The sequence below is a fragment of the Brevundimonas sp. SL161 genome (genome assembly GCF_049896985.1).
Classification (GTDB): Bacteria; Pseudomonadota; Alphaproteobacteria; order Caulobacterales; family Caulobacteraceae; genus Brevundimonas.
This window is the reverse complement of sequence record NZ_JAFCVJ010000001.1, coordinates 333502-387978: the sequence shown is the minus strand read 5'-3', so window position 1 is coordinate 387978 and position 54477 is coordinate 333502. Positions and strand designations below refer to the sequence as shown.

Sequence of the window (54477 nt, the reverse complement as noted above, 5' to 3'; positions counted from 1 at the left end):
GCGGCATCCGCCGCGACACCAGGTCTGGCCGCAGCCCTTATGCAGGTGGCCCCTACTGCGGCGGCCGCTCTGGCACCCAAACTTGCGCAACTGGCCCCTGCCGCGCGCGGCGAGGTCATGCGGGTTCCTCGTCTGATGACTGAGGTGCAGGGTGAACTCGTCCTCGCCGATCTTGAGTCACTCTTCGAGTTCCACGACTGGAAATTAGCGGATAAGCCATTTGACGTGCCCGGCCTCGTAGACGCTCTGACCGAAACGGTGAACCGCTTCGAGCTCGACGTGCATGGCGGCCGTGTCACCTTTGGCCCTAGTGGATCAACGCTGGAGATGTTCTCTGACAGCGACGTCGAAGGCTGGACGCCCCAGTTCCTGACCGTTTGGCTCGATCGCCAGATCGTCGCCTGGGATCTGGCTCAGGCTGACCGGGTCAGTTGGTTCAGTGCGGTGATCGAGCGGTTGTCCCGGGATCACGGCCTGACCGTGCTGGCCCTGATGAGGATGAAATACGTCCTCGCCCGGCGACTGAAGTCCCATATCGACGCCTTGCGCGAGACCGAGCGCCGGGGCGTGGCCCAGCAATATCTCTTCGCACCAACGGCACCTGTCAGGACCTTGGCCAGTGAGAACTTTGAGTTCCGACTCGGCATGTACGACGACCAGTCCGCCTATCGGGGTGGCGAGCGCTTCAGCAATCACTTCCTCGACCGTGTGCCGGCCTTCGATGGCAAGGACGGTGGCGAGGAACAGCAGTGCGCTCGGATGCTGGACAGTCTCAGGGGCGTGAAGTGGTGGGTCCGCAACGTCGCCAAGCACCCGAACTCCTTCTGGCTCCAGACGTCCAAAGACCGGACCTATCCGGATTTCATCGCGGAACTGGACGACGGCCAGATCTTCGTCGTCGAGTACAAGGGTGCCGACAGGTGGGCCGACGCGGCTGAAGATCGCGCAATCGGTGCGGCCTGGGAGCGCGCTGGTGGCGGCCTCTACCTCATGGTCGGCAAGCGCGTAGACAATCTGGATATGCTCGGTCAGCTCCGTCGAAAACTCGGCCGCACCTGATCGCCAATCGCCCACCGGCTTCCGAAGCCCCATCCGGCGTAGCCGCGGACTTCACCGGGGCCCACGGCATTCTGTGAGGGATCAGTGGCTCCGGTCGGGACCGACTCCACAACCTCGGATCGTCGTGTCAGGCTCCCGACACCACGCCCCCCTGATCTCGTGCAAGGTTCGGCCGATGAGCGCGACTGCGGAAAACCTCATGATGTGCGCGAAGAGCTTCGCCCTGTCATGCCAGACGCTCTTGATTGAAGACGACCCTGTGCATGACCTGTCGATTATGTTGCTCGGTCTCACCTCTTTGGAACTTTCGTTCAAGGCGTGGATCAAACATCACGGCGCGACCGAAGCGGATCTCCGAATGATTAGCCATGACCTGACCAAGGCCTACGACGAGGCGGCGCGTCTTGGCTTGGGCGATAGGACGGGTGCGGTTCGACGGGCCGTCGAACTTCTGTCGCCTCTGAACAATGGCTTTATCCGCTACATGCCCGAAACGCCGGGCTTTCATGGACTGACCACGGTCAGCCTATGCGAACTGGTGAGAGCCGTCGCCGAAACCGTGGAGTCGGTCGTCTGGCCTGACGAAGAGGTCTGAAAAGACGAAAGCTCGCCCCAACGAGCCAATGCAGCCTTTGACCGGGCCGGCCACGGCCTTGGCCGCTCGGCTTCGACTTACCGGGCAACGGCCTGCAGAGCCGCTTGCCTACGCCCGCGGGCCCTATCTCATCCCATCGCCGCCTTGAACGCCCCGCTGTTGCGGCTGACGTGGTTCAGCAGGATCTGGCCACCCTCTCCACTCAGAGCACGGTCGAGGAAGTCGGCGGGATCGAAGACGTTGACGACGGTCGTGGCGCCGCCGCCGCCCTTTGCGTTTCCACGGTGGCGCGGATCATCGGCCGTCAGGACTTCCTCGCCCTTTTCGAGGATCGCGGGAACCTCGTTGGGTTTGAAGCCGGCTACGCCGCCGCCGTGATAACGAAGGGCCCCTGCGAAATCGATCGGGGACATCCTTCGGGTTGACCCGCCGCCCTGGCCGACGACGCCGCCCGTGTGGAACAGCCGGCCGATGAACGACGCAATCGCCCCGCCGATGCCGCCGTCTTTGCCTCCGCCCTTTTCAACAAGATTCAGCAATGCCCGTTTTGCGATGATCTGGGCAATCTCGCGCAGGAAGTCTGCCGCGAACTGCAGGAAGGCATCGCGCAAGGCGCCGAACGCTTTCCCGGTTTCGACCACCTGCTGAGCAAAGCGATCCAGCGCATTGACCCCGCCCTGGGCGAGCATGTTGTTGATGTCTTGCCCGGTGACGATCGCTTTCTGGCCGACCGACTCCAACTGCTTCGCGATACCCTCCCACGCGAGAATGATCGCCGCGGCGTTCGGCCCACCGAGCGATCTGGCCAACTCGATGGCGCTCCTGATCACCTGAAGGAGTCTCGCGTTCACGGCGTCCAGTTGGACAATCAGCGCCTCGGATGCACCCTGGTCGCCCTGCTCCTGGGCGAAGGTCAGTTGGTTCTGCAGCTCGGCACGCTCGGTCATCAGGTCGTTGACGGCCTTCTCCGAAGCCTCCCGGTCTCGGGCAGCGGTGTCCATCTGGTACTGCTGGCGAAGGATGTTCGCGTATTCCCGGCTCTGGCGCGTCAGGCTGATCGTGGTCTCGGTGGTAGCCGCGTTCGTCTCTTCGATCGCCTCAAGCCCGGCCTCCTTGAGCCCGCGTTGAATGAAGGCTTCTTCTGTCTCGACCTCGCCGCGGCGCTCGGCCAGTGCCAGAGACGCGCGTTGGACGGTCTCGTTGCCCGCGAAGGCGCGCTGCGCGTCATAGGCGGCAGCCACGCTTTCGCGAATAGACTCGGTCTGTGCCTCGGTGAACTGAAGGCCTGCGTCGGCCGCACGCGACCGGGCTTCCTCGATCGTCGTCAGGATTTGGGCTTCGCGGGACGTCTGGCCGATCAGTCCGATCTCGAACGTCCGCTTGGCATTGGCCGCATCGAGGTCTTCGTTGAACTCCTTCTGGGCTATGGCCAGTCGTTCTAGATCAGACTGGCCCCCACTGCGCGGCGTCCGCGTGGTCGGAACGGCCGGCGGGCGCGTGGTCGTGTCGGTTGGCGTGCCGGGCCGGGCAATCGGGTCAATGCCTTCCACGAGCGACTGCCCGGCCTGACGCACCCGTTGATACGCAATATCCCGACGTATGCGGGCTTGGTATGCACGAGCAGCATTGCGCTGAAACTCGGTCCCGCCTCCAGCCTGAAGTTGCCTGGAAAGCGCCTCTGAGTCAGACAGTTGTTGCTGTAGTTCCGTGATCCGGGTTCCGGTTCGGGCAAATGTTGAAGTGCGCGCGCCCGGCAGTTTGGACGTCAGATCCTCGATCAGTTTGATCAGGCCGTTGATCTCTTCCTTCACCTTCGAGAAGTCGATGAAGTTGACGTAGTCGGCAAATGCCTTCCACGCGTCGCCGAAGTTGCTGAGGATGTTCGACCACGGGCCGCGCATCTTGGCGGCGGTCTCATCGTACCGGCGCTCGAAGATCGCGAAGGCCAGGGTCCGGGCCTCTGCTTCCTTGCCGGACTTCTTGAGGGCTTCGATCTGTGCCCGCTCTGACTTCGTCAGGAAGGTGATCGAGTCGTCGAGCGACAGGATGTCCGAGATGTTGCCGGTGAACGCGGTCGAGACCTGCTTGGCAGCGTCCGTGACGTCGATCTTCAGCACCTTCGCGAGGTTGATCGCGGCCTTGCCGAACCGTTCCAGATACGCCGGCTCGACGGCATCACCGACGAAGATGTTCAGCGCAGCGCGCGCGTCGGCAAGCGAGCCGCCAAGGCCGTCCAGGGTGGTGGCGAGGTCGGCCAGTCGTTCCTTGGTGTAGTTCGCCCCGTTGCCCGAGGCGGTCAGCGCGATGTCGAACGCCTTGAGCGACGCGGCCTTGTTCTGCACGTCGATCAGCGCGGAAACGAAGGGCGCAATGGCGGCTGTGACCAGTGCGATGACCGGGATCATCCGCAAGATGCCGAGGGCCGCCTGCGGGAACAACTGGGCGATCTGGCCGCCCTGTTGCGCGAACGCCTGGGTGATCGGCGTACCGCTGGCGATCTGCGTGAACAGGTCGTTGATCTGGTAGGAGAGGTTCTGCACCTCATACGGCCGCAGCCCGAGAATGCCGCGACCCTTTGCCGACGTCAGCGCATCGAGTTCCTTGGACGCGATGCCTCCCGATCGGCCACGGCCTGCGGTGCCCTGCGCATTGAGGGCTCGCGTCGCCTGCTCCGTCTCTTGCTTGACGCGCTGTTGGGCCGCAGCGACCTTCGGCAGATCCCGGGCCAGGGCTTCGAGCGCGGCGCCGGTCTGATTGGCGGCCACGGTCTGACTGCGCAGAGCATCGACCGTGCGATCGAACTGAGCGAACGATCCGCCGCCCGAAGCGACCCGACCATTGAGTTTCCCGAAGGCGACGCTGGCGGCCATGAACTCGACCTTGGTCCGGCGCACTTCCTCACGCGCCGCGGCGAACTCCGTCTTCAGTTGAGTCGACGGTCGCTTGGCATCGCCCATCTTGCGGCCGAGCGTCTGCGCGGCGTCGCCGGCATCCTGGTATGCCTTGTAGAGGTCGCGGGCGTCCTTCTCCGCACCGGCGAAGGCTGAACGTCGGGCTTGCGTCGCCTGCTGGGCGTTCTGGAAGCGCTTGAGCGCCGACTCAGCGGACTTCAGGCCGGCGGCGGTCCGGTCCTTGGCGCTGATCTCTATCTGGACGTCGCGCTTAGCCATGATTACGCGCTCCCCACCGTTTCCATGGCGGCAAGCATCTTGGCAAGTTTGGGCGATGACCGAGCGCCGATCCTCAACAGGTCTTCGTGAAGCCGACTCACTTGATCGTTCGCGGCCAGTCGGGTCATGCGAGCAGCAAACTCGAACATGCGGGGCTTTGCGGGTCCCTCCGACAGGAACTGCATCATCGTTGCCTGCCAAGCCCCTTCAAGGTCTGGGGCCGAAATCCCGCTGAGAGACAGCGAACCGTAAAAATCAAGAATGACGCCGAGGCAGTCTCGCTGGGATTCTGCAAACGCGATGATCGCGGCGAAGTCGTCATCTTCGTTGGGACGAGATCCTTGAATCACCACTCACCTACATAACAACTGAGACCCTCACCACGATAACACAACGGGTGGAGTTTTGACAGTCTGCAGGGCCGAAGTGGACGATTGCACTAATACCTTACTTTAAGTCCACTGCGACTCAATTCAATTTATACTGCTCGTGGAAATGCAGATTTGGCGTCGCAGCATTAGAGCCTTCTAAGGCCGCGGGGATTGGCGTCAACGAGCGAGAGCCGCACGTCAGGCCCACTCACAAGTCTATGCGGGATGTTTGCCACTCGGTGGCGACATGGTGGCGACACGGTGGATCACCACCGCGTCGCCATCACGCTAGACCATTGATTCAATGGTCGGAGCGACAGGATTCGAACCTGCGACCCCTTGACCCCCAGTCAAGTGCGCTACCAGGCTGCGCCACGCTCCGAGAGGCCGGTCCTATAGCGGGGGGTTGGCGTCGCCGCAAACGAGAAAACGCGTCACGCGTCCGATGGGCGGGTTCAACCCGCCAGAACGGCGTCCATCCGGGCGCGGGCGCTCTCCAGATCAGCCAGAATCCCCCGCAATTCGCGTTCGGACCGCCCCGAGGTCGAGGACACCGGTTCGGTTGTCGGCGCAGGCGCGGCTCCGGGCTGCGCATCCATGCTGAAGGCCGCATCCGCATCGCCGTAGGCGGCCAGACGGGCGATCCCCTGTTCCTGATGCAACCGCTGCACGCCCTTGATGGTCAGGCCCTCGTCGTGCAGCAGCCGACGGATCGCCTTCAGCACCACGATGTCATGAGGGCGATAGAATCGCCGCCCGCCGGCGCGTTTCATAGGCGTCGCGAACGGGAACTTGGTCTCCCAGAACCGCAGGACATGCTGCGGGGCGCCCACCGCCTCCGCGGCCTCTGAAATCGTTCGGAAGGCGTTGGGGCTCTTGCTCATCAGGCGCCGGCGCCGTGAACGCGGGACTTCATGATCTGTGAGGCCCGGAAGCTGATGACACGGCGCGGGTTGATCGCCGCCGGCTCGCCCGTCTTGGGATTGCGCCCCATGCGCGCGCGCTTCTCGCGCACCTGGAAGACGCCGAAACCGGACAGTTTCACCGTCTCGCCCAGTTCCAGGCTCTCGACGATGAGCTCGAGCGTGCGCTCGACCATGCTGGAACATTCCTGCCGCGACAGGCCGACCTCTTCATGAACCGCTTCGCACAGGTCCGCGCGGGTCAAGGTTTGTAGTTCGCCCAAGGTTCGTCCCCTTTGATCCCGACACACCATAGAAGGCGAAAAGCGGGCGAAGTCAAAGGACACCGGGCGATTGTAGCCCGAAGTTACAGCCGGAAGGCGCAGGCGCCCCAGGTCAGGCCCCCGCCCATGGCCTCCAGCAGTACCAGATCGCCCTTCTTGATGCGCCCGTCCTGAATGGCGGCGTCCAGCGCCAGCGGGATGGAGGCGGCCGAGGTGTTGGCGTGCATGGCGACCGTGGAGATCACCTTGTGCTCATCCAGGCCGAGCCGGTCGCCCACGCCCTTGATAATTCGCTGATTGGCCTGGTGCGGCACGAACCAGTCGACCTCGGCCACGGTGATATTGGAGGCGGCGCAGGCTGCGGTGATGGCCTCGGCGATGTTCACCACGGCGTGACGGAACACCTGATTGCCCGCCATCCTGAGATGACCGACCGTCCCTGTGCTGGACGGACCGCCGTCGACATAGAGCAGATCGGTCTTGGTCCCGTCCGAGCGCAGGGCGAAGCCGAGCAGACCCTGATCGGCGCTGGTCCCCTGCCCCTCGCGCGGCTCGACCACTACAGCCCCGGCCCCGTCGCCGAACAGGACGCAGGTCGTCCGGTCGGTCCAGTCCATCAGCCGGGTCATTTCCTCGGCGCCGATAACCAGGGCGCATTTGGCCAGGCCGCGTGCGACGAAACCGTCAGCCACGCTCAGAGCATAGACGAATCCCGAACAGACGGCCTGGACGTCGAAGGCGATGCACACGGGCGCGCCAATCTTCCTCTGAACGATCGAGGCGGTCGCCGGGAAGGTCATGTCCGGCGTCGTGGTGGCGACGATGATCATGTCCACGTCGGCGGCGGTTCTGCCTGCGTCGGCGAGCGCCCGCCTCGCAGCTTCGGCCGCCAGGTCGCTGGTCGGCTGATCGTCACGGGCCTGATGGCGTTGCAAGATGCCGGTGCGCTCGATGATCCATTCGTCCGAGGTGTCGACGAACTTCGACAGATCGGCGTTGGTGACGACCTTTTCCGGCAGGAAGGAACCGACGCCGGTGACAGCGCTGCGGGTGACGCTCACGAAACGCTCTCTTGGGAATGGGTTTTGAGGGCCGCCGGGGCATGAAGCACGTCGCCGAGTCGCCCCAGATTGGCGCCGACGGTCTGCATATAGTCACTGCGGGCCAGATCGACAGCGATGCGGATGGCGTTGCCGAATCCCTTGGGGTCGGCACCGCCGTGGCTCTTTACCACGATGCCGTTCAGCCCCAGCAAAGGGCCGCCGTTGATGGCGCTGGGGTCGATCTTCTGGGCCATGGCCTTCAACGCGGGCATGGCGATGAAGGCTCCCGCCTTCGCCTGGAGACTGGAGGTCAGGGCCTCTTTGAGCAGGGCCGAGATGAACCGCGCCACGCCCTCTGCGGTCTTCAGGGCGATATTGCCGGTGAAACCGTCGGTGACGACCACATCGACCGTGCCCTTGGCGATGTCGTCGCCCTCGACGAAGCCGTGATAGTTCAGGCCCAGGCCACCCTCGCGCAGGATCCGCGCCGCCTCGCGCACCTCTTCGTGGCCCTTCATGTCCTCGGACCCGACGTTCAGGATGCCGATGGTCGGCCGGGCCGTGCCGTGCACGGCGGTGTGGAAGGCCTCGCCCATGATGGCGAACTCCACCAGCTGTTCGGCGTCGCTCTCGATATTGGCGCCGACGTCCAGGACGGCGGTGACGCCACGCTGGGTCGGCCAGCTGGCCACGATCGCCGGCCGCTCAAGGCCCGGCGCCGCCATGCGCAGGATCAGTTTGGAGATGGCCATCAGGGCGCCGGTGTTGCCGGCGGAAACGACAGCGCCCGCGTCGCCCGACTTCACCGCCTCGATGGCGTTCCAAAGGCTGGAGCCCTTGCCGCGCCGCATCGCCTGGGCCGGCTTTTCGTCGGAGGCGATCTTCTTGTCCGTATGGCGGATGTCGCAGACCTCGGAGGTCAGGTTGAAATTCGCCAGTTCGGCGACGATCGCCTGCTCGTCGCCGTGCAGCAGGAAGCGGACGTCCTGCCCGCCGTGACGGCGGATGTAGTCGCGAATTCCGCCGACGACGACGGGCGGACCATGGTCGCCGCCCATGGCGTCGAGCGATATAAGCGTGGGGGTTGGCAAGGGGTCGGAAACTCCGGTGCGTCGACTTTGCGACGCTTTCTGCTGGTCTCAAGGATACCGCCGCGCGGTGCGGATGCAAACGGCGCGGACGTTACGTCAAGATTTTCCGTCGTCGTCCCTGGCCTTGAACGCCTTGAGGACCGCGAAGGGCGAGATCTCGGCGGGCTCGTCCGGCTGGACGAACTCGGCGCCCGGCTTGCGCGGGAACGGGTCCAGCGTCAGGGCCAGTTGCTCGACGGCGTACTGGCCGAGGTCGATTCGGCTGTCCTCGATCACATCGGGTGCGTCGTCGTCCAGCGTCACCTCGATCTCGTCCGGCTCCGGCTCGGCCGCTTCGACCAGATGGACGGAGAATCGCTCATCGACCTGAACCGGCAGCGGGTCCAGCGTGATGCCGCAGACCTGCTCCAGCGTCGCCGTGACCCGGCCCGTCAGGATCCAGCCGACATGGCTGGGCGTGATCTTCAGATCGGCCTCGAACGCGGACAGCGACCCCAGATCCAGCGCCTTGATGATGCGCTTCCGCGCCGCCTCATCCGGGACCAGATGGCGTTCCAGCCCTGCGCCGATCTCGTTGACCCGCACCACCTCGCTGAAGGGCAGTCGATGTTCCGGGTTCATGCCTGGATCTCCGGCCAGACCGGCGCGGCCAGCACCGTGTCGATCGATTGTTTCGCCAGCACCCCACGCGCCGCCAGGGCATAGGCCGCCAGTCCGGTCGCCAGGTCGGCATCGTCGGTCGCATAGACGTTGCGCGCCAGGCCGCCGGACAGCTCAGGCGCGTCCCCTGCCCTCAGCGCCGTCTCGTAGGCGGTCATGCGGCCGTAAAGGGCCTCGCCAAGCCGCCGCATCTTCTTGGCCATGGTCACATCGTTCACGCCCAGCTCGCGCAGCGCGTTGTCCAAGGCGGAGACATAGACGTCGAACAGGTTCTGCGCCGCTTCGGCGCCCCGTTCGGCCCCGGCGCCCGTCTCGTCACGCAGGCGCAGAATCAGCAGCAGCACGTGCAGGGTGTAGAGCTCGAAGCGGGAGTCGATCTCGTCGGTCACGCCCAGGGTGGTGTAGAATCCCGGATCGCGGGCCTGCTCCACGGCCGCCGTGTACAACGGCAGGCCCATGCGCTCGGCGGATCGGGTTCGGAACAGGTTCTTCAGCATCGGTATACGGCCCCTTTTCCGCCGCGCCGTTGAACTAGGCGTCAGGTCCGGTTAGGTCAAAGACCTTGTTTCGTCCCAGGCGCTCGTCTCCATGAATAAAGTCGTCGTTCGTCTCGCCGTTCTGGTCGCCCTCGCGCCGCTTGCGGTCGCCTGCGCCCCCGTCGTGGGCAACCACGGCTTCCAGGTCATCGACGTCAATCCCAAGGACATCGTCATCGGGACCGACACCAAGTCGACCGTCCTGGCCCAGCTTGGCTCGCCCTCGGCGGTTTCGACCTTTGAAGATAACATCTGGTATTACATCTCCCAGACGACGGAGCGGTACACCTACAACCGCCCGCAGGTGTCCCAGCGGAACGTCACCGCCATCACCTTCAACGAGGCCGACGACAAGGTCGCAGAGGTCCGCAACCTCAACCTCGAAGACGGCCAGCAGATCGCCATGGAGCGCCGCGAGACGCCGACCCGCGGTCGCCAGCTGACCATCCTGGAACAGCTGCTCGGCAACGTCGGCCGCGGCCAGATGCCCCGCACCGACGAAGATGTCCCGGGTCAGCGCCGTCCGGACTAGGCTCTCGCCCAGGCACAGAAAAAGGCCCCGGAGAGCGATCTCCGGGGCCTTTTCTTTGTCTCCGCCCCGTTCGCTGCTTTGCGGCCGGGGAGGTAGATGCGAGCTCTTTGCGAGCAGACGGAGGGATTCATTATGCGACCAGACCCCCTCCGTCTCTTCGCTTCGCTACGAGCCCCCTCCCCACGCCTGCGGCGCTGGGAGGAGACCCGCTTCGCTAGCCGATGTTCCCGCTCGCCAGCACCGCCAGCAGCAGCAGGGCCACGATATTGGTGATCTTGATCATCGGGTTCACCGCCGGGCCGGACGTATCCTTGTAGGGATCGCCGACCGTATCGCCGGTCACCGCGGCCTTGTGAGCCTCGGAGCCCTTGCCGTGGACGACGCCGTTCTTGTCGGTGAAGCCTTCCTCGATCACCTTCTTGGCGTTGTCCCAGGCGCCGCCGCCCGAGGTCATCGAGATGGCCACGAACAGGCCGGTCACGATGACGCCCATCAGCATGGCGCCCAGCGAGGCGAAGGCGTTGGCCTTGTCCGAGATGAACAGGATCGCCGTGAACAGCACGATCGGCGACAGCACCGGCAACAGTGACGGAACGATCATCTCGCGGATCGCCGCCCTGGTCAGGATGTCGACAGCGCGTCCGTACTCCGGCTTGACCTCATAGGTCATGATGCCGGGGTTCTCGCGGAACTGGCGACGGACCTCTTCCACGACGGCCTCGGCCGCGCGTCCGACCGCCATCATCGACATCCCACCGAACAGGAAGGGCAGCAGCCCTCCGAACAGCAGGCCGACGACAACATAGGGGTTGGTCAGGTCGAAGGCGACCGGGCCCATGTTGGCGAAGAACGGATACTCGGCCGGATTGGCGGCGAAGTATTGCAGGTCCGAGGTATAGGCCGCGAACAGGACCAGCGCGCCGAGGCCCGCCGATCCGATCGCATAGCCCTTGGTCACGGCCTTGGTGGTGTTGCCCACGGCGTCCAGGGCGTCGGTGACATGGCGCACATCGGCCGGAAGGCCCGCCATCTCGGCGATGCCGCCGGCGTTGTCGGTCACGGGACCGAAGGCGTCGAGCGCCACGATCATCCCGGCCACGCCCAGCATGGTCGTGGTGGCGATGGCGATGCCGAACAGGCCAGCCAGCTGGAAGCTGGCCACGATGCCGACGATGATCACCAGCGCCGGAAGCGCAGTGGACTCCAGCGAGACCGCCAGACCCTGGATCACGTTCGTGCCGTGACCCGAGACCGAGGCGTTGGCCACCGACCGCACCGGGCGGAAGTTCGAGCCCGTGTAGTATTCGGTGATCACCACGATGGCCGCAGTAACCGCGAGACCCACCATGCCAGCCCAGAACAGGGCCATCGGCTCGATCTGCAGGCCGGACGTCGTGACGACCGGGCCGGTGACCAGGGTCGTGATGACCCACCAGACCGCGATGACGGACAGCGCACCGGTCACGATCAGACCCTGATACAGGGCGCCCATGATGTTGTTCGACTTGCCGAGGCGCACGAAGAAGGAGCCGATGATCGAGGTCACGATGCAGATGCCGCAGATAGCCAGCGGCAGCAGCATCATCACCTCCACATAGGGCTGGCCGCGGAAGAAGATCGCCGCCAGCACCATGGTGGCGACCGTGGTCACCGCATAGGTCTCGAACAGGTCGGCGGCCATACCGGCGCAGTCGCCGACGTTGTCGCCGACGTTGTCGGCGATGGTCGCGGCGTTGCGGGGATCATCCTCGGGAATGCCGGCCTCGACCTTGCCCACCATGTCGCCGCCCACGTCGGCGCCCTTGGTGAAGATGCCGCCGCCCAGACGCGCGAAGATGGAGATCAGCGAGGCCCCGAAGCCCAGGGCCACCAGGCCGTCGATGACCTCGCGGCCGGTCGATTCCAGCCCCAGCACCTCGGTCAGCACGCCGTAGTAGCCGGCGACGCCCAGCAGGGCTCCGCCCGCCACGAACATGCCGGTGATGGCGCCCGAGCGGAAGGCGAGGTCGAGTCCTCTGGACAGGCTCTGCGACGCCGCATGCGCCGTGCGCACATTGGCGCGCACCGAGATCAGCATGCCGGCGAACCCGGCCAGGCCCGACAGGACCGCGCCGATCACGAAGCCGATGGCGGCGTACTGGCCGATCAGCAGATAGGCGATGATCAGGATAACCACGCCGACCATGGCGATGGTGGTGTACTGGCGCTTCAGATAGGCCGAGGCGCCTTCCTGAATGGCGGCTGCGATCTCTCGCATCTTGTCGTTGCCGGTTTCGGCCTTCATCAGACTGGCGGTCTGGACGAGCCCGTAGAGGACCCCCAGCGCGCCGGCGGCTATCACTAGCCACAGAACATTGGTCATTGGCGTTTCCATACCTAAAGCATTGGGCGCGCGGACCCTTGGCGCGGCGGGCCATTTGGCCTCTGTCCGCCTTCCGGTCCCCCCGTGCGCAGTCTCGACGCAGTAGCGCGTCCCTCGGGAATTGCCCGGGAAGCTTACAACTGCGTCGGAACGACGCAACCGGCGTTTTTCAGGAACAGACGGGGCAGGATTCACGGCGTCAGCGGAATCGCGAAGCGAGTCCTCCTCAGCCGATCCTGGTCTAGGTGGGCCGGACGCCTGTGCGGCGACGCGGCGCCTGCAGGGCGACCTGGATGCTGGCGATCGAACCGGCGCCGGAAATCGACGGCGCAATACGCATCATCGCGGCGCACAGCGCCGGGGCGTCGACCTGGGTCCAGTCATCGGCCAGCACGAACGGCGTTCGGTGCGCGGCGCGGACCAGGGCGTCACGGAAATAGGGCTCCTTGGCCCGCATCTGCTCCGCGGTGAAACCGCCGCCCAGCGTCAGGCTGATGGTCACAAAGACATAGTTGCGGATACGCCCGCCCGCGATGATCGGCAGACCGACGCCCGCGATGTTCGAGGTGACCGCACCGGACGAGGCCGGGGCCTCAGACGCCGAAGCGGCGCTGGCGGCGGTTCCGGCCAGGGCCAGGGTTCCGAGGGCGAAGATGTCTCTACGGCGCATGAGAGCCTTATCGCGCGGATCGATTAGGATTCCGTTGCTTCGGTCCGGCCCCTATCATTCCGGCCGGAGCAGAGCGGAGAGTCGGGACCGTTTCAGTCGTGGGTCCAGCCGGGTTTGCGGATATCGACCGGCTTGCCGAGATAGCTCGCCGTCACGCCGCGTCCCGCCGAAATGGTCCCGACGCGGGTCAGGCGCAGCAGTTGTCGATCAGCCTCGCGCTTCAGCGCTGGCTCGTCCGAAGGGGCGGCGGTGAGCAGCAGTTCGTAGTCATCGCCGCCTGTCGCCAGGGTCACCAGCGCGGCCTCGGGGTCCGTCCGCGAGTCGAACCAGGCCGTCGCAGCCGCCGACCGCGGCAGCAGTTCCAGCTGCACCGAGGCCGCCACGCCGCTGGCGCTGGCGATATGTCCGAGATCCGCGATGAGGCCGTCCGAAACGTCCATGATGGCCGTGACCAGCCCCTGCACCGCCTGACCGAAGGCCAGGTGCGGCACGGGCCGGCGATAGTGCTCCGCCAGCGCGGCGATGCGTTCCTGTTCCAGGTGCAGATGACCCTTCGCCGCCTGCAGCCCCAGCCAGCCGTCGCCGATCATGCCGGTGACATAAATCCCGTGCCCGGGCTTGGCTCCGCCGCGCGTCACCGATCCGCCCTTCGGCGCCCAGCCCAGCATCGTCGCGGAGAAGGACGCCGGTCCGGGGGTCAGCACAGTGTCCCCGCCGAGCAGATGGATGCCGAACTCTTTCTGGTCCGCCGCCAGTCCGGCCGCGAAGGCTTCCCGTTCGGGCCAGCCGCACCGCGGCGACCAGTGGCAGGCCAGAAGATAGCCGAACGGTTCCGCACCCTTGGCGGCCAGGTCCGACAGGTTCACCCGCAAGAGCTTTTGAGCCACGGTGTCGAGCGGGTCGCCCGGCAGGAAATGGACCCCCTCGACGATCGCGTCCTTGGTCAGGACCAGATCGGCGCCCGGCCGCGTGGGCATCACCGCGACATCGTCGGTCAGCCCCCAGGCATGGTCCGGGTGGGCCAGGGGTGCGAAGAGCTTGCGGATCGTCTCGAACTCACCGGCGGCGTCGACGGCGGCCATAACCTAGGCCTTCGAACGCACGTCGCGGGCCACCCCGTCCAGGGCGGCGTTGACGAATTTCGCGTCGCCCTCATCGAAGAAGGCTTTCGCCAGCTCGACATATTCGTCGATCACGATCTCTTTGGGCACTTCGGTCTTGTGCGTCAGCTCCCAGGCTCCGCAGCGCAGCAGGGCCCGCAGCGTGGCGTCCAGCCGTTCCAGCCGCCAGTTCGAGGCAAGACGCGCCTTCACCGAGGAGTCGATGTCTTTCTGGCCGGCGATGACGCCGCGCACGATATCAGCGAACCAGGCCTCATCGGCCTCCGCCAGCGCCTCGCCCTCGATGTCCGCGTCGAAGCGATGGTTCGAGAACTCGGTGATGACGGTCTCGACGCCCTCCCCCGCCAGTTCCATCTGATACAGGGCCTGAACGGCGGCCAGACGCGCCACCGTGCGCGCGCGCCGCTGGCGGCTGGTCAGCTGCGGTTCGGCCTGGGCGCGTTCGTTCTCGGCCAGTTGGGCGAGAACGGCCTTGATGGAGTGGGGCTCGGTCATTCCCCGAGCCCTACGCGCAGACGCTTCTTCAGCGCAATGAGGTCCATGCAGGCGCGCGCCGCGCCGCCGCCCTTGTCCCCTTCGGACAGACGGGCCCGGGCCCAGGCCTGATCCTCGTCCTCGACGGTCAGGATGCCGTTGCCGATGATCACGCCGCGCGTGCCGAGCAGCATGATCCCGGCCGCCGACTGATCCGACACGATCTCGAAATGATAGGTCTCGCCCCGGATCACGCAGCCCAGCGCCACATAGCCGTCATAGCGCGGGGCGGTCGGATAGCGGCCGGCCTCCTCGGCCAGGGCGATGGTCGACGGAATCTCCAGAGCGCCCGGCACGGTGACGACGTCGAACGCGATACCCTGAGTCCGCAGCGCATCCTTCGCGCCTTCCAGAAGCGCGTCGGCCAGTTCGTCATAGAAGCGCGCCTCGACGATGAGAACGCGGGGGGGATCCTTCAGGATTGGTCTTCTCCGTCCATGTCGCGCCAGCCGACGATGCGCAGGCTATAGCCCTCGATGGCGGCGGGTTCGGGGCGGGTGGAGCTCATGACGATCATGTCCTCGACCCCCAGATCTAGCAGGATCTGCGCGCCCACCCCGTAGTTTCTAAGGCTGCGATCGACCGCCGCCGGCTTGTCTACGCCCGCCAGCCGTTCGGCCAGACCCTGCAGGGTCGGGTCGCGCAGGAAGACGACCACGCCCGGCCCGTCATGCCGGGTGATCGTCTTCAGGGCGTCGGGGATATAGCTCTGGCGATCTTCGACATGGCCCAGCAGGTCGGCGGCGAAATCGACCTGGTGCATCCGCACCAGCGTCGGCTCGCCCGGTACGATCCGGCCGTGGACCAGGGCGACGTGTTCGGCGCCCTCAATGGTGTTCCTGTAGAGCATCAGGCGGAACGGTCCGCCATGTACGCTCTCGAACGGCTGGTCCATGATCCGCTCGACGAACCGCTCGGTGCGGCGGCGATAGGCGATCAGGTCGGCGATGGTGCCGATCTTCAGTCCGTGCAGCTGGGCGAAGGCGACCAGATCCGGCAAGCGCGCCATGGTCCCGTCGTCGTTCATGATTTCGCAGATGACGCCGGCGGGGGTCAGGCCCGCCATCCGGCTGATGTCCACCGCCGCCTCGGTGTGTCCGGTACGAACCAGAACGCCGCCATCGCGCGCCACCAGCGGAAACACATGCCCTGGCGAGACGATATCGTCGGCCGTCTTTGTCGGGTCTGAGGCCACCTGCACCGTTCGCGCCCGGTCCGCCGCGCTGATTCCCGTCGTCACCCCCTCGGCCGCCTCGATCGAGACGGTGAAGGCGGTCGCCATGCTCTCGCGGTTCTCGGCGGCCATCGGCGGCAGGCGCAGCTGGCGCGCCCGCTCGGCGGTGATCGCCAGGCAGATCAGGCCGCGCGCATGCCGCGCCATGAAGTTGATCTGGTCTGGCGTCGCGAACTGGGCCGGGATGATGACGTCGCCCTCGTTCTCACGGTCCTCGGCATCCACCAGGATGTAGGGACGCCCGTTGCGGGCATCCTCGAGGATATCCTCGATCGGGCTGATCGGACTGTCGAACATGTCGTGGGCCAGGACGATGGTGTTGGTCATCATGCCGTCTCCTGCCACCGCGCGAGGTAACGCGCCAGCATGTCGATCTCCAGATTGACCGCGCTCCCGACCTTGAGGTCGCCGAGCGTCGTCGCCTCCCAGGTGTGCGGAATGATGTTCAGGCCGAAGCGGCGACCGTCCACCGCGTTCACCGTCAACGACACACCGTCCACCGTGATCGAGCCCTTGGCGGCGATGAACCGGTGCAGCGGCGCCGGGGCCTCGATGACGATCCGGTGCGATCCGCCCTCGGGCGTGATCTCGACGACCGTGCCCAGCCCGTCGACGTGACCCGAGACGATATGGCCGCCCAGCTCATCGCCGACCCTTGTCGCCCGCTCCAGATTGACCGGCGTGCCGGCGCTCCATTCGCCCAGCGTGGTCTTGTCCAGCGTCTCGCCCGAGACCTCGACGGCGAACCAGCCGCCCCCTTCAGGCCTGGGGCCCTTCTCCACCACGGTCAGGCAGACGCCCCCGTGGCTGATCGAGGTGCCCAGGTCGATGCCCGAGACATCCCAGGCCGTCTCGACCTCATACCGGCGATCACGCGCCGTCTGGGCGACCGAGCGCACGCGGCCGATGTCGGTAATGATTCCGGTGAACATGTCAGTCCGCCGTCCCGAAAAGTGGACGCCGGTTTTCGGATAGGACGGCGGGGAACATCAAACGACCTTCTCGTAACGTTCCCACAGGTCGTCACCCATAGGCTCCGCCGCAAGGCGGCGGTACTTCGGAGCGTGAGCGAGGCGTGCGAGAGCCAGGGCCGCGACTCCCGGACGCCCGTCTCCGCCCAGCAGGATCGGCGCCCGAAACCACTCGATGGCATCCACGACCCCGGCCGCGATGAAACAGGCGGCGACCCGGCCGCCGCCCTCGATCATCAGGGATTTGACGCCGCGTTCTGCGAGCGTTTCCAGTACGGCGTCCACGCTGGGACGGCCCTGGGCGTCGCCCTTCACCTTCAGAACTTCCGCCTCGCCGACAGTGATCGGCTCGCGCGTGGTCAGAATCAGCGTGCCCGTCCGGGCGAGCCGCGCGAACGAAGGCGTCCGCAGCCTGCTGTCCAGCACGACGCGCAGAGGATTCTTGCTCGCTTCGCCCTCCGGCAGCCGCACCGTCAGGCGGGGATCATCAGCCAGCACTGTCTCGACCCCGACCAGCACGGCGTCGTTCGCTGCGCGCAGCCGGTGACCCTGCTCGCGCGCCTGCGGCCCCGTGATCCACTGGCTTTCGCCCGTCGACGTGCCGATCCGCCCGTCCAGCGACGTGGCGACCTTCCAGGTAATCCGGGGTCTCATCAGCGGCTCGAGGATCCCGGATCGTCGTCCAGTCCCTCGTCGCCGAGGAAGCGGGCGAAGTCGCCGGTCGCCCGGAAGTCCTTGTAGACCGAGGCATAGCGAACATAGGCGACCTCATCCACGGCCTTCAGCCCCTTCATGATGAAGTCGCCGACGACGCTGGACGGGATCTCGGTTTCGCCAAGGCTCTCCAGCTGACGCACGATCCGCGACACCAGTTGTTCGACCTGCTCCGGCTGGATCGGACGTTTGCGCAGCGCAATGGCCAGGGATCGTTCGAGCTTGTCGCGATCGAAGGGCGTGCGCCGTCCGTTGCGCTTCAGGATGACAAGCTCGCGCAGCTGCACCCGCTCGAAGGTCGTGAAGCGCCCGTTGCAGTTGGGACAGGACCGGCGACGACGGATCGCCGCACCGTCGTCTGACGGGCGGCTGTCCTTCACCTGGCTGTCCATGTTGCCACAGAAGGGGCACTTCATCGCTGGGCCCTATCCGTAGATCGGGAAGCGGGCCGTCAGGGTGCGGACCTGTCCGGCGACCTCGGCGACCACGGCCGGATCGGCCTCGTCCCCGCCGTTCATCGAGGAGACGACGTCGGCGATCCAGTGACCGATCTGCCTGAACTCTTCCTCGCGGAAGCCGCGCGTCGTTCCCGCCGGCGTGCCCAGGCGAACGCCCGAGGTGACCGTGAACGGCGCGGTGTCGAACGGCACGCCGTTCTTGTTGCAGGTCATCAGGGCATGCTCGAGCTGCAGCTCGGTCGCCTTGCCCGTCACGTTCTTGGGCCGCAGATCGACCAGGACGATATGGCTGTCGGTGCCGCCGGACACGACCGCCAGGCCGCGCTCGATCAGCACACCCGCCAGCGCCTGGGCATTCAGCACGACCTGTCTCGCATACAGCTTGAACTCGGGCTTCAGCGCCTCGCCGAAGGCCACGGCCTTGGCGGCGATGACATGCTCAAGCGGCCCGCCCTGCAGCCCCGGGAAGACGGCCGAGTTGAACTTCTTGCCCAGCTCGACGTCGTTGGACAGGATCATCCCGCCGCGCGGTCCGCGCAGGGTCTTGTGGGTCGTCGTCGTCACCACGTGCGCATGCGGCACTGGGTTCGGATAGGCGCCGCCTGCGACCAGACCCGCATAGTGGGCCATGTCGACCATCAGATAGGCGCCGACGCTGTCGGCGATCTCGCGGAAGCGGGCGAAGTCGATGTGGCGGCTGTAGGCCGAGGCCCCCGCCACGATCAGTTTCGGCTTTTCCTTCTGCGCCATCTCGGCGACGTGGTCGTAGTCGATCAGATGGGTGTCAGGGTTGACCGAATAGGTCACGGGCCGGAACCATTTTCCCGACTGGTTCGCTGGCGAGCCGTGCGTCAGATGCCCGCCCGCCGCCAGATCCATGCCCAGGAAGGTGTCGCCGGGCTGCAGCAGGGCCAGGAACACCGCCTGGTTGGCCTGGGCGCCCGAGTGCGGCTGCACGTTGGCGAAGGCCGCGCCGAACAGCTGTTTGGCCCGCTCGCGGGCCAGGTCCTCGGTGACGTCGACGAACTCGCAGCCGCCATAGTAGCGACGGCCCGGATAGCCCTCGGCATATTTGTTGGTCAGCACCGACCCTTGCGCCTCCAGCACCGCCTTCGAGACGATGTTCTCGGACGCGATCAGCTCGATCTGTTCCTGCTGGCGATGCAGTTCGCCCTCGATGGCGCCGAACACTTCAGGATCGGCCTCGGCCAGACCCTTGGAGAAATAGGCGTCGTGAATGAAGGGAGCGGTCACGGGCAGGTCCGGGCTGACGGAATGGGAGGCGGCCTATCTAGGCCCCACGCCCGTTCACCACAACATCTTGTGTCACTGCGTCGCAAGCAGCCGCTTGAGCTTGGCTATGGCCAGCCGCTCGACGGCCCTCGGTTCGTGCGCCGGTCCGACGGCCGTCGCCTCACGACCGGTGGCGACATGGACGGCCGTGACCTTCAGATAGGTCCCGTTGCGTATCGCCTCGACGATGACCTCAGACATCAGATTTTCTTCAGCGCCAGACCAAGATCAATCGAGTCGAGTTCGCTATTCCAGTAGCTGATCAACGTAGCCTCGTTCAGCCTGATCCAGTCCTGCACCAGCTTCAAGCTGGCATCATCAAGTGAACCCTCGATCAAGGTGGGCGTGGGCCGGATGCCGACGACAGCCATGTCAGTGACGTCGATTAGGTCGCCTGGTTTGCGGCACACCTTCACTCTGGCGTCGTGTCGTGCATTGCCGCGATTGCTGACCCAGACGACCATCGGCAAACCGGTGTGCTTCGGGCGTAGGTTCGACATGAGAAAGAAGTCTTTCTCCTCGATCGGTATCTCCGGGATCGGCTGATGGACGTTCATGGCGTCAGGATACCGCGAATCCGCGGCAGCCGGAAATCGATCAAGCCGCCACGGGCATCCGGGCGATGTGGCAGTGGGTCCACAGCTTGTCCATCGCGCTGACCAGGGCGTCCATCATGCCGTCGTCATGGTTCGGCGAGGGCGTGAAGCGCAGCCGCTCTGTCCCCTTGGGCACGGTCGGATAGTTGATCGGCTGAACATAGACGCCGAAGTCTTCCAGCAGCATGTCCGAGATCATTTTGGCATGCACAGGATTGCCGACGAAGACCGGCACGATGTGGCTTTCGCTCGGCATCACCGGGATGCCGGCGGCGGCGAAACGGTCCTTCAGGGTCCGGGCCCGCTCCTGATGCGCCTCGCGCAGTTCCGGATGCGTCTTCAGGTGCCGCACCGAGGCCAGGGCCCCGGCGGTCAATGCGGGCGGAAGCGAGGTGGTGAAGATGAAGCCCGAGGCCCAACTGCGCACGGCGTCGATGATCACCGCGTCAGCGGCGATATAGCCGCCCATGACGCCGATGGCCTTGCCCAGGGTGCATTCGACGATGTCGATCCCGTCCAGCACGCCGTCGCGCTCGGCCACGCCCGCGCCGGTCGCGCCGTAGAGGCCGACCGCATGGACTTCGTCGAGATAGGTCATGGCGCCGTATTTCCGGGCCAGGGCGATGGTCCCGGCGATGTCGGCGATGTCGCCGTCCATCGAATAGACGCTCTCGAAGGCGATCAGCTTGGGCGCATCCGCAGGGGCCGCGGCCAGCAGTTCCTCGAGGTGCGTCACATCGTTGTGCAGGAAGACGTGACGCTCGCAGCCGCCGTTGCGGATCCCCGCGATCATCGAGGCGTGGTTCAGGCTGTCGGAAAAGATGATCAGTCCCGGCAGAATGCGCTGCAGGGTCGTCAGGGTCGCCTCATTGGCCACATAGCCCGAGGTGAACAGCAGGGCCGCTTCCTTCTGGTGCCAGGACGCCAGTTCGGCCTCCAGGTCCACGGCCGAACGAGTCGTGCCGCTGATGTTGCGCGTGCCCCCGGCGCCGGCGCCCACGGCGTCCAGCTCGGCCTGCATGGCCTCAAGGACGACCGGATGCTGGCCCATGCCGAGATAGTCGTTCGAGCACCAGATGATGACGTCCTGCTCGGACCCGTCATCCAGGCGCCGAACCGCCTTCGGAAACTGGCCGCGCACGCGCTTGATATCGGCGAAGACCCGATAGCGCCCTTCGCCCTTCACCTGGTCGACGGCGGACTGGAATGCGGCGGTGTAGTCGAACAACCCTGTTACTCGCGTGGTCTCTCGGGATGACGCGGTATTTGCGCTCCGGGTCCGCGAAAGTCTATCGCCACAGGCTGCAAAATGGTCGCAACCTTCTAATTGATAACGGTTCTCAGTTTCGTTCGTGCGCATGTGCGACAATCGCGGGAAGAGACATGCGCCGCATTGAGATGGATCAAGTCCGGGGCAACTCGTCCAGCTTCCCGCGCAGCATCTGCAGGATGCCCGAAAAGTCGCGGCCGCCGTAACCGAGGCCGTCGAACATCTGGAACAGGGCTTCGGTCTGCGCCCCCAGCGGCGTGCTCGCGCCGGCCTTGGCCGCTGCGTCCTGCGCCAGCTTCAAATCCTTCAGCATCATCGCTGTGGCGAAACCGCCGTCATAGTTGCGATTCGACGGCGCCGTCGGCACCGGCCCGGGCCACGGATAGTAGGTCGTCGTCGACCAGCTCTGGCCCGATGACTTGGCGACGATGTCGAACATCTTCACCGGATCCAGACCCAGCTTCTCGGCTAGGGCGATCGCCTCGCAGGTTCCCAGCATGGTGATGCCCAGGATCATGTTGTTGCAGATCTTGGCCGCCTGCCCCGCTCCGTGGTCACCGGCCCGGAAGGTCACCCGGCTCATGGGCTCCAGCGCCGCCTCGATGCGCGCGAAGTCGCCTTCGTCGCAGCCGACCATGAAGGCCAGCGTCCCGGCGTCCGCCGCCATCGTACCGCCCGAAACCGGCGCGTCGGCGAAGGCGTAGCCGCCCTCCTTCGCCAGGCCCGCGACCCTGCGCGCCGTGTCCACGTCGATGGTCGAGCAATCGAGCAGCAGGGCCGAGGACGGCGCCACGCCGATGATCTGTTCCGAATAGACCTTCAGCACATGCGGCCCGGCCGGCAGCATGGTGATGACCACCTCCGCGTCGCGCACGGCCTCGGCGACCGATTCGACCGGCACGCAGCCCGCGCCTTTCGCCCGATCCAGAGCCGCCGCCGACAGGTCGAAGGCCGCGACCGCATGGCCCGCCTTGGCTTGGTTCGCGGCCATGCCGCCGCCCATGTTGCCCAGGCCGATGAAGGCGATCTTGGTGGCGGTCATTGCGGCGTTTCCCTGGAAGCGTTCTTGTTGGCCTCCGGTTAGCCTCTCATTCCGACCGCCGCCAGAGTCCTCACGCGGGTTTGCGGAAGCGCAGCATGAACTGGCTGGTGTGTCCCCGGATCGAAGGATCGAACACATTGGCCGTCAGCGGGTCCTCCGCGTTCAGCAGGATGTCGCTCTCGCCGTCCAGCACGAAGCCCGCCGCCTCGACCTCGCGCTTCACGTTGGCGATGTCGATCCGGTGCAGGGTGTCGGCGACGTCCAGCCCCGCGCCCGCCGTCGCGGCGTGGTCCACGATGACATAGAGGCCGCCGGGCTTTAGCGCCGCGAACACCGCCGCATTGACCTTCGCCGCCGTGTCGGCCGGGAAGGGCCGCAGGTGCAGGTCGTGATAGTTCTGGGCCGTGAAGACCAGGTCCATCCCGGCCGGAAACTCGGGCGCGCCGATGGCCGAGCGGATGGCGGAGACGTTGTCCATGGCGTCCGCCGCTGTGATTGATTCGCCATAGCTGGCCTGGAAGGCGATGAACTCCGCCGGCTGCCAGGCGACCACGCTGCCTCCGTCGCCGACGGCGCTGGCGAAGACGCGCGTGAAATATCCGCCGCCGATGATCATGTCGCCGATGGTCTGGCCCGGCATCACGTCGGCGAAGGCCAGGACCTCGGCCGTCTTCCTCGCGGCGTCGCGGGCAGTGTCGGCCTCGGGCCGATCAGCATCGGCCAGCACGGCGGCATAGGTGCCGCCGTGCTGGGGCGCGGGCGCTATTGCCCCGGTGGACAGAAGGATCGCGGCCGAAACGGCCCCGGTCAGAATAAAGGCGAGCGAACGACGCATCGAAACCTCCACGACGCCCGGACGGCGCAACGGCGTTTTATCTTTGTCGCCGGCCTGTGTCAGTGTCCATCACGCGAACCTGTCCTCGAATTCACATTCAACGCCATCGCAGGAGACCCCCTTGGCCCAGCTTGTCGTGACCTACCGCACGCCGACCGACATCGCCGCCTTCGACGCCCACTATCGCGACGTGCACGCGCCCCTGGCGAAGGCGTTCCCGGCCTGCGCCGCTTCGAGGTCACCGAGGAGCCGGTCCTGACGCCGGAGGGCCCCTCCGACGTGCATCTGATCGCCACCCTGTATTTCGACAGCCTGGGCGATATCGCTGCCGCCTTGGCCAGCCCTCAGGGTCAGGCGGCCGCCGGCGACGTCGCCAACTTCGCCACGGGCGGCGCCTCGATGCTGATGTTCGAGACCCGAGAGGCTTAGCCCGGCTTCCTGAACCGGTAGACGAACTGGTCGGAGTGGCCCCGGATGGCCTCGTCGAAGACCGACAGGCTGTGATCGTCCTCGGGGTTCCTGACCACGCTGGTCTCGCCGTCGAAGACAAAGCCTGCGGCCTCGACCTGGGCGCGCAGGGCCGAGCCCTCGATCCGGTGCAGGGTGCCGACCACGCTGGTCCCCGCGCCCGCCGCCGCCTGGTGATCCAGGATGACATAAAGCCCGCCCGGCTTCAGCGCCCGGAACACCGCCGCGTTCATCGCCGCCACGTCGACGTTGAACCGGTCGATGACGAAGTCATGGTATTCCTGGCCCATAAAGACGACGTCCAGCGGCTCGGGAATGGCGAACGCCTCCAGCGCGCCGGTCAGCCGGGTCACGTTCGGATAGTCGGTCGCCAGGGTGTCGCCGAACGCGTTCTCGCGCGCCGCCGTCTGGTTTGGCACATAGGCGTAGACCCGACCCTCGGGCCCCACGGCGCGGGCGAACAGGCGGGAGAAATAGCCCTCCTCGGGCCGCACGTCGGCGATCCGCTCGCCGCCGTCGATGCCGATGAAGGCCAGCATCTCGGCCGGCTTCCTCAGCGGATCCCGCGCCACTTCCCCGGCGGGCCGCAACGGATCGGCGATGGCCAGGGCGTAGTCGTTGACGATCGCCGAGGCTCGCTCGGCGGGATCAGCCGGCGTCTCCGCCGACATCATCGGCGCGCAGGCCGTCAGGACCAGGGCGGTTGCGGCGAGTAGGGACAGTTTCAGCATGGCGCGATCCTCGAACAGCGGTTGGACGCACATACGCGCGCGCGCTTCACAGGATGCAAGTGGTCAGCACAGCGCCGTCCATTCCTCATCGACGGGGAGCGGCGCGAACAGGGCGTCGAGTTCGTCCTCGGTCACGCCTTCCAGCGTCGCCGGCGACCATTTCGGCTTATTGTCCTTGTCGACGATGACGGCCCGCACCCCCTCCTGGAAGTCGCGGGTCCGCACCACACGGCCGCCCAGCCGGTACTCCATCGCCATGACCTCGGCGAAGGTCAGCATCGCACGCCCCGCCCGCAGTTGACGCAAGGTGACCTTCAGCGACTGCGGCGACTTGGTCCTCAGCGTCGCCAGTTGCGACAGCGCCCAGTCCGACCCATCGGCCTCGAGCGCCGTTAGGATCGCCTCGACCGTGTCGAAGGCGAACAGCCGGTCGATGGCTTCGCGGTGAGACGAAAGCGGCGCGGCGCCGGCATCAGCCGCATGCTCCGCGACGGCATCCGGCCCATGGGAAAGCAGATCGGCCTTTAGCGCCTCGAGGCTGCCCGACGCCACGAAATGGGTATGGATCCCCAATGCTACCGTGTCCGCCGCCTTCAGCCGCGCCCCGGTGAGGGCCAGCCAGGTCCCGGTCTCGCCCGGCAGTCGCGGCAGGAACCAGCCGCCGCCGACATCTGGGAACAGGCCGATGCCCGTCTCCGGCATTGCGTAGGTCGTCCGCTCGGTCGCAATGCGGATCTGGGCGGGCTCGGAGATGCCGACGCCGCCGCCCATCACAATCCCGTCCACGAGGGCCGTAATCAGCTTGGAGTATTCGAACATCAGGTGGTTCAGCCGGTACTCCGCGAGGAAGAAGGCCCTGGCCTCCGACGCATCCGTGGCCCCGCTCTCGGCTATCATCCGGATATCGCCGCCGGCGCAGAACCCGCGTTCGCCCGCATGGTCGACCAGCACCGAGGTCACCGCGGGATCGTCTCCCCAAGCCAGCAATGCCGTCGTCATCGCCTCGCACATGGCCAGGTTCAGCGCATGCAGCGCCTTGGGCCGGTTCAGGATGATGCGCCCGACCGATCCCTCGATCCGTGTGATCACTTCAGCTTCGCTCATGCGTCCGCCCACATCCTGTTCGCCTTGAGATAATCCTCGTGCGCCGGCAGGTTCTCCGCCGTGGTCGCCCAGGCCTGTTTGATCTGTTCGAAACCCGCCGCGACCCGGTCGAGGTCCTGGTAGTTATAAAGCGGGTTGTGCGCCCTGGGCACGATACCCTGACCCATCATCACCGCCATCCACGACCCTTGGCTGAAATATTCGTCGGCGCCGACCTGGAACAGCAGACCCCGGTCGCGGAACATCTCGACCCGTTCGGCCAGGCTGTCGGGGATCGCCATGTCGCGGACGTGCCGCCAGAACGGCGTGTCGTCCCTCCGGGTCGCGTGATAATGCAGGATCACGAAGTCGCGGATCAGCTCGATCTCGCGTGTCAGCCGTCGATTGTAACCGTCTGTATTTGTTTGGCTGAATGCCGTGTCTGGCCAGTGCTGCAACAGCCGGATGATCCCGACCTGGACCAGATGAATGCTGGTCGATTCCAGTGGCTCGATGAAGCCCGACGATAGGCCCAGCGACACCACGTTCTTGTCCCATAGTGTCTTGCGCCGCCCGGCGACGAACCGCAGCGGCCGCGGATCGGCCAGGGCCTCGCCATCGAGGTTGGCCATCAGCGTCTGCTTTGCAGCCTCGTCCTCGATAAAGTCCGAGCAATAGACATAGCCGTTGCCGGTCCGATGCTGCAGCGAGATCCGCCACTGCCACCCCGCCTCGCGCGCCGCCGAAGACGTGAAAGGATCGACCGCCCGCACCTTGGCGCAGGGCACGGCCAGGGCCCGGTTCATCGGCAGCCAGTGCGACCAATCCTCGTAGCCCGCCTTTAGCGCCCCCTCGATCAGCAGGCCCCGGAAGCCGGTGCAGTCGATGAACAGGTCCGCCGTCAGCGTCCGTCCGTCCTTCAGCACCACATGGTCGACGAAGCCGTCTTCCGGCTTCTGCACGACGCCGACGATCTCGCCCTCGATCCGCTCGATGCCGCGCGTCGTACAGAACTTCCTCAGGTACTGGCCATAGAGGGTCGCATCGAAATGATAGGCAGTGTGAAAGCCCGACAACGCCGATCTCGGATCGTTCGACCGCGCCCCGACCTTGCCGCGCTTGGCCGCGTGCGAGGTGATCGAATAGGACTCCAGCGAGCCCGTCTGGCCGCGGTCCTTCATGGCGAAAAAGGACCCGGGAAAGTCGCCCAGCGTCGGCCCGGTGCCGAAGGTCCCAAACGGATGGAAATAGGCGCTCTCCTTCGCGCCCCATCCTTTGAACTCGATGCCCAGTTTCAGGGTCGCGCGGGTCTCGCGCATGAACTCCGCCTCATCGAGGCCGATCAGGGCGTTGAAGTCACGGATCGGCGGCACCGTCGCCTCTCCCACCCCGACGATGCCGATGTCGGCGCTCTCTACCAGTCGCACCTCGGCATGCGGTCCCACCGACCGCTTGATCGCGGCGGCCGCCATCCAGCCCGCCGTGCCGCCGCCCACGATCAGGACGGACTTGATGGGTTCGGCCATGGTGTTTCTTCCCGCCGTCTCAGCGCGGCTTGACGGTCATTTCGTAGGGAATGAACAGGCTCAGGTCGAGCGGCCCGGACTGCGTCCAGGTCACCCGATTGGACAGGCCCGAAACCTCGACGGCGTAGCCGGCTCCGAAGGCCTCTGCCGTCGTCGTCGCGTCGGATGAGATCGCTGCCAGAATCGCACGTCGGTACTGGCCGGGATCGATGATCGACAGCTCCCACTCGCCCGTGATGTCGACCAGCGAGCGACCCGTCTTCGGCGTCGCCTCGACGAAGGTCTCGATTCGCCCCGAGGCGTCGTCGAGCGTATCCGCCGCCGCGATCGGCGTCTTGACGATCAGATGCGCGACGCTGGTGTCCGCCCGACCCGGATCAGCGCCCAGCGTCAGGGTCGAGACCATGTCTTCGGTCAGGGGGACGAGAGCGCCGTCATCCTCGATGGACAGATCGATCCGGGCATCGCGGCCGCCGGCCTGAACCATGGCCCTGAGGGTCGCGATCAGCTCATTGCGCCGGCCGGCGGCCTCGCGCGTATCATTCACGACCGTGACCGCGACGATCAGATTGTCCGCCCGCCGGGGCAGTTGCACGACCGGAATGTCGTCCCGATCCCATTCGATGGAACGGCTGCCTGTCACGATGATCTCGTCGACCTGCGCCCAGGCGGGACCGGCGAGGCAAATCAGGGCCGCGACGCCCGCTAGAGTGATCTTCCACATTCCCGTGCTTTCCCTTCCGCTACTGCCGCATCATCTCTCGCGCGGTGATCACCCGCATGATCTCGTTGGTGCCTTCCAGGATACGGTGAACCCTGAGGTCGCGCACGATCCGCTCCAGCGGATAGTCCTTCAGATAGCCGTAGCCGCCGTGCAGTTGCAGGGCCTCATCGGCGATCTGGAAACAGGCGTCGGTCGCCATCCGCTTGGCCATGGCGCACCATTTGGTCGCCTCGGGGTGACGCGTGTCCAGCGCCCAGGCGCCGCGCAGGACCATCAGCCGCGCCGCCTCCAGTTCGGTCGCCATGTCGGCCAGCTTGAACTGGGTGTTCTGGAACTCGGCGAGGGCCTTGCCGAACTGTTTGCGCGTCGCGACATAGGCCTTGGCCGTCTCGAGCGCGAGCCGCGCCCCGCCCAGGGAACAGGCCGCGATGTTCAGCCGCCCGCCGTCCAGACCCATCATCGCATAGCGAAAACCGTCGCCTTCCTGGCCCAGCAGGTTGGCCGCCGACACGCGGCAGTCGTCGAACTGGACGATGGCCGTGGGCTGGGAATTCCAGCCCATCTTCTTCTCCTGCGCTCCAAAGCTGAGGCCCGGCGTGCCCATTTCCACCACGAAAGCGCTGATGCCTTTCGGCCCCGCCTCGCCGGTCCGCGCCATGACGACATAGACGTCCGACGTGCCCGCGCCGGAGATGAAGGCCTTCGACCCGTTCAGCACCCAGTCGTCGCCGTCCCGCGTCGCGCTCGTCCGCATAGCCGCCGCGTCCGACCCCGAGCCGGGCTCGGTCAGACAGTAGGAGGCGATCAGCTCCATCGTCGCCAGACGCGGCACATAGCGGGCGCGCAGGTCGTCCGACCCGAACCGGTCGATCATCCAGGTCGCCATATTGTGGATCGAGATGAAGGCCGCCGTCGACACGTCCCCGCGCGCCAGCTCTTCGAAGATCAGCGCCGCCTCAACCCGGCCCAGGGCCATGCCCCCGTGCTCCTCGGAGGCGTAGATGGCGGCGAACCCGGTCTCGGCCGCGCGGCGCATCACGTCGACCGGGAAATGCTTGGTCTCGTCCCACTCGGCCGAATGGGGCGCCAGCTCCGCATCGGCAAAGGCGCGCGCCGCGTCCTGAATGGCGCGCTGGTCGTCGGTGAGGGCGAAATCCATAGGGTCTCCGGTGCGGCTTTTCTTCGGCTTCTATCCGCATCCCTCTCCCGTTGGGAGAGGGCTTGAGCGCACGGCGGCGCAGCCGTCGTCCTTGCGCGAAAGGATGAGGGGCGTGCCTCATCGGTCTGACCCGACCCTCATCCGGCCCTGCGGGCCACCTTCTCCCAACGGGAGAAGGGCGTTACAGCACACCCATGACCCTCCCCTTCGCACCCGCCGCCTTCCCCATGGCCCGTCCCCGCCGCCTGCGGAGCCAGCCGTGGGTGCGCCGACTGGTGGCCGAGACCACCCTGACGCCGTCCGACCTGATCTGGCCCCTGATCGTCCACGACGGCGCCGAGGACCGCGTGCCCGTCCCATCCATGCCCGGCGTCTTCCGTCTGTCACCGAAGGCGGCCGCCGAGGCGGCTGTCGAGGCCCGCGACCTCGGCATCCCCATGGTCGCCCTCTTCCCCAACGTCGACGCTGCGACCAAGGACGCGATCGGGACCGGCGCCACCGATCCCGACGGCCTGATCCCCGACTGCATCAAGGCCATCAAGGACGCGGCGCCCGAGATCGGCGTCATGTGCGACGTGGCGCTCGACTGCTACACCGACCACGGCCACGACGGCGTCGTCGAGGACGGCCGGATCGTCAACGACGCCTCCCTGGAGCGCCTCGCCGAACAGGCCTTTATCCAGGCCCACGCCGGCGCCGACGTCGTCGCTCCCTCGGACATGATGGACGGCCGGGTCCAGGCCATTCGCGAGGCGCTCGAGGCCAACGGCTTCCACGACACCCTGATCCTGTCCTACGCGGCCAAGTTCGCCTCGGCCTTCTACGGCCCGTACCGCGATGCGGTCGGCTCGGCGAAGATGCTGACCGGCGACAAGAAGACCTATCAGATGGATTACGCCAACTCCGACGAGGCCCTCAAAGAGGTCGCCATGGACATCGCCGAGGGCGCCGACATGGTCATGGTCAAGCCCGGCATGCCCTATCTCGACATCGTCCAGCGGGTGTCCGAGACGTTCAAACTGCCGACGTTCGCCTATCAGGTGAGCGGCGAGTATTCGATGATGCAGGCCGCCATCGCCAACGGCTGGCTCGACCAGGACCGCGCCATCCTGGAGACCCTGCATGGGTTCAAGCGCGCGGGCTGCGCCGGCGTGCTCTCCTATTTCGCGCCCCACGCCGCGAGGCTGCTGGGCCGCTAGAGCAGGATCAGCGAGAGCCTGATTCACGCTTCATGTCGGACCCGCGAAGCGGGTCCACCAGAACCGATCAGGCCCTTGCGGCCAAGCTCCTTCGTCAAATCTTCACCCGACCCCGCCACGATTCGGGAAAAGGGAAGGCGATGACGGCTGTTTCGTGCCTGCGGGTCATGGTGGACGCAAATCGCACGGATTTGCCAGCGGAGACGCTCGGCCCCCTCGTGGCGAAATACACCATCGTCTTTCTGGAGGTGCGCTGGGTCCGGCCCCGCACCGCCGATCCGCTCACCCACTACTGCTATCTGCTGAGCGACCCGCAGACCGACCAGCTGGACACCTTCGAACTCGCTCACCTGGCCACCGAGCTCCAGGAGCGGCTGTTCGGCACCGGGGTCGAGGACGCGGTGAAGCTGGTGCTGTTCGAGGGCGAGCCGGAGGCGATGCGCGCCTTCACCGCCGCATCCGCCGAAGAGGTGGTGCTGGCCATGGAGGATCCTGGCCGCCTGCCGAAAGGCGGTCGCCTGCGTCGTATCGCGGCGGACGGATCGCTGATCGACGTGCCGGAGGAAGTCAGGGCGCCGAAGGGGCCCGTCGACGACACCAACTTCGGTCCCTCGATCGATGGCGCGCAGGGCATCTATTTCCCCAAGGCCCGCGCCTTCGTCGGCGACGTCATCAGTTGCACTCCGTCACGCGCGCCGACCTACTACAGCGCCGTCGACGGCGAGGAGCACCTGCCCGACGAATCCGGGTCGTTCGACGGCAGTTGCGTGATGACGGCGCTGCGTTTCCTGGTCGATTTCCCGGTCGTGACCCCATTGTTCGTGCCGGTGTCGTTCTCGACCCTGGTCCGCCCCACCCAGAGGGCGGACTATGTCGAGCTTCTCGGCATCCTGCCTGTGGAGACCCGTTCCCAGCTGGCCGCGACCGTCTATGACGTGCCCAGGGCGCCGTCTTTCCAGTCGCTCAAGGTCATCCATGAGGCCTTGCGTGACCATTTCTCCAGCCTTGACCTACGCACCCAGGACCCGGATTTCGAGGTCACGCAGCTGGCGCAGAAGACGGTGACGAGCGTCACCCTTGTGCTCCCCAACGCGAGCCAGGAGGTTCGGACGGCCGCCTTGAGGCGGTTCGCCTCTCACGCTCCGGAATACCGGCGCCGCCGCATCTGGCCGGGGCTGTCCAACATCCGCTACCGGGCCGAGCGCGAGCTGGCGATCAGCCTCGACTTCCCGTTCCTGACCGGGCCAGGAATCTGCCGGCTTCAGAGCGAGCCGATCGGCGGTCGTGCATGGGAGGCCGGGGCCCTGCCGGTCCTGACAATCGATCGCTCGCTGGCCGCGACCGGCTGATCCCGCTAGCGTCGCTCTCGGGAACGACGTGAGACAACATCGATGATCAGACGCACACTCCTCGCCCTCGCCGGCCTGCTGTTATGGCCCGCGCTCGCCGTGGCCAAGGACCCGGCCGGGCCCGCCCTGCCCCGTGTGGCGCTGGAGACCTCGGCCGGTCGCATCACTATCGAGGTCGAGGCGGTCAAGGCGCCGATCACGGCCGCCAACTTCCTGAAATACGTCGACGAGCGCCGCCTCGATGGCGCAACCTTCTATCGCGCTATGCAGTCCGGCCCTGGCATGGGTCTGGTCCAGGGCGGGGTGAACAACGATCCCGAGCGGGTCCTGCCGCCCATCGCCCACGAGCCGACGACGCAGACGGGCCTCAGCCATATCGACGGCGCCGTCTCGATGGCCCGCTACGCCCCCGGCACGGCCACAGGCGACTTCTTCGTCTCTGTGGGCCCGACCCTGTCCTACGACGCAGGACGCTCGTTCTCGGTCGATCCCGACGGCTTCGCCGTCTTCGGCCGCGTGGTCGGGGGCATGGAGGTCGTCCGCGCCATCCTGGCCAGCCCGACCTCCCCGACCGAGGGCGTAGGTTTCATGCGAGGCCAGATGCTGGAGCCGAAGATCACCATCCTCCGGGCCTGGCGTGAAACGACGCCCTAGGGTTCGCCCAGTGCCTCGCGGAAGAAGCGTACGACCTCAGCATTGAACGCGGCCTTGAACGCGGCCCGGTCGAAGCCGGGCGCCGACGTGCACAGCTCGGGCATCGCCACCCTCATCTCAGGCGCGCAGGGGGTCAGGAAGTCATAGTGGCCGGCGTTCTCGACATGGTGATAGTCGACCGTCCCGCCCAGCCGGTCGCGCACGGGTTCGGCATTCCAGGGCGACGGCAGGATCTGGTCGTCGGCGGCCTGCCACAGCTGCACCGGAACGGTGATCGCGGCCAGACTCTCGTCGGTGAACGACAGGCCGAACGCCGGCGCGGCGATGACGGCCGCCTTGACGTGCGCATCGCGGGTCTCCGGCCGCCAGGTCGCCAGATCCAGTCCGCCGAACATCGCGACCAGCCGACACGCGAAGACCTCGGGCTGGGCCACGCAATGCGCCCGGATCGCTCCGGCGTCCGACACCCCGCCGATGATCGACGTCACCGTGAAGCCGCCCGCCGAGAAGCCGAACGCGCCAATCCGCGCGTCGTCGATCTCCACCGGGCCGATCCAGGTTTCGGTCATATAGTCGATCAGGGCGCTCAGTTGCGGCGCCCGTCCGGTCAGCCGAAGCCCCCGGCTCTGGTCCTGGAAGTTGTCGCCGGGATGGGTCAGGGCCGCGACGACGAAGCCGGCCTCCGTCAGGGCCCCGGCCGTATCGGAATGGCCGCGATACCAGCCGCTGTTGCCGTGCGAGATGACCACCAGTGGTCGCGGCGAGCCATCGCTGGCGCCGTCGGGCAACCAGACGCCGCCTTCGATCGTCTCACCGCCGGGGCCCGTGAAATGAATGATCTGGTCAGGGGCGTCAGACTGGGCGCGAGCCGTGACGGGCAGCCCTCCGATCAGGACGCAGGCGAACAGGGCGCGAAGGAAGCGTGGGAAGGACGCAGGGATCTGCATGAGGATCTCCGGGTTGGATGACCTCTCCTGCCCGCCGCCCGGTCGCCGCCGCCAGCCCGGTTTCGCGAACGGGCGAACGGGTTCGCGACACGGCGAACGGTTCCGCTTCAGCCGGTCACCGCTATAGTCGGGCGATGAACGAGACACCGACCCGGTCGATGAACACGCCGCGCGCCTGGATGATCGACCTCGCGGCCTGGGCTGTTGTCGGGGCGATCCTCGGCGCGGTCGGGCCCTTCGGAAGTTTTTTCAACGATACGCTGCCGGTGCGCCTCGCCTACTGGATGACGCTGGCCCTGATCAGCGGTGCGGTCATCGGCGCCAGCGTGCGCTGGGTCTGGCCTGTCGCCCGGCGGCGGCGCGTGCCGGCCTGGGCGTGGGTTGCGCTCCTTGGGGTGGCCATCACGGGTCCGCTCGGCCTGTTCGCCCGCGTCTTCGCTATGGGTTTCTGGCCGGGCATCCGGGATCGGGTCAGCCTGATCGAGTGGTTCGGACAGACCCTGTTGATCGAGCTGGTCTTCCTCGCGGCCTATGTCGCGGCCCATGCCCGGGCGGCTCAGGCTCCGTCCGGCGAGACCTCGCCCATGCCCACGGGCGCAGCCCGCATCCTCGACCGCCTGCCCCATCGTCTGGGTCGAGACCTCCTCTGCCTGCAGATGGAAGACCACTATGTCCGCCTCCACACGCCGGAAGGCTCGGTCCTCGGCCTGACGCCCCTGCGCACCGCCATCACCCAGGTCGGCGCCATAGAGGGCATGCAGGTGCATCGCTCATGGTGGGTCGCCCGTCAGGCGGTGCAGGGTGTCGTTCAGGACGGGCGAAACCTGCGCCTGAAGCTGGTTTCCGGACTGGAGGCCCCCGTCGCCCGCTCCAAGGTCGCCGAACTCAGAGCCGCCGGCTGGCCAGTCGGCGAAGCCTGACCGCGATCAGGACGTCGTCCGCGCCGTACTCGTCGCTCCTCAGGGCTCGCTGCGGGCCAGCAGGGCAACCAGATCGTCCTTCCAGAACCGCGCCCAGGTGTGGGTGCCGTGGCCCTTGCCGTCGAGACTGTTGGGGATCAGCCGATAGGCCCCATTGGCGAGGCGCGGCGCGAACCGTTCGGCCAGACCGAGCTCCGGCGGATTGATGAAGTCGTCAGCCGAATTGATCCAGGTCACCGGAACCGTGATCCGCTCCAGGTTGGCCGAGGGGTCGTAGTCCCAGGACGCATTGACCTGATACCAGAAGTCGTTCGCGTCCAGCGTCGGCAGCCGACGCTCGAGCTGGGTCGCCAGCCCGGCGTCGACGGCCTCGGGCGTGGCCAGGTCCTGGTGCATCGGCATCACCGCCCCGCCCGCCAGCAGCAGCAGGTCCACAGCCGTCCTCAACCCCTGCACGGGCTGTTCGACATAGTCGCCGCCGCTCCAGGCCGGATCCGCCCGGATGGCGTCCTTGACCATCGAGCGCCACAGCCGGTTGCGTCCGACGATCTCGGTCGGAATGCAGGCCATGGGCATCAGGGCGTCGGCGAAGTCGGGATGCGCCTCGCCCCAGACGAAGGCGTGCATACAGCCCATCGAAGTGCCCAGGATCAGCCGCAGGTGATCGACCTTCAGCCCGTCGACCAGCATCCGCCGCTGGGCCTCGACCATCTCGTTGTAGCCGTACTCAGGGAAGTCCGCTCTGAGACCGTCGCTCGGCTTGCTCGACCCGCCGTGCCCCAGACCGTCGGGCATGATGAGGTAGTAGCGGGTCACATCCAGCGGCTGGCCCGGCCCGAACAGCTCCCCGGCGAACTGTGCGGACAGGAAGGTCGCGCCCGTCCCGCCGGTGCCGTGCAGCAGCAGGACGGCGTTGGTCACATGCCCCTCGGCGTCACGCCGGGGCTCTCCCAGCGTGCGATAGTGGATCCGCGCGTTCGCCAGCGTCGATCCACGCGCCATGGGCAGGTCGCCGATCGCCGCATCGCCATCGATCGGGCTCCACCTCTGCGGGGTCCGGGCATAGGCCTGACCACACCAGACCAGCAGAAACAGAAGGATCGTCGCGATACGCATGGCCGTCTTGGCTCCCCAACGCCCCGAGTTAGCATTCCACGGCCCGTCAGGCCGCTGAAATCCCGGGACATTTATGATTTTTGAGGCAATCGAACAGCCGCCCCCCGCAGCCATGGTATGATGGTCTCCGGTGTTTAACATCCCGCAGACAGGCGCCGGGGCGCCGATTGAACGGGTTGCACCCGGAGTGCAATTCCGTCCCGGCGAATTAATCGCTCAAGAGCAAGAGATTACGCGCCATTCCTCCGCGAAATGGACTCTGCACTCCTTTTTTCGGAGTCCAACCGCACGAGGCTCAAGGCTTCAGACGCGCCTTCAGGCTCGAAGTGTCCCAGCGATTGCCGCCCAGGACCTGAACCTCGGAATAGAACTGATCGACCAGCGCCGTCAGCGACAGGACCGCGCCATTGGCCCGCGCCTCGTCCAGCACCAGCCCCAGGTCCTTGCGCATCCAGTCGACGGCGAAGCCGAACTCGAACTCACCCCTGGCCGCCGTCTTCCAGCGGTTGTCCATCTGCCACGACTGGGCCGCCCCCTTGGACACCGCGTCATAGGCGGCGTCCGTATCGAGCCCCGCGGCCCGGGCGAAATGCACCGCCTCGGCCAGACCCTGGACCACGCCGGCGATGGCGATCTGGTTGACCATCTTGGTCAGCTGGCCCGAGCCCGAGGCCCCCATGTGCTGGATCGCCTTCGAATAGGCCATGACCGCCGTCCGCACCGTCTCCAGGGCCCTCGCGTCGCCGCCCGCCATGACGCTGAGCTGGCCGTTCTCCGCCCCCGCCTGACCGCCCGAGACCGGCGCGTCGATAAAGGCGACACTGGCGGCGGCGCACAGATCCGCCATTGCCCGCGCCACCTTCGCCGAGGTGGTGGTGTGATCCACGATCACGGCCCCCGCCTTCAGCATGGGCAGGGCCTCGCCGACCACCTGACGCACGTCGTCGTCATTGCCGACGCACAGCACGAACAGGTCCGCGCCCTCGGCCGCCTCGGCCACGGTCGCGGCGAACCGTCCGCCGTTCGCCTCGGCCCAGGCCCGCGCCTTGTCGGGCGAGCGGTTGTAGCCGGCGATCTCGTGCCCGGCCGCGACCAGATGACGCGCCATCGGCCCGCCCATGACGCCCAGGCCGGCGAAACCGATCCTCATGCCTGGGCGCCTCCGGCCACGCCGTAGCGCCCCCGGAAATAGGTCAGGGCCGCGGCATCCGAGGACTCGAAGCCCGCGACCTCGCCGATGATCATCATGTGGTCGCCCATCTGCACCCGGTCGTGGGTCTTGCAGTCGAACCGGGCGGCGGCGGCGCCCAGCCGCGGCGGCGCATCGCCGACCCGCTGGAACTCGTGCGCCTCCATCAGGCCGATGCCCTTGGCGAACCGGCGCGCCAGGGCCTCCGACTGGGCGTCGAGCACGTGGATCGAGAACCGCTCCGCCTCACAGAAGGCCTGCCACCGCTCCGACCGCTCATCCAGGCACCACAGCACCAGACGCGGCGTCAGCGACACGGAGGTGAAGGAGTTGATCGTGATCCCCAGCGGCCCGAGGCTGCTGTCGGCTGTCACCACGCAGACCCCGGTCGCAAAGGCGCCCAGCGCGCGCCGATAGGCGGTCACGTCGCCCCCGGCGACCTCTTGGGGAAGGGATTCAAGGCTCACGGACCGGACCTAGGCGACACCGCCCATTGAGGCAACCGGCGTCATGCGAGATTGCCCAGCACGGCGGGGGTCAATCCCGGCAGATCTTCCGCCGTCAGCCCCACCCCGAACCGCCCGGCCGCGTCAGCATGGATCCACACAGCCGCCGACGCCGCCTCGAAGGGATCCATCCCCTGGGCCATCAGTCCTCCGATCAATCCGGCCAGGACGTCGCCGCTGCCCGCCGTCGCCAGCCACGGCGAGCCGTTCCGATTGACCCTGACCCGACAATCGGGCGCGGCGATGACCGTCTCCCGACCTTTGAGGACCACATGCGCCCCGCTGATCCGCGCCGCTTCGACGGCGGCCGTCTCGCGCCCCCGCTCCAGCAGACCCGGAAACACTCGCTCGAACTCGCCCTCATGCGGCGTGATCACATCCTTCGCCTCGAGACAGGCGAACAGATCGTCCGGCCGCCCCTTGAACAGCGTCAACGCGTCCGCATCGACGACCAGCGCGGCTTTCGTCCCGGCCAGCGCCTTCAGGTTCGATGCCGTCGCCTCGGTCAGTCCCGCCGCCGGTCCGATCACGACGCAATCCAGCGCCTCGGCCAGAATCGCCAGCGCCTCCGCCGTGTCGAAGTCGGAGACCATCACCGCCTCCATCGCCCCCGCGATCAGCGGTCCGGCGTCCGGCGGACACAGGATCCGCACCAGCCCCGCGCCGACCCTCAGACCCGCCCGTGCCGCCAGTCGCGCCGCCCCGGTGTGCAGCATACCGCCCGACACGACGCCCAGCCGGCCACGCTGATGCTTGTGCGCATCGGGGCCGGGCCACCGCAGCAGGCTGCGCCACAGGGCGGGATCGTTGGTTTCGCTCATGCTTCTCTCAACGCCCTTCCGTGACGAAAATGCAAATCGCCCCTTGCCTTATGCTGCGATGCGATGTCCCTTTGGTTCCCGAGCGTCTGGCCCACCTGATGCCGCCTCGGGGTCGCCCATGAAGAAGATCGAAGCCGTCATCAAGCCGTTCAAGCTCGACGACGTGAAGGAAGCGCTCCAGGACATCGGGGTGCAAGGCATGACTGTGCTGGAGGCCAAGGGATACGGCCGCCAGAAGGGTCACTCCGAACTCTATCGCGGCGCCGAATACGTCATCGACTTCCTGCCCAAGATCAAGATCGAGGTGGTGGTCGCCGACGACCTCTACCCGGCCGTGGTCGAGGCCATCCAGACCGCTGCCCGCACCGGAAAGATCGGCGACGGCAAGATCTTCGTCTCGGACGTGATCGACGTCATCCGCATCCGCACCGGCGAAACCGGGGCGCAAGCCGTCTAGAAGAATGGCCGTCTAGGCCGAACCCCGCAAAAGACTTCCTCCCCAGAAGAAACGCATAAGGATCATCGACCATGAGCGCCGCCAAGAAAATCCTGCAGGAGATCAAGGACAAGGACGTCAAGTACGTCGACGTCCGCTTCACCGACACCAAGGGTCGCCTGCAGCACGTCACCTTCGACATCGACCTGGTCGACGAGGAATTCCTCGAAGAAGGCACGATGTTCGACGGCTCCTCGATCGCCGGCTGGAAGGCGATCAACGAGAGCGACATGCTGCTGCTGCCGGACCTGACGACGGCCTATATCGACCCCTTCTACCAGCAGACCACGATGTTCCTGTTCTGCGACGTCATGAACCCGGACACGATGGAGCCCTACAACCGCGACAGCCGCTCCATGGCCAAGAAGGCCCTGGCCTATGTCCAGTCCTCGGGCGTGGGCGACGTGGTCTATTTCGGCCCGGAAGCCGAGTTCTTCATCTTCGACGACGTCCGCTGGAACACCGCCCCGCACAACACCGGCTACAGCTACGACTCGATCGAGCTGCCGGCCAATACGGGCGCGGAATACACCGAGGGCAATATGGGCCACCGGCCGGGACCCAAGGGCGGCTACTTCCCCGTTAACCCGGTCGACAGCGGCCAGGACCTGCGCGGCGAGATGCTGGGCGTCATGCGAGACCTTGGCCTCAACCCCGAGAAGCACCACCACGAGGTCGCCCCGGCCCAGCACGAGCTCGGCCTGAAGTTCTCGGACCTGCTGACCATGGCCGACCGGCTGCAGCTCTATAAGTACGTGATCCACAATGTGGCCGCAGCCTACGGCAAGTCGGCGACCTTCATGGCCAAGCCCATGTTCGGCGACAACGGCTCGGGCATGCACGTCCACATGTCGATCTGGAAGGACGGCAAGCCCCAGTTCGCCGGCGACAAATACGCCGGCCTGTCGCAGCAGTGTCTCTGGTACATCGGCGGCATCATCAAACACGCCAAGGCCATCAACGCCTTCGCCAACTCGACCACCAACTCCTACAAGCGTCTGGTGCCCGGCTACGAAGCCCCGGTGAAGCTGGCTTACTCGGCCCGCAACCGTTCGGCCTCGATCCGCATTCCGCACACCTCGAACCCCAAGGCCAAGCGCCTGGAGGCCCGCTTCCCCGATCCCATGGGCAACCCCTATCTGACCTTCGTGGCCCTGCTGATGGCCGGCCTCGACGGGATCGAGAACCAGATCGATCCGGGCGGCCCCGCCGACAAGAACCTCTACGACCTGCCGCCGGAAGAGCGTCACTCGATCCCGGAAGTCTGCGGTTCGCTCAAGGAAGCCCTGGAGAACCTCGACAAGGACCGGGCCTTCCTCAAGAAGGGCGGCGTTATGGATGACGACTTCATCGACAGCTACATCGAGCTGAAGATGGAAGAGGTCATGCGCCTGGCCCTGCACCCGCACCCGGTCGAATTCGACATGTACTACAGCTGCTGATCGGTTCGATCGGCGGATAGACAAAGCCCCGGATGGTCCGCCATCCGGGGCTTTTTGTTGTGGCTGGATGGCGTTGGCAGCCTGGCGCCATCCACTCCCCGTCGCCGCTTGGCGATGGGGAGTGGATGGCGAAGCGGCGGAGGGGTTCTTGATCAAGGCAAGGTGTCTGGGGTGAAGAGCCCCTCCGTCACGGCGCAAGTGCACCGCGCCACCTCCCCACCGCTTCGCGCCGGGGAGGAGACACCAAGCTAGGCCGCCGCCAGTCCTTCGGCGTCATCGTCCTTCTTCCGACGCCATTCGATCAGGCGCACGCACCAGATCGAGACCTCGTAGAGCAGCACCAGCGGCACGGCGAGCATCAGCTGGCTGATCGGGTCCGGCGGCGTGACCACGGCGGCCAGGACCACGACGGCGACGATCGCATAGCGACGCCCCTCGCTCATCAGCTTGGACGAGATCAGCCCGGCCATGCCCAGCAGCGTCGTCACGACCGGCAACTGGAAGCACAGGCCGAAGGCCAGGATAAGCGAGGTCACCAGGTTCAGATAGTCCGAGATCTTGGTCGTCAGCAGGACGGTGATGCCCTCGCTGGAGATCTGCTGGCTCAGGGAGAACAGCATCACGAACGGCAGCATGACGAAATAGACCAGCGCCCCTCCCAGGAAGAACATTACCGGCGTCGCGATCAGGAACGGCAGGAAGGCGCCCTTCTCGTTGCGGTACAGGCCCGGCGCGACGAAGGCGTAAAGCTGATAGGCCAGGATCGGGAAGGCCAGGACGATGGCGCCGAACCCGGCGATCTTCATCTTGGTGAACAGCTGTTCCAGCGGCGCCGTGGCGATCAGTTCGACCGCCGCCAGCCCGCCGGGTGGGAAAGGCTTCAAACCGGCCGTGATGGCCAGCAGGTCCAGAGGATTGCCGTGCTCGCCCTTCGCCACGGCGGCGGCGTGAACCGCTGCGGCGGCCTGGAACGGCTTGATCAACTCGACCTGCAATTGGGCGGCGAAGAAGAAGCACAGGAGGAAGGCTAGGCAGAAGGCGACGACGGACCAGATCATCCGACCGCGCAGCTCGATCAGATGCTCCATCAACGGGGCGCGCGACGCCTCGATCTCGGCTTCGTCGCGGTCGGTCATGGGACAGTCTTGGGCTTACGCGGCGCGCGCGGCTTGGCGGCGACCTTGGACGCGGGTTTGGCGCGAGGCTTGGCGGCCGGGGTAGCGGCGGCCTTGGGCGGCGTCGCGCGGGGCTTGCGGGTCTTCACCGGCGCGACGACGGCCGGTGTCGCCGGCTCGGGGAATTCCGGTTGGTCCACCATCACCGCGCGTGGCGGCGTCTCGACATAGGCGGGCGCCTCCAGCTCGGCCTTGATGTCCTTGAAGGCGGCGTTGGCCTCGTCGCCGAGGCGGACCATCCCCTGCCCCACCGGTCCCTGACCGTCGCGCAGCGCCTGGACCTCCTTGCGCAGATCGTCGAGCTCTGATTGGCGCGCCATCTCCTCGAAGCTGGACCGGAACTCATTGGCCATGCCGCGCGCCTTGGCGACCATCTTGCCGAGCTGTCGCAGCATTCCAGGCAGCCGCTCGGGTCCGACCACCACCAGGGCGACGATGCCGATTACGAGATATTCGAGGCCCCCGATCCCGGGGCCGAGGCCGCCCATGCGTCAGGCTCTTTCCCGAACCGGACCTAGCGCTTCAGCTCTTCCTTTTCCGCGTCGGTTCGCGGCAGGCTGCTGACGCCGTCGGACGGGCCGTCCTTCTTGTCGTCGTCCTTCAGACCCTCCTTGAAGGCCTTGATGCCCTTGGCGGCGTCGCCCATCAGGCCCGAGATCTTGCCCTTGCCGCCGAACAGCAGGGCGACGACGACGATGACGATGGCCCAATGCCAGATGCTGAAGCTGCCCACGGAACGCTCTCCTCGAACAGGCCGAATGCGGCCCTTGTCAAACATACGGTTCCTATAGTCCAGCGGATGGCGACGCGCCAAGGGAAGCTGTAAGTCCGCGCAAATGAGTCACGTCACAATCCACACCGACGGCGCCTGCAAGGGCAATCCGGGCCCAGGCGGCTGGGGCGCAATCCTGCAGGCTGGCGGGAAGACCAAGGAGCTGTGCGGCGGCGAAACACTGACCACCAACAACCGCATGGAGCTGACTGCGGCCATCATGGCGCTGGAGGCGCTGACGCGGCCCTGCAAGATCGATCTCCATACCGACAGCAAATACGTGATGGATGGAATCACGAGCTGGATTCACGGCTGGAAGGCGCGCGGCTGGAAGACGGCGGACAAGAAGCCGGTCAAGAACGATGACCTGTGGAAGCGGCTGGACATCGCCCGCACCCGCCACGAGGTGAAGTGGCACTGGGTCAAGGGTCACGCCGGCCACGAACTCAACGAGCGCGCGGACCAGTTGGCCAACCTCGGAATCGACCGGATGCGCGCCGCCTCGACCTGACGGGTTCAGACGAACGTCGGTAGACGCCTTGCGGCGAAGCTTGGGATGCGATCAGCTCGGCCGATGACCGACATGACCCCGATTCCTCCCGAGACCGATCCGATCGATAACGGCTCCAGGGGCAAGACCCAGCGCGTTTCCGTCGAGGGCACGATCGCCTCCGTCTCGGCCATCTCTGCAATGATCGTCGCGGCGGCGTCCATGTTCACCGCTGTCCAGGCGCTGGACGTGTCGCGCACGGCGGCGAAGCAGAAGATCTTCGAGACCCAGCTGGCCACCTGCCTGCAGTTCAGCGAACTGACCGCCCGCGCCTCGTCGGACAGCGAGAAGGCTGCAGCCCTGATCGAGGGACCGATCGACGACGACGTCAGCGCCGAGATCACCGCGCGCCTCGAGGCTGGCGACGCCGTCTCGACGTCGATCTACCAACAGTATCTTCAGATGACGATGGTCTTCCCCGACGAGATCAGCGACGCCGCCTATGCCGCCAGCGAGAAGCGGGTGGCGCTCTACAACAAGCAGGTCGAGGTGCTGGACGCCGGCGTCATCACAGCCCAGGACATCGCCGATCTCGAGCGACTCGCGGGCGAGGAAACGGACCAGCTGAACACCGCGTCGAGCGCCTGTCGCGACGAGGTCGGTGCGGTCGCCGGCATAGGCTGACCGGTCAGGCCTCGCGCCGCACCTTCAGCGACGGACCTTCCAGGTGATCCACCACGACGCTGTCGCCCACGGGCGGAGCGTCGCCGTCGATCAGGGCGACCCATTCGGCGCCGGAGACGAAGACCCGTCCCCTGCCCTCGACAAAGGCCTGAACGACCCGCGCCCGCTGTCCGACGAGGCGCAGATCGCGGTCGTTGATGTCGGGGTGGTCTTCCGGGTTCACACGTCGGATCAGGCGCCGCGACAACGCGGTCGCCAGCACCGTCAGGCCAGCGAAAAGCCCGACCTCGACGGCCAGCCCCATGCGCAGCCCCAGGGCGGTCAGAACAGCGACCACGCCGGCCGCGACCGCCGGCCAAAGAAGCCATTCGGTCGACAGCGACGCCTCGATTGCGAGCAGCAGCACGCCCACGGCCAGCCAGATCCAAAAAGGCTGGGCGGCATAGATGTCCAGAATAGCGCCCATGGCTCAGAACTCCGTCATGCCGTCGGCGGCACGGCGCCGCCGGACCGGGTGGACCGCGCCGGCGGCGCCGCCGGAGCCGGGCGGGCCGCCTGTTGCTGGTTGCGAGCCAGTCCGACCAGTTCGCCGATGCCGGCGATGGTCCCGACCAGTCCGCTCATCTCGGCGGGCACGATGACCGTCTTGGCCGTCGGGTTGCGCGCCAGTTCCGCGAAGGCCTCGACGTATTTCTGGGCGACGAAATAGTTGATGGCGTTGACGTCGCCGCGGGCGATGGCCTCGGATACCATGGCCGTGGCCTTGGCCTCGGCCTCGGCGGCCCGTTCGCGCGCTTCGGCGTCGCGGAAGGCGGCCTCCTTGCGACCTTCGGACTCGAGGATCGCCGCCTGTTTGGCGCCCTCGGCGCGCGCGATGGCGGCCTGTTTCTCGCCCTCGGCCTCGGTGATCACGGCGCGGCGTTCGCGTTCGGCCTTCATCTGGCGCGCCATGGCGTTGGTGATGTCGACCGGCGGGGTCAGGTCCTTGATCTCGATCCGGTTGACCTTGACGCCCCAAGGCTCGGTCGCCGCGTCGATGACGGTCAGCAGACGCGAGTTGATGTTGTCACGCTGGAACAGGACCTCGTCGAGATCCATCGACCCGACCACGGTCCGAAGATTGGTCGAGCACAGCTGGGTGATCGCATACGGCAGGTTCTCGACCCGATAGGCGGCGCTCGGCGCGTCCATCACCTGGATGAAGACGATGGCGTCGACCTTCACCATGGCGTTGTCCTTGGTGATGACCTCCTGCTGGGGCACGTCCAGGACCTGCTCCATCATGTTCATGCGCCGGCCGATCCGTTCCACGAACGGGATCAGGATGCTGATGCCGGGCTTCAGCGTCTTGGTGTATTTGCCGAACCGCTCGACCGTCAACTCCCGCCCCTGGGGCACGATCTTGACGGTGCTGAACACGAAAATGACTGCGAAAACCAGCAGCACAACGGCGAAATAGGTCATTCAGGATCCTCCTGGCCGCAAGGTTAGCCCGCGCCGAGCCGGCACGCCACGGAATCCGGACACCGCAAACGAAAACGGCGGCCCCCTTCCGGGAGCCGCCGCAACGCAAAAAGGTGGGTCGGAAGATTACTCCTCCTCTTCCTCGTCCTCTTCTTCTTCCTCGTCTTCTTCTTCCTCGTCTTCTTCTTCCTCGTCTTCTTCTTCCTCGTCGTCTTCTTCGTCTTCTTCGTCCTCGCTCGGATCTTCCTCGTCGGCGTCGTCGTCCTCGACTTCGAAGCCGCCGCCTTCGCACAGGTCGACGTCGTACACTTCTTCGGTGTCGCCATCCTCGTAGGTGGCCATCACGTCCTGGACGCAGTCGTCACCGACGTCGAAGGTCACTTCAACGCCGTCGCCCGGTGCGATTTCTTCGTCCAGCAGGTTGTCGCCGAAGTCCTCGACCGACGTGCCGGAGATGGCCAGTTCGGTGATAGCGACTTCGCCGTCGTTGGTGACCGTCATGGTCGCCTGGGCGGCAGCGCCTGTCGCGAACAGGATGGCGGCGGCAGAGGCCGCCATGAACAGTTTCGTCTTCATCTGTTTAGTCCCCCGAGGCTGGCGGGATGCCGGCCAAAGTTCAAAAGAGAGCGACCGAGGACGGAATCGTCTGGGCCGTCCTGTAAATATGTCGGCTTTGCAGCACGCTAGGTTAAGTGACGGGACCTGACAATGCCGTCAACCATGGCGAAACGCCACCGCCAGGGCGATCACTCGCCGCGTCTCGGCCCAGTCAACAGCGGCCATGGCGGTGGCAATGGGCATGAAGACAGCGTCCGCCGCATCGTCGCCCGCGACCGCCTCGCCGCCGGTCCATTCGGCGACATAGTCGATCAGCACATAGTGTCGCCCCGCCTCAGGAAAGATGCCGTCCACGACGTCGAGGAGGCCGAGAATACGCGCCTCGACCCCCGTCTCCTCGACGAGTTCCCTCAACGCCGCATCGGCCGCGCGCTCTCCGGGCTCGATGCGTCCTCCCGGCAGGCTCCACTCCCCCATCCGCGGCGGCGTCCCGCGTCGGATCAGCAGCACCTCTTGGCCCTTCAGGCAAACCACGCCGACGGCGGGCACGGGCATCATGGAGGAATCGCTCATGACGCCACCCTAGCGCCTGTTTAGGCTGGCCCCTCTTTTGAGTAGCGTCTGCGGCAAGGCTTTGAGACAAGACGCCATGGCCTCCCCCTCCCCCTCCTCCACCGCCCTCGACGAACTGAAAGCCGTGCTCGGCCCCTCGGGCTGGACGGAAGATCAGTCCGAAATCGCCCCGTGGCTCACAGAATGGCGCAACAAGTGGAAGGGGCACACACCCCTGATGCTGAAGCCCGGCACGACCGCCGAGGTGGCCCGCGCCGTGGAGATCTGCGCCCGCCACGGCGTCGCCATCACACCCCAGGGCGGCGACACCGGCCTGGTCGGCGGCCAGATTCCGATGGGTGAGGTGCTGCTGTCGACCCGCCGCCTGCGCGCCGTGCGCGATGTAACCCCCCTGGACGACGCCATGACGGTCGAGGCGGGCGTCACCCTGCTGGAGGCCCAGCAACTGGCCGCCGGGGCCGATCGCTTCTTTCCCCTCAGCCTTGCGGCCGAGGGCACGGCCACCATCGGCGGGGTCATCTCGACCAACGCCGGGGGCACGGCCGTCCTGCGCTACGGCATGATGCGTGACCTGGTGCTCGGCATCGAGGCGGTCATGCCGGACGGCCAGATGTTCAACGGCCTGAAACGGCTGCGCAAGGACAACACCGGCTACGACCTGAAGCAGCTGCTGATTGGCGCGGAGGGCACGCTGGGGGTGGTCACCGCCGCGACCCTGAAGCTGTTCCCGATCATGCGCAGCCGGGCTACCGCCATCGTCGGTCTGGCCAGCGCCCATTCCGCCATCCAACTCCTCGCCCGAGCCAAGGCCGAGACCGGCGGCGGGGTCGAGGCCTTCGAGCTGATGAAGCGCATCGGCGTCGAGTTCGGCATCAGACACATCCCGGGCGTCCGCGAGCCGCTGGACAGCGTCCAGCCCTGGTACGTGCTGATCGAACTGGCCTCCGGCGAGCCCGGTGCGGCCGAGGCCGGGATGGAACGCATCCTGACCGCGGCCTTCGAGGAAGACCTGATCACCGACGCCGCCATCGCCCAGAATGAATCCCAGGTCCGCGACTTCTGGAAACTGCGCGAGGAACAGTCGGCGGCCCAACGGCCAGAGGGCGGCGGCTGGAAGCACGACGTCTCCGTCCCCGTCAGCCGCATCGCCGACTTCCTCGATGAAGCCACCGCCGCCGTCGAGGCCTTCGAGCCGGGCGCCCGCGTCAGCGCCTTCGGCCACGTCGGCGACGGCAATATGCACTACGACATCCTGTGCCCGCCCGGCGGCGACCTGCCGGCCTTCCTCGGCCGCTGGTTGGACGGGTCGCGGGTCGTCCACGACATCGTCGCCCGCTACGACGGGTCCATCTCCGCAGAGCACGGGCTGGGCCGGCTGAAGACGGACGAGGCGCGCCGCTACAAGTCGCCGCTGGAAATCTCGACCATGGAGGCGATCCGCAAGGCCATCGATCCCCAGCGGATCATGAATCCAGCCGTGCTGTTCTAGTCTGTCCGGCGCTCATAGGTCGGATAAATCGGTCGGAGCTGGACGGGCCGATACTCTGGACGATTGATGGTGTTGAACCGGATCTGGGCGGTGTAGCGAACGTTGTCGGCGGTCGAGTTCACGCCCGAGCCGTGCACCAGGTCCATGTTGATGAAGGCCACGTCTCCCGGCTCCGCCTCGACGTGCACCAGGCGACGCCCCTCCAGCATGCTGTCCGGCACGACGTACTGCTCGGACTTGTAGCCCGAAGCCTCCTCGTGGACAGATCCGACACGACCCACGTGGTGGGTGCCGGGCGCCATGACGACCGAGCCGTTCTCCTGTCTCGACGGCGTGGTCGGAATCCAGGCTACTAGGGCATCCGTCCCGGCCTGGTTCTCGCGGAAATAAGCGGAGTCCTGATGCCAGGCCCGGACGTTGCGGGTGTCGCCCGGAATGTCGAAACGGAAGGCCGGACTGACGATGCCGAGATTGTTCGGGTCGTCCATCCCCAGCACCTGCATGGCCATGTCCTCGATGGCGATATCGATGAAGAATCGTTTCAGCGCCCAGGACCCCAGGATGGTCTGATAGATCCACGAACTGCTCGACGGATGGGACCGCTTTAGATCGACGAGAACGCGGTTCAGCACCGCCTCGTCCGGCTCGATCGATCCAGATTCCAGCCGGATCACATGGGCCACGAATCCCATCAGTTCGTCGATCGGCCTCTGCGCGGCGGCTCCTTTCACGACCAGATAGCCATCTTCCGCATAGGTGCGGAGGTCTTGCGCCGTCAAAGTTCGCCTTGTCATCCCAGTCTCTTGGTACGCCCGGGAAGCCACGATTTGCCGATTCGCAAACGGGCGCGAATTCCGTCCGGTTCAATTCGTCACCCAAGCGGCCTATGCACCCGGCTGAAGAACGGAGACCGCCTTGCTGATCGTCCTGTCCCCGGCCAAGCGGCTGGATTTCACCGAACCCTCGCACGACGTCGCGGCGACATACCGCCGCTTCGTCGACGACACCTCGACCTTGTCGAAGACGGCGCGCAACCAGACCCAGGCCGATCTGCGCCGCCTGATGGGCATCTCGACCGATCTGGCGAAGCTGAACCAGGCTCGCTTCAAGGCGTTCGAACCCTACGCGCTCGACACCGGCATCCAGGCTGCCTTCGCCTTCGCCGGCGACGTCTATCAGGGGCTTGAGGCGCGCACCCTCGACAATGCCGGTCTCGCCTTCGCCCAGGATCACCTGCGCATCCTGTCCGGCCTCTATGGGCTGCTGAGGCCGCTTGACCGCATCCAGCCCTACCGCCTGGAGATGGGAACCCGTCTGAAGACCCGGCGCGGGTCCAGTCTCTACGACTTCTGGGGTGACCGGATCTCGAAACAGCTGAATGCCGACGCCGAAGGCCAGTCCGATCCCACACTCGTGAACCTCGCCAGCCAGGAATATTTCGGCGCCGTCGACGCCAAGGCGTTGAAACTGCCGGTCGTCACGCCTCACTTCCGTGAGGAAAAGGACGGCGAGAGCCGCATCATCTCCTTCTTCGCCAAGAAGGCGCGCGGGACCATGGCGCGGTTCGCCATCGACGAGCGTATCGAAGCCGCCGGCGATCTAAAGGCGTTCGATCGTGACGGCTATCGATTCCAGAAGGCCGCCTCGACCGAGACAGACTGGATATTCACCAGGCAGGGAAATTCCTGAGACCGGGTCGCCTTCGCAGTCGCGAAAGGTTAGAGTCACGGCAAACCAGAGACCCCCGACGCGTTCGATCGACGCGGACAAGGGCAAGAGACGAGAGTGAACGACCCCATGTTCCAATGGCCCGGCAAGAAGGACGGCTCGGAGACCGAGCGCCCAGTCTATCGTGATCCCAACGACCTCAAGGGCCAGGTGGCCGTCATCTCGGGCTCGACGTCCGGCATCGGCCTGGCCCTGGCTCGCGCGGTCGCCTCGCGCGGCGGCGACGTCGTCCTAAACGGCCTCGGCGACCCGTCGGAGATCGAGCGCACGCGCGCCGAGATGGAGGCCAGTTGCGGCGTCCGGGTCCGCTATCACGCTGCCAACATGCTCAAGGGCGACGAGGTCGCCGACATGGTCGCCTATGCCAGGCATCAGCTCGGCCGGCTCGACATCCTGGTCAACAACGCCGGCATCCAGCACGTCGAGGCGGTCGAGAAATTCCCGTCTGACCAGTGGGAGAAGATCATCGCGATCAACCTCTCCTCGACCTTCTATGCCACCCGCGCCGCCATCCCGATCATGAAGGCGCAGGGCCGCGGCCGGATCGTCAACATCGCTTCGGCGCACGGTCTGGTCGCCTCGCCGTTCAAGTCCGCCTATGTCGCCGCCAAGCATGGCGTCCTCGGCTTCACCAAGACCGTGGCTCTGGAGCTGGCGCAGGACAACATCACCTGCAACGCCATCTGCCCCGGCTTCGTCGAGACGCCGATCGTCGAGAAGCAGATCGCCGATCAGGCCCGCACGCGCGGCATCTCCAAAGGGCAGGTCCTGAAGGACGTGATTCTCGCCGCCCAGCCAACCAAGCGGTTCGTCACAACCGACGAACTGGCCGGCATCTTCCTCTATCTGGTGTCGGACCTGGGAGCCTCGGCCAACGGGGCCAGCTTCTCGATCGACGGCGGCTGGACCGCCCAATAGGACGAACGCAGGGGAGACGATGGCGCTTTTCAAACGCAAGTCGACCCCGGCGCCCGCAGCGCCTGAACCGCCCGTCAGCGGTCGCCGCTCCATCTGCCTCGCGCTTCAGGGCGGCGGCGCGCACGGCGCCTTCCAGTGGGGCGTTCTCGATCGGTTGCTCGAGGCCGACGTCGTCGACATCCGGGCCGTCACCGCCTCCTCGGCCGGCGCCATGAACGGCGCCGCCCTGGTCTCCGGCCTGGCCATCGGCGGCGCCGACGGAGCCCGCGAGGCGCTGGACAAACTGTGGCGCGAGACGAACCAGTCGGGCGGCAAGAACGTGTTCGGCGACACCTCGATCTGGTCCAATGCCCTGCAGCCGACCTGGCTGAAGGACTCGCCCCTGTGGCGGGCGTCAGAGACCCTCGCGATGTCAATGTCGCCCTATGAATTCAATCCCTTGAATCACAATCCTCTGAAACGGGTTCTGCAGGCCACGATCGACTTCGAGGCCGTTCGCGCCTCCGAGGTGAAGTTCTTCGTCGCCGCCACGGCCGTCCGCCATGCGAAGTCCCGCGTCTTCACCTCGAGCGAGATCACGGATCAGGTCCTGCTCGCCTCCGCCTGCCTGCCCCACCTTTTCCAGGCGGTGGAGATCGACGGCGAGCCCTACTGGGACGGCGGTTACCTCGCCAATCCGCCGCTGTGGCCCCTGTTCTATCAGGACACGCCGGACGACGTCCTCCTGATCACCCTCAACGCCTTCGAGCGCGCGGATGCGCCCAAGGCCGCCGGCGACATCATGGACCGGCTGAACGAGGTCGTTTTCAACGCGCCGCTGGTCGCCGAACTGCGCGCCGTCGCCTTCGTCCAGGAACTCATCGAGGACGGCCGCCTCACCCCCTCCGCCCGCGAGCAGTATCGCCACATCCTGATGCACGCCATCGAGGCCGACGGCTGGCTGGGCGACCTTTCGCTGGGATCCAAGTTCAACACCGAATGGACCTTCCTCAACGACCTGAAGACACGCGGGCGCGCGGCGGCGGAGGAATGGCTGGACAGTTGCTTCGGAGATGTGGGGGTGCGGTCAAGCGTCGATCTGCAGGCGCGGTTCGGCTAGCCGACGAAGCCGGCGGCGCGCTCTAATCGATCGTTGATGGCCTCGCCCAGTCCGGTCGCGGGGATCGGCGCCACGGCGATCGCTGCGGGGCCTTCCCGATCGGCCTCACGCAACAGCCGGAACAGGTTCGCCGCGGCCTCCCGCAGGTCGCCTGACGGGCTCAGACTCCAGCGCTCGACGCCGACCCCCGGCCCGAAGCCGAGCAGGATTTCCCCGGCCCCGGCCTCGCCCGCCTCCAGCCGTACCGGCGAGACCGGTGCATAGTGGCGGGTCAGCCGTCCGGGCGACCTGTGCCCCTCGCCCGCCCCGTCCAGCGGCCCGACCAGGGCCTCGATCTCCTCGCGCGTCACCGACCCGGGCCGCAGCAGGGCCACCCGCCCGTCCAGCACCGAAACGACGGTGCTCTCGACCCCGACCGCGCACGGCCCGCCGTCCAGTGCCGCGCTCGCGAAGGAGCCCGTCTCTTCCATGGCATCGGCGAAGGTCGTGGGGCTGGGCCGCCCGGACCGGTTGGCCGAGGGCGCCACCACAGGACCGCCGAACGCGTCGAGCACCGCCCGGGCCCTGGCATGGCCGGGGACCCGCACCGCGATACTGTCCAGCCCTGCACGCGCCAGATCGCTGACTACCGTCATGTCCCGGCACGGCGCCACGATCGTCAGCGGCCCGGGCCAGAAGGCCGCCGCCAGACGCCGCGCCGCATCGTCGAAGACGGCGATCCGCTCGGCCGCCACGGCATCTGCCACATGCGAAATCAGGGGATTGAAACGCGGCCGTCCCTTGGCCTCGAAGATCTTTGCGACCGCATCGGGGTTCCCGGCGTCCGCCGCCAGCCCATAGACGGTCTCGGTCGGCATGATCAGCAGCTCGCCGGCCCGCAGCGCCGCGACGGCGCCCTCGACCCCGCTCAGCCGACCGGGCGCGTCGCCAGGGACACGTTCACCCTCACCTGCCGTCCGATCAGTCCGTTCCACGGTCCACGCGTTCCAATGCCGAAGGCCGCCCGATCCAGCGAGAAGCCGCCGGTCATCTGCGCCGTCCGCCCTTCGCTGCGCAAGGTCGCGGGGAACCTCACGGACCGTGTGACGCCCTTGATCGTGATGTCCGCACAGGCCGTGAAGCGCTGCCCGCCGGCCGGTTCCAGACCGGTCAGGCGGAAGGCGATGCGCGGATAGCGGCCGCTGTCGAGAAAGCCTGCACCGGCCGCCGTGGACGTCAGGCGGCCGTCATCCATTCTCAGCGACGCCGCCTCGACCTCGATGGCGACCTGCGCCGTCTCCGGGGCGTCGGGATCGAAACGGATATCGCCCGTCCAGCGCGTGAACCGCCCGGTCCGCGCGCCGACCGGGGTCCCGACCCGCATGGTGATGACCGAATCACCCGGGACGACGGCCCAGCGCTCGACCTCGGCCCGGCTCGCGCCCGTCGCCAGACAGGCCGCCCCAATCAGCAATGCGATCAGGGCCAGGCGCATCTCAGGGCCGCCGGCGAATCAGGGGGATCATCCGGTGCAGGACATTGTCGCGATCGACGAAATGATGCTTCAGCGCCGCCAGCACATGCAGGGCGAGCAAGACGTACAGCCCCTTAACCCCGGCCTCGTGCAGGCCCATGAGGGTCCCGGCCATAGCGCGGCTCCGTTCGACGGGCAGCAGCGGCCAGTTGAACAGTCCGAACCAGTCGATGTCCCGTCCACCGGCGCTCGCCGCCGCCGCCCAGCCGAACATCGGAATGCCGATCAGCAGCACGTAGAAAAGCACATGCGTCGTTTTGGCTGCGAACTTCTGCCAGTCCGGGGTGCCAGGCGGCATGGGCAGGGCCGGGTTGGCCAGCCGCCAGCCGATGCGCGCCAGGGTCAGGACCAGGACGGTCAGGCCCAGCGCCTTGTGGATCTGCACGAACTCACGCGAGATCGGCCCGTCGGTCGCCTCCTTCGCCGTGATCAGCAGCACCTGGCACAGGACCAGCAGCGCCAGTCCCCAGTGGAAGACCAGCGACACGATCGAGTATCGGTTTCTAGGCTCGGCCATGCATATTCCCCCGACGCGTCGCAGACAGCCTGCCGCAACGGACGGCGCAGGCCAAGCGGTCCCTTGCCTGACGCGACGGCATCGTCGCAAGAAGGTCTGACGCACTGCGTGACTTGAGTAAGAAGACGCTTCAGCCCGACCGGAGATTTCCGCCATGACCTATCGCGCCCCCGTTCGGGATCTCGCCTTCAGCCTGACCGCCATCGCCGGCATCGACCAGGTCGCTGCCACCGGCGCCTTCCCGGACTTTGACGCCGACGTTCTGGGCGCCGTGCTGGAGGCCGCCGGTCAGTTCTCCGAAGGCGTGCTGGCGCCGCTGAACCGCATCGGCGATCAGAAGGGTTCGACCTACGCCAACGGCTCGGTCACCTCCGCGCCCGGTTTCGCCGACGCCTATCGCCAGTTCGCCGAGGGCGGCTGGACCGGTCTGACGGCCTCGGCCGAGGCTGGCGGCCAGGCCCTGCCCAAGGCGCTGGAGCTGGCGGCCTACGAGACCATCCAGTCGGCCAACATGGCCTTCGCCCTGTGCCCCATGCTGTCTCTGGCCGCGATCGAGGCGCTGGAGCAGGTCGGCACCGACCACCAGAAGACAACCTACCTGCCCAGGCTTGTCTCCGGCGAATGGACCGGCGCCATGGTCCTGACCGAGCCGGGCGCGGGCTCGGACCTGGGCGCCCTGACGGCGACCGCGACGCCGAACAGCGACGGGACCTACGCCCTCAACGGCCAGAATATCTACATCACCTGGGGCGACCACGACGCGACGCCGAACATCGTCCATCTGGTCCTCGCCCGCCTGCCTGACGCCCCTCCGGGACCGAAGGGCATCAGCCTGTTCCTGGCGTCGAAGTTCGAGGTCAAGGCCGACGGCTCGCTCGGCGCCCGCAACGACTTCCGGCCGGTCGGCATCGAGCACAAGCTGGGCATCCACGCGTCGCCGACCTGCGTCATGAGCTACGAAGGCGCGCGCGCCGAGCTGGTCGGTCAGCCGAACCAGGGCCTGGCTCACATGTTCGTGATGATGAACAATGCCCGCCTGGCCGTCGGCGTCCAGGGCGTCGGCGTCGCCGAGGGCGCCTACCAGCACGCCCTGGCCTATGCGCTGGACCGGCGTCAGGGCCGCTCGATCTGGACCGGAGAGGCCAACGCTCCGATCATCGACCACCCCGATATCCGCCGTACGCTCGCGGTCATGAAGGCGAAGATCGAGGCCGCCCGCGCCATCTGTTTCGCCACCGGGGTCGCCGCGGACATGGCCCGGCACGCCGCCACCGAGGACGAGCGCAGGGCCTGGAAGGGCCGTGAGGACCTGTTCGTGCCGATCGCCAAGGCCTGGGGCACCGACGTTGGCTGCGACGTGGCCTCGGACGGAATCCAGATCCACGGCGGCATGGGCTTCATCGAGGAGACCGGCGCCGCCCAGTACTACCGCGACGCCCGCATCACCCCGATCTACGAAGGCACCAACGGCATCCAGGCGATAGACCTTGTCGGCCGCAAACTGTCCCATGACGGCGGCGCATCGGCCAAGGCTGTCATCACCGAGATGAAGGCGACGCTGAAGGTCCTCGGGGCGCTCTACACCGGCAAGCCCGTCGAGCGGTTCGCCGCCGCTATCGGCGCGGTCGAGGACGCGACCCTGTGGCTGCTCGACGCCAAGGCCGATGCGGCGCGCGGCGCCGATGTACTCGCCGCCGCTGACGCCTATCTGAAGCTGCTCGGCGACGTCATCGGCGGCTGGATGCTGGCCAGGGGGGCCCTGGCGGCCAGGGCCCGTCTCGACGCCCACGACGGCGATCCGGCCTGGCTGCAGGGCAAGATCGA

Annotated in this window: 60 protein-coding genes, 1 tRNA gene and 1 pseudogene (2 of these 62 cut by a window edge); 17 read left to right on the top strand and 45 right to left on the bottom strand. The window is 66.5% G+C overall.

The window, feature by feature from the left end; genetic code table 11:
* Positions 1-1059, top strand: partial view of a DEAD/DEAH box helicase gene (locus ACP7AU_RS01980; protein ID WP_426050353.1) — the 3' end only. The gene continues 1527 nt to the left of window position 1, outside the view; only the last 1059 of its 2586 coding nucleotides appear in the window; its start codon lies off the left edge, out of view; the stop codon is at positions 1057-1059.
* A gap of 175 nt (positions 1060-1234) precedes the next feature.
* A complete protein-coding gene (locus ACP7AU_RS01975) occupies positions 1235-1654 on the top strand; it encodes a hypothetical protein (RefSeq protein ID WP_426050352.1) in 420 nt (139 codons plus the stop codon).
* A 128-nt stretch (positions 1655-1782) separates the two neighbouring features.
* Here ACP7AU_RS01975 and ACP7AU_RS01970 read toward each other — a convergent pair whose 3' ends face one another.
* From ACP7AU_RS01970 to ACP7AU_RS01930, 9 genes are all read right to left on the bottom strand, one after another.
* A complete protein-coding gene (locus ACP7AU_RS01970) occupies positions 1783-4824 on the bottom strand; it encodes a phage tail length tape measure family protein (RefSeq protein WP_426050351.1) in 3042 nt (1013 codons plus the stop codon).
* A gap of 2 nt (positions 4825-4826) precedes the next feature.
* On the bottom strand, positions 4827-5174 hold the full coding sequence (locus ACP7AU_RS01965) for a hypothetical protein (RefSeq protein WP_426050350.1): 348 nt from the start codon (positions 5172-5174) through the stop codon (positions 4827-4829).
* A 326-nt stretch (positions 5175-5500) separates the two neighbouring features.
* A tRNA-Pro gene (locus ACP7AU_RS01960) sits at positions 5501-5577 on the bottom strand.
* A 73-nt stretch (positions 5578-5650) separates the two neighbouring features.
* Entirely contained in the window at positions 5651-6079 is a 429-nt protein-coding gene (locus ACP7AU_RS01955) for a MerR family transcriptional regulator (RefSeq protein WP_426050349.1), read from the bottom strand.
* Positions 6079-6411 (bottom strand): integration host factor subunit alpha, encoded by a 333-nt coding sequence (locus ACP7AU_RS01950; RefSeq protein ID WP_426050423.1) that lies wholly within the window; start codon positions 6409-6411, stop codon positions 6079-6081. The genes ACP7AU_RS01955 and ACP7AU_RS01950 overlap by 1 nt, the downstream gene beginning before the upstream one ends.
* 53 nt (positions 6412-6464) lie before the next feature.
* A complete protein-coding gene (locus ACP7AU_RS01945; RefSeq protein WP_426035634.1) occupies positions 6465-7442 on the bottom strand; it encodes a beta-ketoacyl-ACP synthase III in 978 nt (325 codons plus the stop codon).
* Positions 7439-8515, bottom strand: a complete 1077-nt coding sequence (gene plsX, locus ACP7AU_RS01940; RefSeq protein WP_426050348.1) for a phosphate acyltransferase PlsX — start codon at positions 8513-8515, stop codon at positions 7439-7441. The genes ACP7AU_RS01945 and plsX overlap by 4 nt, the downstream gene beginning before the upstream one ends.
* A gap of 96 nt (positions 8516-8611) precedes the next feature.
* On the bottom strand, positions 8612-9136 hold the full coding sequence (locus ACP7AU_RS01935; RefSeq protein WP_426050347.1) for a YceD family protein: 525 nt from the start codon (positions 9134-9136) through the stop codon (positions 8612-8614).
* Positions 9133-9672 carry a ubiquinol-cytochrome C chaperone family protein gene (locus tag ACP7AU_RS01930; RefSeq protein WP_426050346.1) on the bottom strand — a complete coding sequence of 180 codons (540 nt, stop codon included), beginning with the start codon at positions 9670-9672 and terminating at the stop codon, positions 9133-9135. Before ACP7AU_RS01930 ends, ACP7AU_RS01935 begins: the two co-directional genes overlap by 4 nt.
* Positions 9673-9763: 91 nt before the next feature.
* On the opposite strand from ACP7AU_RS01930, the gene ACP7AU_RS01925 reads away from it, so the two are divergent.
* Complete coding sequence (locus ACP7AU_RS01925) at positions 9764-10243, top strand: outer membrane protein assembly factor BamE (protein ID WP_426050345.1); 480 nt, start codon at positions 9764-9766, stop codon at positions 10241-10243.
* A gap of 214 nt (positions 10244-10457) precedes the next feature.
* Here the strand turns inward: ACP7AU_RS01925 and ACP7AU_RS01920 are convergent, their stop codons facing one another.
* From ACP7AU_RS01920 to ACP7AU_RS01850, 15 genes are all read right to left on the bottom strand, one after another.
* The gene (locus ACP7AU_RS01920; protein WP_426035624.1) at positions 10458-12605 is read right to left on the bottom strand and encodes a sodium-translocating pyrophosphatase; all 2148 of its coding nucleotides are present in this window, start codon (positions 12603-12605) and stop codon (positions 10458-10460) included.
* A gap of 241 nt (positions 12606-12846) precedes the next feature.
* Positions 12847-13275 (bottom strand): hypothetical protein, encoded by a 429-nt coding sequence (locus ACP7AU_RS01915; protein WP_426050344.1) that lies wholly within the window; start codon positions 13273-13275, stop codon positions 12847-12849.
* 92 nt (positions 13276-13367) lie between these two features.
* Entirely contained in the window at positions 13368-14357 is a 990-nt protein-coding gene (gene thiL / locus ACP7AU_RS01910) for a thiamine-phosphate kinase (protein ID WP_426050343.1), read from the bottom strand.
* A gap of 3 nt (positions 14358-14360) precedes the next feature.
* Positions 14361-14891: a transcription antitermination factor NusB gene (nusB, locus tag ACP7AU_RS01905; RefSeq protein ID WP_426035620.1), complete on the bottom strand. Its 531-nt coding sequence runs from the start codon at positions 14889-14891 to the stop codon at positions 14361-14363.
* Positions 14888-15349 carry a 6,7-dimethyl-8-ribityllumazine synthase gene (ribH, locus tag ACP7AU_RS01900; RefSeq protein WP_426035618.1) on the bottom strand — a complete coding sequence of 154 codons (462 nt, stop codon included), beginning with the start codon at positions 15347-15349 and terminating at the stop codon, positions 14888-14890. Before ribH ends, nusB begins: the two co-directional genes overlap by 4 nt.
* Complete coding sequence (gene ribB, locus ACP7AU_RS01895; RefSeq protein ID WP_426050342.1) at positions 15346-16494, bottom strand: 3,4-dihydroxy-2-butanone-4-phosphate synthase; 1149 nt, start codon at positions 16492-16494, stop codon at positions 15346-15348. The genes ribH and ribB overlap by 4 nt, the downstream gene beginning before the upstream one ends.
* Complete coding sequence (locus tag ACP7AU_RS01890) at positions 16491-17096, bottom strand: riboflavin synthase (protein ID WP_426050341.1); 606 nt, start codon at positions 17094-17096, stop codon at positions 16491-16493. The genes ribB and ACP7AU_RS01890 overlap by 4 nt, the downstream gene beginning before the upstream one ends.
* Positions 17097-17153: 57 nt before the next feature.
* A complete protein-coding gene (locus tag ACP7AU_RS01885; RefSeq protein WP_426050340.1) occupies positions 17154-17789 on the bottom strand; it encodes a RibD family protein in 636 nt (211 codons plus the stop codon).
* Complete coding sequence (gene nrdR / locus ACP7AU_RS01880) at positions 17789-18265, bottom strand: transcriptional regulator NrdR (RefSeq protein ID WP_303695931.1); 477 nt, start codon at positions 18263-18265, stop codon at positions 17789-17791. Before nrdR ends, ACP7AU_RS01885 begins: the two co-directional genes overlap by 1 nt.
* A gap of 9 nt (positions 18266-18274) precedes the next feature.
* A complete protein-coding gene (gene glyA / locus ACP7AU_RS01875) occupies positions 18275-19561 on the bottom strand; it encodes a serine hydroxymethyltransferase (RefSeq protein WP_426050339.1) in 1287 nt (428 codons plus the stop codon).
* Positions 19562-19633: 72 nt separating this feature from the next.
* On the bottom strand, positions 19634-19801 hold the full coding sequence (locus tag ACP7AU_RS01870) for a DUF6898 family protein (protein ID WP_426050338.1): 168 nt from the start codon (positions 19799-19801) through the stop codon (positions 19634-19636).
* Entirely contained in the window at positions 19801-20157 is a 357-nt protein-coding gene (locus ACP7AU_RS01865) for a hypothetical protein (RefSeq protein WP_426050337.1), read from the bottom strand. Before ACP7AU_RS01865 ends, ACP7AU_RS01870 begins: the two co-directional genes overlap by 1 nt.
* Positions 20158-20197: 40 nt before the next feature.
* Positions 20198-21424, bottom strand: a complete 1227-nt coding sequence (gene hemA / locus ACP7AU_RS01860) for a 5-aminolevulinate synthase (RefSeq protein ID WP_426035603.1) — start codon at positions 21422-21424, stop codon at positions 20198-20200.
* Positions 21425-21599: 175 nt separating this feature from the next.
* A complete protein-coding gene (mmsB, locus tag ACP7AU_RS01855; RefSeq protein WP_426035601.1) occupies positions 21600-22508 on the bottom strand; it encodes a 3-hydroxyisobutyrate dehydrogenase in 909 nt (302 codons plus the stop codon).
* Positions 22509-22578: 70 nt separating this feature from the next.
* A complete protein-coding gene (locus ACP7AU_RS01850; protein WP_426050336.1) occupies positions 22579-23343 on the bottom strand; it encodes a class I SAM-dependent methyltransferase in 765 nt (254 codons plus the stop codon).
* On the opposite strand from ACP7AU_RS01850, the pseudogene ACP7AU_RS01845 reads away from it, so the two are divergent.
* Positions 23246-23772 (top strand): annotated as a pseudogene (locus ACP7AU_RS01845) (EthD family reductase). The gene ACP7AU_RS01850 and the pseudogene ACP7AU_RS01845 sit on opposite strands and share 98 nt — an antisense overlap.
* Here the strand turns inward: ACP7AU_RS01845 and ACP7AU_RS01840 are convergent.
* From ACP7AU_RS01840 to ACP7AU_RS01820, 5 genes are all read right to left on the bottom strand, one after another.
* Positions 23769-24542 (bottom strand): class I SAM-dependent methyltransferase, encoded by a 774-nt coding sequence (locus ACP7AU_RS01840; protein ID WP_426050335.1) that lies wholly within the window; start codon positions 24540-24542, stop codon positions 23769-23771. The pseudogene ACP7AU_RS01845 and the gene ACP7AU_RS01840 sit on opposite strands and share 4 nt — an antisense overlap.
* A 63-nt stretch (positions 24543-24605) precedes the next feature.
* Positions 24606-25646, bottom strand: a complete 1041-nt coding sequence (locus ACP7AU_RS01835; protein WP_426050334.1) for an enoyl-CoA hydratase/isomerase family protein — start codon at positions 25644-25646, stop codon at positions 24606-24608.
* A complete protein-coding gene (locus tag ACP7AU_RS01830; protein WP_426050333.1) occupies positions 25643-27151 on the bottom strand; it encodes a tryptophan halogenase family protein in 1509 nt (502 codons plus the stop codon). Before ACP7AU_RS01830 ends, ACP7AU_RS01835 begins: the two co-directional genes overlap by 4 nt.
* Before the next feature lie 19 nt (positions 27152-27170).
* Positions 27171-27875, bottom strand: a complete 705-nt coding sequence (locus ACP7AU_RS01825) for a hypothetical protein (RefSeq protein ID WP_426050332.1) — start codon at positions 27873-27875, stop codon at positions 27171-27173.
* Positions 27876-27894: 19 nt separating this feature from the next.
* Positions 27895-29034 carry an isobutyryl-CoA dehydrogenase gene (locus ACP7AU_RS01820; protein WP_426050331.1) on the bottom strand — a complete coding sequence of 380 codons (1140 nt, stop codon included), beginning with the start codon at positions 29032-29034 and terminating at the stop codon, positions 27895-27897.
* 194 nt (positions 29035-29228) lie between these two features.
* Between ACP7AU_RS01820 and hemB the strand changes: the two genes are divergently transcribed.
* The 3 genes from hemB (at position 29229) to ACP7AU_RS01805 (ending at position 32236) form a co-directional block, all read left to right on the top strand.
* A complete protein-coding gene (gene hemB / locus ACP7AU_RS01815; protein ID WP_426050330.1) occupies positions 29229-30233 on the top strand; it encodes a porphobilinogen synthase in 1005 nt (334 codons plus the stop codon).
* A gap of 140 nt (positions 30234-30373) precedes the next feature.
* The gene (locus ACP7AU_RS01810) at positions 30374-31582 is read left to right on the top strand and encodes a hypothetical protein (RefSeq protein ID WP_426050329.1); all 1209 of its coding nucleotides are present in this window, start codon (positions 30374-30376) and stop codon (positions 31580-31582) included.
* Between the two features lie 42 nt (positions 31583-31624).
* A complete protein-coding gene (locus ACP7AU_RS01805; RefSeq protein ID WP_426050328.1) occupies positions 31625-32236 on the top strand; it encodes a peptidylprolyl isomerase in 612 nt (203 codons plus the stop codon).
* On the opposite strand, the gene ACP7AU_RS01800 is transcribed toward ACP7AU_RS01805, so the two are convergent.
* Positions 32233-33183: an alpha/beta hydrolase family protein gene (locus ACP7AU_RS01800; protein WP_426050327.1), complete on the bottom strand. Its 951-nt coding sequence runs from the start codon at positions 33181-33183 to the stop codon at positions 32233-32235. The two genes, ACP7AU_RS01805 and ACP7AU_RS01800, sit on opposite strands and share 4 nt — an antisense overlap.
* 17 nt (positions 33184-33200) lie before the next feature.
* On the opposite strand from ACP7AU_RS01800, the gene ACP7AU_RS01795 reads away from it, so the two are divergent.
* The gene (locus ACP7AU_RS01795; RefSeq protein WP_426050326.1) at positions 33201-34103 is read left to right on the top strand and encodes a LytTR family transcriptional regulator DNA-binding domain-containing protein; all 903 of its coding nucleotides are present in this window, start codon (positions 33201-33203) and stop codon (positions 34101-34103) included.
* Between the two features lie 39 nt (positions 34104-34142).
* Here ACP7AU_RS01795 and ACP7AU_RS01790 read toward each other — a convergent pair whose 3' ends face one another.
* The 4 genes from ACP7AU_RS01790 to ACP7AU_RS01775 all read right to left on the bottom strand — a co-directional run bounded on the left by ACP7AU_RS01790 (position 34143) and on the right by ACP7AU_RS01775 (position 37735).
* Positions 34143-35219 carry an alpha/beta fold hydrolase gene (locus ACP7AU_RS01790; RefSeq protein WP_426050325.1) on the bottom strand — a complete coding sequence of 359 codons (1077 nt, stop codon included), beginning with the start codon at positions 35217-35219 and terminating at the stop codon, positions 34143-34145.
* A gap of 295 nt (positions 35220-35514) precedes the next feature.
* Positions 35515-36369 carry an NAD(P)-dependent oxidoreductase gene (locus ACP7AU_RS01785; protein WP_426050324.1) on the bottom strand — a complete coding sequence of 285 codons (855 nt, stop codon included), beginning with the start codon at positions 36367-36369 and terminating at the stop codon, positions 35515-35517.
* Positions 36366-36875, bottom strand: coding sequence for a flavin reductase family protein (locus ACP7AU_RS01780; RefSeq protein WP_426035571.1), 510 nt, complete (start codon positions 36873-36875; stop codon positions 36366-36368). Before ACP7AU_RS01780 ends, ACP7AU_RS01785 begins: the two co-directional genes overlap by 4 nt.
* Before the next feature lie 41 nt (positions 36876-36916).
* Positions 36917-37735, bottom strand: a complete 819-nt coding sequence (locus ACP7AU_RS01775; RefSeq protein ID WP_426050323.1) for an NAD(P)H-hydrate dehydratase — start codon at positions 37733-37735, stop codon at positions 36917-36919.
* Between the two features lie 118 nt (positions 37736-37853).
* On the opposite strand from ACP7AU_RS01775, the gene ACP7AU_RS01770 reads away from it, so the two are divergent.
* Positions 37854-38192, top strand: a complete 339-nt coding sequence (locus tag ACP7AU_RS01770) for a P-II family nitrogen regulator (protein ID WP_271086072.1) — start codon at positions 37854-37856, stop codon at positions 38190-38192.
* Between the two features lie 71 nt (positions 38193-38263).
* On the top strand, positions 38264-39673 hold the full coding sequence (gene glnA, locus ACP7AU_RS01765; RefSeq protein ID WP_426035567.1) for a type I glutamate--ammonia ligase: 1410 nt from the start codon (positions 38264-38266) through the stop codon (positions 39671-39673).
* A gap of 248 nt (positions 39674-39921) precedes the next feature.
* Here glnA and tatC read toward each other — a convergent pair whose 3' ends face one another.
* The 3 genes from tatC to ACP7AU_RS01750 are packed head-to-tail and all read right to left on the bottom strand — an operon-like array spanning position 39922 to position 41581.
* Positions 39922-40809, bottom strand: coding sequence for a twin-arginine translocase subunit TatC (gene tatC / locus ACP7AU_RS01760; RefSeq protein ID WP_426050322.1), 888 nt, complete (start codon positions 40807-40809; stop codon positions 39922-39924).
* Positions 40806-41336 (bottom strand): Sec-independent protein translocase protein TatB, encoded by a 531-nt coding sequence (tatB, locus tag ACP7AU_RS01755; protein WP_426050321.1) that lies wholly within the window; start codon positions 41334-41336, stop codon positions 40806-40808. Before tatB ends, tatC begins: the two co-directional genes overlap by 4 nt.
* A gap of 26 nt (positions 41337-41362) precedes the next feature.
* Entirely contained in the window at positions 41363-41581 is a 219-nt protein-coding gene (locus ACP7AU_RS01750) for a twin-arginine translocase TatA/TatE family subunit (protein ID WP_303695654.1), read from the bottom strand.
* Between the two features lie 103 nt (positions 41582-41684).
* Between ACP7AU_RS01750 and rnhA the strand changes: the two genes are divergently transcribed.
* Together rnhA and ACP7AU_RS01740 are read left to right on the top strand one after the other, a co-directional pair.
* Positions 41685-42131, top strand: a complete 447-nt coding sequence (gene rnhA / locus ACP7AU_RS01745) for a ribonuclease HI (protein WP_426035561.1) — start codon at positions 41685-41687, stop codon at positions 42129-42131.
* A 72-nt stretch (positions 42132-42203) separates the two neighbouring features.
* Positions 42204-42794 carry a hypothetical protein gene (locus ACP7AU_RS01740; protein WP_426050320.1) on the top strand — a complete coding sequence of 197 codons (591 nt, stop codon included), beginning with the start codon at positions 42204-42206 and terminating at the stop codon, positions 42792-42794.
* A gap of 4 nt (positions 42795-42798) precedes the next feature.
* Here the strand turns inward: ACP7AU_RS01740 and ACP7AU_RS01735 are convergent, their stop codons facing one another.
* The 4 genes from ACP7AU_RS01735 to ACP7AU_RS01720 all read right to left on the bottom strand — a co-directional run bounded on the left by ACP7AU_RS01735 (position 42799) and on the right by ACP7AU_RS01720 (position 45389).
* Complete coding sequence (locus tag ACP7AU_RS01735; protein ID WP_426050319.1) at positions 42799-43260, bottom strand: NfeD family protein; 462 nt, start codon at positions 43258-43260, stop codon at positions 42799-42801.
* Positions 43261-43274: 14 nt separating this feature from the next.
* The gene (locus ACP7AU_RS01730) at positions 43275-44258 is read right to left on the bottom strand and encodes an SPFH domain-containing protein (protein ID WP_426035555.1); all 984 of its coding nucleotides are present in this window, start codon (positions 44256-44258) and stop codon (positions 43275-43277) included.
* Positions 44259-44384: 126 nt separating this feature from the next.
* A complete protein-coding gene (locus ACP7AU_RS01725) occupies positions 44385-44834 on the bottom strand; it encodes a hypothetical protein (protein WP_426050318.1) in 450 nt (149 codons plus the stop codon).
* Between the two features lie 138 nt (positions 44835-44972).
* Positions 44973-45389 (bottom strand): NUDIX hydrolase, encoded by a 417-nt coding sequence (locus tag ACP7AU_RS01720; protein ID WP_426050317.1) that lies wholly within the window; start codon positions 45387-45389, stop codon positions 44973-44975.
* 76 nt (positions 45390-45465) lie between these two features.
* Here ACP7AU_RS01720 and ACP7AU_RS01715 point away from each other — a divergent pair, with 76 nt between their 5' ends.
* Positions 45466-46878, top strand: a complete 1413-nt coding sequence (locus ACP7AU_RS01715) for an FAD-binding oxidoreductase (RefSeq protein ID WP_426050316.1) — start codon at positions 45466-45468, stop codon at positions 46876-46878.
* Here the strand turns inward: ACP7AU_RS01715 and ACP7AU_RS01710 are convergent.
* Complete coding sequence (locus ACP7AU_RS01710) at positions 46875-47672, bottom strand: phytanoyl-CoA dioxygenase family protein (RefSeq protein ID WP_426050315.1); 798 nt, start codon at positions 47670-47672, stop codon at positions 46875-46877. The two genes, ACP7AU_RS01715 and ACP7AU_RS01710, sit on opposite strands and share 4 nt — an antisense overlap.
* Positions 47673-47793: 121 nt before the next feature.
* Between ACP7AU_RS01710 and yaaA the strand changes: the two genes are divergently transcribed.
* The 3 genes from yaaA (at position 47794) to ACP7AU_RS01695 (ending at position 50623) form a co-directional block, all read left to right on the top strand.
* Complete coding sequence (gene yaaA, locus ACP7AU_RS01705; RefSeq protein WP_426050314.1) at positions 47794-48567, top strand: peroxide stress protein YaaA; 774 nt, start codon at positions 47794-47796, stop codon at positions 48565-48567.
* 108 nt (positions 48568-48675) lie between these two features.
* Positions 48676-49524 carry a 3-hydroxybutyrate dehydrogenase gene (locus tag ACP7AU_RS01700; protein ID WP_426050422.1) on the top strand — a complete coding sequence of 283 codons (849 nt, stop codon included), beginning with the start codon at positions 48676-48678 and terminating at the stop codon, positions 49522-49524.
* 19 nt (positions 49525-49543) lie between these two features.
* Positions 49544-50623: a patatin-like phospholipase family protein gene (locus ACP7AU_RS01695; RefSeq protein ID WP_426050313.1), complete on the top strand. Its 1080-nt coding sequence runs from the start codon at positions 49544-49546 to the stop codon at positions 50621-50623.
* Here the strand turns inward: ACP7AU_RS01695 and ACP7AU_RS01690 are convergent.
* From ACP7AU_RS01690 to ACP7AU_RS01680, 3 genes are read right to left on the bottom strand one after another with little or no spacing between them, the layout of a single operon-like run.
* The gene (locus tag ACP7AU_RS01690) at positions 50620-51597 is read right to left on the bottom strand and encodes an L-threonylcarbamoyladenylate synthase (protein WP_426050312.1); all 978 of its coding nucleotides are present in this window, start codon (positions 51595-51597) and stop codon (positions 50620-50622) included. The two genes, ACP7AU_RS01695 and ACP7AU_RS01690, sit on opposite strands and share 4 nt — an antisense overlap.
* Positions 51531-52097, bottom strand: a complete 567-nt coding sequence (locus ACP7AU_RS01685; protein WP_426035539.1) for a YceI family protein — start codon at positions 52095-52097, stop codon at positions 51531-51533. Before ACP7AU_RS01685 ends, ACP7AU_RS01690 begins: the two co-directional genes overlap by 67 nt.
* A gap of 1 nt (position 52098) precedes the next feature.
* Positions 52099-52653, bottom strand: coding sequence for a cytochrome b (locus tag ACP7AU_RS01680; RefSeq protein ID WP_426050311.1), 555 nt, complete (start codon positions 52651-52653; stop codon positions 52099-52101).
* 154 nt (positions 52654-52807) lie between these two features.
* Here ACP7AU_RS01680 and ACP7AU_RS01675 point away from each other — a divergent pair, with 154 nt between their 5' ends.
* Positions 52808-54477: the 5' portion of an acyl-CoA dehydrogenase gene (locus tag ACP7AU_RS01675; protein ID WP_426050310.1), read on the top strand. Its footprint extends 115 nt past the window's final position; only the first 1670 of its 1785 coding nucleotides appear in the window; its start codon is at positions 52808-52810; its stop codon lies beyond the right edge, outside the window.

What these genes read in the sequence shown, in the direction of transcription:
- ACP7AU_RS01975 (WP_426050352.1), top strand. Translation starts at nt 1,235, where the DNA reads ATGAGCGCGACTGCGGAAAACCTCATGATGTGCGCGAAGAGCTTCGCC.
- ACP7AU_RS01970 (WP_426050351.1), bottom strand. Translation starts at nt 4,824, where the DNA reads ATGGCTAAGCGCGACGTCCAGATAGAGATCAGCGCCAAGGACCGGACC.
- ACP7AU_RS01955 (WP_426050349.1), bottom strand. Translation starts at nt 6,079, where the DNA reads ATGAGCAAGAGCCCCAACGCCTTCCGAACGATTTCAGAGGCCGCGGAG.
- ACP7AU_RS01950 (WP_426050423.1), bottom strand. Translation starts at nt 6,411, where the DNA reads ATGGTGTGTCGGGATCAAAGGGGACGAACCTTGGGCGAACTACAAACC.
- ACP7AU_RS01935 (WP_426050347.1), bottom strand. Translation starts at nt 9,136, where the DNA reads ATGAACCCGGAACATCGACTGCCCTTCAGCGAGGTGGTGCGGGTCAAC.
- ACP7AU_RS01930 (WP_426050346.1), bottom strand. Translation starts at nt 9,672, where the DNA reads ATGCTGAAGAACCTGTTCCGAACCCGATCCGCCGAGCGCATGGGCCTG.
- ACP7AU_RS01925 (WP_426050345.1), top strand. Translation starts at nt 9,764, where the DNA reads ATGAATAAAGTCGTCGTTCGTCTCGCCGTTCTGGTCGCCCTCGCGCCG.
- ACP7AU_RS01920 (WP_426035624.1), bottom strand. Translation starts at nt 12,605, where the DNA reads ATGACCAATGTTCTGTGGCTAGTGATAGCCGCCGGCGCGCTGGGGGTC.
- ACP7AU_RS01915 (WP_426050344.1), bottom strand. Translation starts at nt 13,275, where the DNA reads ATGCGCCGTAGAGACATCTTCGCCCTCGGAACCCTGGCCCTGGCCGGA.
- thiL (WP_426050343.1), bottom strand. Translation starts at nt 14,357, where the DNA reads ATGGCCGCCGTCGACGCCGCCGGTGAGTTCGAGACGATCCGCAAGCTC.
- nusB (WP_426035620.1), bottom strand. Translation starts at nt 14,891, where the DNA reads ATGACCGAGCCCCACTCCATCAAGGCCGTTCTCGCCCAACTGGCCGAG.
- ribB (WP_426050342.1), bottom strand. Translation starts at nt 16,494, where the DNA reads ATGATGACCAACACCATCGTCCTGGCCCACGACATGTTCGACAGTCCG.
- ACP7AU_RS01890 (WP_426050341.1), bottom strand. Translation starts at nt 17,096, where the DNA reads ATGTTCACCGGAATCATTACCGACATCGGCCGCGTGCGCTCGGTCGCC.
- ACP7AU_RS01885 (WP_426050340.1), bottom strand. Translation starts at nt 17,789, where the DNA reads ATGAGACCCCGGATTACCTGGAAGGTCGCCACGTCGCTGGACGGGCGG.
- nrdR (WP_303695931.1), bottom strand. Translation starts at nt 18,265, where the DNA reads ATGAAGTGCCCCTTCTGTGGCAACATGGACAGCCAGGTGAAGGACAGC.
- ACP7AU_RS01870 (WP_426050338.1), bottom strand. Translation starts at nt 19,801, where the DNA reads ATGTCTGAGGTCATCGTCGAGGCGATACGCAACGGGACCTATCTGAAG.
- ACP7AU_RS01865 (WP_426050337.1), bottom strand. Translation starts at nt 20,157, where the DNA reads ATGAACGTCCATCAGCCGATCCCGGAGATACCGATCGAGGAGAAAGAC.
- mmsB (WP_426035601.1), bottom strand. Translation starts at nt 22,508, where the DNA reads ATGACCGCCACCAAGATCGCCTTCATCGGCCTGGGCAACATGGGCGGC.
- ACP7AU_RS01850 (WP_426050336.1), bottom strand. Translation starts at nt 23,343, where the DNA reads ATGCGTCGTTCGCTCGCCTTTATTCTGACCGGGGCCGTTTCGGCCGCG.
- ACP7AU_RS01840 (WP_426050335.1), bottom strand. Translation starts at nt 24,542, where the DNA reads ATGCTGAAACTGTCCCTACTCGCCGCAACCGCCCTGGTCCTGACGGCC.
- ACP7AU_RS01835 (WP_426050334.1), bottom strand. Translation starts at nt 25,646, where the DNA reads ATGAGCGAAGCTGAAGTGATCACACGGATCGAGGGATCGGTCGGGCGC.
- ACP7AU_RS01830 (WP_426050333.1), bottom strand. Translation starts at nt 27,151, where the DNA reads ATGGCCGAACCCATCAAGTCCGTCCTGATCGTGGGCGGCGGCACGGCG.
- ACP7AU_RS01825 (WP_426050332.1), bottom strand. Translation starts at nt 27,875, where the DNA reads ATGTGGAAGATCACTCTAGCGGGCGTCGCGGCCCTGATTTGCCTCGCC.
- ACP7AU_RS01820 (WP_426050331.1), bottom strand. Translation starts at nt 29,034, where the DNA reads ATGGATTTCGCCCTCACCGACGACCAGCGCGCCATTCAGGACGCGGCG.
- hemB (WP_426050330.1), top strand. Translation starts at nt 29,229, where the DNA reads ATGACCCTCCCCTTCGCACCCGCCGCCTTCCCCATGGCCCGTCCCCGC.
- ACP7AU_RS01810 (WP_426050329.1), top strand. Translation starts at nt 30,374, where the DNA reads ATGACGGCTGTTTCGTGCCTGCGGGTCATGGTGGACGCAAATCGCACG.
- ACP7AU_RS01805 (WP_426050328.1), top strand. Translation starts at nt 31,625, where the DNA reads ATGATCAGACGCACACTCCTCGCCCTCGCCGGCCTGCTGTTATGGCCC.
- ACP7AU_RS01800 (WP_426050327.1), bottom strand. Translation starts at nt 33,183, where the DNA reads ATGCAGATCCCTGCGTCCTTCCCACGCTTCCTTCGCGCCCTGTTCGCC.
- ACP7AU_RS01795 (WP_426050326.1), top strand. Translation starts at nt 33,201, where the DNA reads ATGACCTCTCCTGCCCGCCGCCCGGTCGCCGCCGCCAGCCCGGTTTCG.
- ACP7AU_RS01790 (WP_426050325.1), bottom strand. Translation starts at nt 35,219, where the DNA reads ATGCGTATCGCGACGATCCTTCTGTTTCTGCTGGTCTGGTGTGGTCAG.
- ACP7AU_RS01785 (WP_426050324.1), bottom strand. Translation starts at nt 36,369, where the DNA reads ATGAGGATCGGTTTCGCCGGCCTGGGCGTCATGGGCGGGCCGATGGCG.
- ACP7AU_RS01775 (WP_426050323.1), bottom strand. Translation starts at nt 37,735, where the DNA reads ATGAGCGAAACCAACGATCCCGCCCTGTGGCGCAGCCTGCTGCGGTGG.
- ACP7AU_RS01770 (WP_271086072.1), top strand. Translation starts at nt 37,854, where the DNA reads ATGAAGAAGATCGAAGCCGTCATCAAGCCGTTCAAGCTCGACGACGTG.
- glnA (WP_426035567.1), top strand. Translation starts at nt 38,264, where the DNA reads ATGAGCGCCGCCAAGAAAATCCTGCAGGAGATCAAGGACAAGGACGTC.
- tatC (WP_426050322.1), bottom strand. Translation starts at nt 40,809, where the DNA reads ATGACCGACCGCGACGAAGCCGAGATCGAGGCGTCGCGCGCCCCGTTG.
- tatB (WP_426050321.1), bottom strand. Translation starts at nt 41,336, where the DNA reads ATGGGCGGCCTCGGCCCCGGGATCGGGGGCCTCGAATATCTCGTAATC.
- rnhA (WP_426035561.1), top strand. Translation starts at nt 41,685, where the DNA reads ATGAGTCACGTCACAATCCACACCGACGGCGCCTGCAAGGGCAATCCG.
- ACP7AU_RS01740 (WP_426050320.1), top strand. Translation starts at nt 42,204, where the DNA reads ATGACCCCGATTCCTCCCGAGACCGATCCGATCGATAACGGCTCCAGG.
- ACP7AU_RS01735 (WP_426050319.1), bottom strand. Translation starts at nt 43,260, where the DNA reads ATGGGCGCTATTCTGGACATCTATGCCGCCCAGCCTTTTTGGATCTGG.
- ACP7AU_RS01730 (WP_426035555.1), bottom strand. Translation starts at nt 44,258, where the DNA reads ATGACCTATTTCGCCGTTGTGCTGCTGGTTTTCGCAGTCATTTTCGTG.
- ACP7AU_RS01725 (WP_426050318.1), bottom strand. Translation starts at nt 44,834, where the DNA reads ATGAAGACGAAACTGTTCATGGCGGCCTCTGCCGCCGCCATCCTGTTC.
- ACP7AU_RS01720 (WP_426050317.1), bottom strand. Translation starts at nt 45,389, where the DNA reads ATGAGCGATTCCTCCATGATGCCCGTGCCCGCCGTCGGCGTGGTTTGC.
- ACP7AU_RS01715 (WP_426050316.1), top strand. Translation starts at nt 45,466, where the DNA reads ATGGCCTCCCCCTCCCCCTCCTCCACCGCCCTCGACGAACTGAAAGCC.
- ACP7AU_RS01710 (WP_426050315.1), bottom strand. Translation starts at nt 47,672, where the DNA reads ATGACAAGGCGAACTTTGACGGCGCAAGACCTCCGCACCTATGCGGAA.
- ACP7AU_RS01700 (WP_426050422.1), top strand. Translation starts at nt 48,676, where the DNA reads ATGTTCCAATGGCCCGGCAAGAAGGACGGCTCGGAGACCGAGCGCCCA.
- ACP7AU_RS01695 (WP_426050313.1), top strand. Translation starts at nt 49,544, where the DNA reads ATGGCGCTTTTCAAACGCAAGTCGACCCCGGCGCCCGCAGCGCCTGAA.
- ACP7AU_RS01685 (WP_426035539.1), bottom strand. Translation starts at nt 52,097, where the DNA reads ATGCGCCTGGCCCTGATCGCATTGCTGATTGGGGCGGCCTGTCTGGCG.
- ACP7AU_RS01680 (WP_426050311.1), bottom strand. Translation starts at nt 52,653, where the DNA reads ATGGCCGAGCCTAGAAACCGATACTCGATCGTGTCGCTGGTCTTCCAC.